The 42,761-nt window shown below is 69.1% G+C and carries 40 protein-coding genes and 2 tRNA genes; 16 read left to right on the forward strand and 26 right to left on the reverse strand.

The window, feature by feature from the left end; all coding sequences use genetic code 11:
- Positions 1-51: 51 nt before the first annotated feature.
- The gene (locus tag ACRWNM_RS35005; protein WP_431972490.1) at positions 52-1,662 is read right to left on the reverse strand and encodes a DAK2 domain-containing protein; all 1,611 of its coding nucleotides are present in this window, start codon (positions 1,660-1,662) and stop codon (positions 52-54) included.
- A gap of 330 nt (positions 1,663-1,992) precedes the next feature.
- Between ACRWNM_RS35005 and rpmB the strand changes: the two genes are divergently transcribed.
- From rpmB to ACRWNM_RS35020, 3 genes are all read left to right on the forward strand, one after another.
- The gene (gene rpmB / locus ACRWNM_RS35010) at positions 1,993-2,184 is read left to right on the forward strand and encodes a 50S ribosomal protein L28 (RefSeq protein ID WP_039799620.1); all 192 of its coding nucleotides are present in this window, start codon (positions 1,993-1,995) and stop codon (positions 2,182-2,184) included.
- A 113-nt stretch (positions 2,185-2,297) separates the two neighbouring features.
- Entirely contained in the window at positions 2,298-2,813 is a 516-nt protein-coding gene (locus tag ACRWNM_RS35015; RefSeq protein ID WP_431972456.1) for an N-acetyltransferase family protein, read from the forward strand.
- Positions 2,814-2,868: 55 nt separating this feature from the next.
- A complete protein-coding gene (locus tag ACRWNM_RS35020) occupies positions 2,869-3,657 on the forward strand; it encodes an enoyl-CoA hydratase/isomerase family protein (RefSeq protein WP_431972457.1) in 789 nt (262 codons plus the stop codon).
- Position 3,658: 1 nt separating this feature from the next.
- Here ACRWNM_RS35020 and ACRWNM_RS35025 read toward each other — a convergent pair whose 3' ends face one another.
- From ACRWNM_RS35025 to ACRWNM_RS35040, 4 genes are all read right to left on the reverse strand, one after another.
- Positions 3,659-4,540 (reverse strand): alpha/beta fold hydrolase, encoded by an 882-nt coding sequence (locus ACRWNM_RS35025; RefSeq protein WP_431972458.1) that lies wholly within the window; start codon positions 4,538-4,540, stop codon positions 3,659-3,661.
- Positions 4,541-4,598: 58 nt separating this feature from the next.
- Positions 4,599-4,862, reverse strand: coding sequence for a hypothetical protein (locus ACRWNM_RS35030; RefSeq protein ID WP_431972459.1), 264 nt, complete (start codon positions 4,860-4,862; stop codon positions 4,599-4,601).
- 77 nt (positions 4,863-4,939) lie between these two features.
- A complete protein-coding gene (locus tag ACRWNM_RS35035) occupies positions 4,940-5,623 on the reverse strand; it encodes a uracil-DNA glycosylase (RefSeq protein WP_431972460.1) in 684 nt (227 codons plus the stop codon).
- 11 nt (positions 5,624-5,634) lie between these two features.
- Positions 5,635-6,630, reverse strand: coding sequence for a thiamine-phosphate kinase (locus ACRWNM_RS35040; RefSeq protein ID WP_431972491.1), 996 nt, complete (start codon positions 6,628-6,630; stop codon positions 5,635-5,637).
- 473 nt (positions 6,631-7,103) lie between these two features.
- Here ACRWNM_RS35040 and ACRWNM_RS35045 point away from each other — a divergent pair, with 473 nt between their 5' ends.
- Positions 7,104-7,619, forward strand: coding sequence for a DUF3515 domain-containing protein (locus tag ACRWNM_RS35045; protein WP_431972492.1), 516 nt, complete (start codon positions 7,104-7,106; stop codon positions 7,617-7,619).
- A 24-nt stretch (positions 7,620-7,643) separates the two neighbouring features.
- Here ACRWNM_RS35045 and ACRWNM_RS35050 read toward each other — a convergent pair whose 3' ends face one another.
- Positions 7,644-8,735, reverse strand: a complete 1,092-nt coding sequence (locus tag ACRWNM_RS35050) for a D-alanine--D-alanine ligase family protein (RefSeq protein WP_431972461.1) — start codon at positions 8,733-8,735, stop codon at positions 7,644-7,646.
- Between the two features lie 87 nt (positions 8,736-8,822).
- Positions 8,823-9,833 carry an NAD(P)H-dependent glycerol-3-phosphate dehydrogenase gene (locus tag ACRWNM_RS35055; RefSeq protein ID WP_431972462.1) on the reverse strand — a complete coding sequence of 337 codons (1,011 nt, stop codon included), beginning with the start codon at positions 9,831-9,833 and terminating at the stop codon, positions 8,823-8,825.
- A 31-nt stretch (positions 9,834-9,864) separates the two neighbouring features.
- Between ACRWNM_RS35055 and cofC the strand changes: the two genes are divergently transcribed.
- From cofC to ACRWNM_RS35070, 3 genes are all read left to right on the forward strand, one after another.
- Positions 9,865-10,548, forward strand: a complete 684-nt coding sequence (gene cofC, locus ACRWNM_RS35060; protein ID WP_431972463.1) for a 2-phospho-L-lactate guanylyltransferase — start codon at positions 9,865-9,867, stop codon at positions 10,546-10,548.
- Between the two features lie 71 nt (positions 10,549-10,619).
- On the forward strand, positions 10,620-12,794 hold the full coding sequence (locus ACRWNM_RS35065; protein ID WP_431972464.1) for an RNA degradosome polyphosphate kinase: 2,175 nt from the start codon (positions 10,620-10,622) through the stop codon (positions 12,792-12,794).
- Between the two features lie 20 nt (positions 12,795-12,814).
- Complete coding sequence (locus tag ACRWNM_RS35070; protein WP_431972465.1) at positions 12,815-13,759, forward strand: NUDIX hydrolase; 945 nt, start codon at positions 12,815-12,817, stop codon at positions 13,757-13,759.
- Between the two features lie 141 nt (positions 13,760-13,900).
- Here the strand turns inward: ACRWNM_RS35070 and ACRWNM_RS35075 are convergent, their stop codons facing one another.
- From ACRWNM_RS35075 to leuC, 3 genes are all read right to left on the reverse strand, one after another.
- Positions 13,901-14,557, reverse strand: coding sequence for an HU family DNA-binding protein (locus ACRWNM_RS35075; protein ID WP_431972466.1), 657 nt, complete (start codon positions 14,555-14,557; stop codon positions 13,901-13,903).
- Between the two features lie 157 nt (positions 14,558-14,714).
- On the reverse strand, positions 14,715-15,323 hold the full coding sequence (leuD, locus tag ACRWNM_RS35080; RefSeq protein ID WP_431972467.1) for a 3-isopropylmalate dehydratase small subunit: 609 nt from the start codon (positions 15,321-15,323) through the stop codon (positions 14,715-14,717).
- A 37-nt stretch (positions 15,324-15,360) separates the two neighbouring features.
- Positions 15,361-16,785: a 3-isopropylmalate dehydratase large subunit gene (leuC, locus tag ACRWNM_RS35085; protein ID WP_431972468.1), complete on the reverse strand. Its 1,425-nt coding sequence runs from the start codon at positions 16,783-16,785 to the stop codon at positions 15,361-15,363.
- Positions 16,786-16,975: 190 nt separating this feature from the next.
- Here leuC and ACRWNM_RS35090 point away from each other — a divergent pair, with 190 nt between their 5' ends.
- The 3 genes from ACRWNM_RS35090 (at position 16,976) to ACRWNM_RS35100 (ending at position 18,558) form a co-directional block, all read left to right on the forward strand.
- Positions 16,976-17,677 (forward strand): IclR family transcriptional regulator, encoded by a 702-nt coding sequence (locus tag ACRWNM_RS35090; protein WP_067781941.1) that lies wholly within the window; start codon positions 16,976-16,978, stop codon positions 17,675-17,677.
- Between the two features lie 33 nt (positions 17,678-17,710).
- Complete coding sequence (locus ACRWNM_RS35095; protein WP_431972469.1) at positions 17,711-18,211, forward strand: pyridoxamine 5'-phosphate oxidase family protein; 501 nt, start codon at positions 17,711-17,713, stop codon at positions 18,209-18,211.
- A gap of 164 nt (positions 18,212-18,375) precedes the next feature.
- On the forward strand, positions 18,376-18,558 hold the full coding sequence (locus ACRWNM_RS35100; RefSeq protein WP_431972470.1) for a DUF5302 domain-containing protein: 183 nt from the start codon (positions 18,376-18,378) through the stop codon (positions 18,556-18,558).
- 1,305 nt (positions 18,559-19,863) lie between these two features.
- Here the strand turns inward: ACRWNM_RS35100 and ACRWNM_RS35105 are convergent.
- The 4 genes from ACRWNM_RS35105 to ACRWNM_RS35120 all read right to left on the reverse strand — a co-directional run bounded on the left by ACRWNM_RS35105 (position 19,864) and on the right by ACRWNM_RS35120 (position 22,710).
- Positions 19,864-19,936, reverse strand: a tRNA-Glu gene (locus ACRWNM_RS35105).
- A gap of 149 nt (positions 19,937-20,085) precedes the next feature.
- Positions 20,086-20,157 (reverse strand) — tRNA-Gln (locus ACRWNM_RS35110).
- A 263-nt stretch (positions 20,158-20,420) separates the two neighbouring features.
- On the reverse strand, positions 20,421-21,896 hold the full coding sequence (gene gltX / locus ACRWNM_RS35115) for a glutamate--tRNA ligase (protein WP_431972471.1): 1,476 nt from the start codon (positions 21,894-21,896) through the stop codon (positions 20,421-20,423).
- Between the two features lie 13 nt (positions 21,897-21,909).
- Positions 21,910-22,710: a fumarylacetoacetate hydrolase family protein gene (locus ACRWNM_RS35120; protein ID WP_431972472.1), complete on the reverse strand. Its 801-nt coding sequence runs from the start codon at positions 22,708-22,710 to the stop codon at positions 21,910-21,912.
- Between the two features lie 298 nt (positions 22,711-23,008).
- Between ACRWNM_RS35120 and ACRWNM_RS35125 the strand changes: the two genes are divergently transcribed.
- On the forward strand, positions 23,009-24,190 hold the full coding sequence (locus tag ACRWNM_RS35125; protein WP_431972474.1) for an MFS transporter: 1,182 nt from the start codon (positions 23,009-23,011) through the stop codon (positions 24,188-24,190).
- 288 nt (positions 24,191-24,478) lie between these two features.
- On the opposite strand, the gene ACRWNM_RS35130 is transcribed toward ACRWNM_RS35125, so the two are convergent.
- The 3 genes from ACRWNM_RS35130 to serA all read right to left on the reverse strand — a co-directional run bounded on the left by ACRWNM_RS35130 (position 24,479) and on the right by serA (position 27,995).
- A complete protein-coding gene (locus ACRWNM_RS35130; protein WP_431972475.1) occupies positions 24,479-25,078 on the reverse strand; it encodes a Uma2 family endonuclease in 600 nt (199 codons plus the stop codon).
- 93 nt (positions 25,079-25,171) lie between these two features.
- Positions 25,172-26,179 (reverse strand): 3-isopropylmalate dehydrogenase, encoded by a 1,008-nt coding sequence (locus ACRWNM_RS35135; RefSeq protein WP_431972476.1) that lies wholly within the window; start codon positions 26,177-26,179, stop codon positions 25,172-25,174.
- 202 nt (positions 26,180-26,381) lie between these two features.
- Positions 26,382-27,995, reverse strand: a complete 1,614-nt coding sequence (gene serA, locus ACRWNM_RS35140; RefSeq protein WP_431972477.1) for a phosphoglycerate dehydrogenase — start codon at positions 27,993-27,995, stop codon at positions 26,382-26,384.
- A gap of 1,618 nt (positions 27,996-29,613) precedes the next feature.
- On the opposite strand from serA, the gene ACRWNM_RS35145 reads away from it, so the two are divergent.
- Positions 29,614-30,426, forward strand: coding sequence for a nucleotidyltransferase domain-containing protein (locus ACRWNM_RS35145; protein WP_431972478.1), 813 nt, complete (start codon positions 29,614-29,616; stop codon positions 30,424-30,426).
- On the opposite strand, the gene ACRWNM_RS35150 is transcribed toward ACRWNM_RS35145, so the two are convergent.
- The 7 genes from ACRWNM_RS35150 to ACRWNM_RS35180 all read right to left on the reverse strand — a co-directional run bounded on the left by ACRWNM_RS35150 (position 30,416) and on the right by ACRWNM_RS35180 (position 36,774).
- Entirely contained in the window at positions 30,416-30,622 is a 207-nt protein-coding gene (locus ACRWNM_RS35150; RefSeq protein WP_357446224.1) for a cold-shock protein, read from the reverse strand. The genes ACRWNM_RS35145 and ACRWNM_RS35150 overlap by 11 nt on opposite strands.
- Positions 30,623-30,773: 151 nt before the next feature.
- Positions 30,774-30,980, reverse strand: a complete 207-nt coding sequence (locus ACRWNM_RS35155) for a cold-shock protein (RefSeq protein ID WP_011210759.1) — start codon at positions 30,978-30,980, stop codon at positions 30,774-30,776.
- A 221-nt stretch (positions 30,981-31,201) separates the two neighbouring features.
- Positions 31,202-33,046: a 3D-(3,5/4)-trihydroxycyclohexane-1,2-dione acylhydrolase (decyclizing) gene (gene iolD, locus ACRWNM_RS35160; RefSeq protein ID WP_431972479.1), complete on the reverse strand. Its 1,845-nt coding sequence runs from the start codon at positions 33,044-33,046 to the stop codon at positions 31,202-31,204.
- The gene (gene iolB / locus ACRWNM_RS35165; RefSeq protein WP_431972480.1) at positions 33,037-33,930 is read right to left on the reverse strand and encodes a 5-deoxy-glucuronate isomerase; all 894 of its coding nucleotides are present in this window, start codon (positions 33,928-33,930) and stop codon (positions 33,037-33,039) included. Before iolB ends, iolD begins: the two co-directional genes overlap by 10 nt.
- A 13-nt stretch (positions 33,931-33,943) precedes the next feature.
- Positions 33,944-34,849: a Cgl0159 family (beta/alpha)8-fold protein gene (locus ACRWNM_RS35170; RefSeq protein WP_431972481.1), complete on the reverse strand. Its 906-nt coding sequence runs from the start codon at positions 34,847-34,849 to the stop codon at positions 33,944-33,946.
- Positions 34,846-35,802 (reverse strand): 5-dehydro-2-deoxygluconokinase, encoded by a 957-nt coding sequence (iolC, locus tag ACRWNM_RS35175; RefSeq protein ID WP_431972482.1) that lies wholly within the window; start codon positions 35,800-35,802, stop codon positions 34,846-34,848. The genes ACRWNM_RS35170 and iolC overlap by 4 nt, the downstream gene beginning before the upstream one ends.
- A 69-nt stretch (positions 35,803-35,871) precedes the next feature.
- Entirely contained in the window at positions 35,872-36,774 is a 903-nt protein-coding gene (locus tag ACRWNM_RS35180; RefSeq protein ID WP_431972483.1) for a TIM barrel protein, read from the reverse strand.
- A 288-nt stretch (positions 36,775-37,062) separates the two neighbouring features.
- Here ACRWNM_RS35180 and ACRWNM_RS35185 point away from each other — a divergent pair, with 288 nt between their 5' ends.
- From ACRWNM_RS35185 to ACRWNM_RS35200, 4 genes are all read left to right on the forward strand, one after another.
- The gene (locus ACRWNM_RS35185; RefSeq protein ID WP_431972484.1) at positions 37,063-38,064 is read left to right on the forward strand and encodes a LacI family DNA-binding transcriptional regulator; all 1,002 of its coding nucleotides are present in this window, start codon (positions 37,063-37,065) and stop codon (positions 38,062-38,064) included.
- Positions 38,065-38,118: 54 nt separating this feature from the next.
- A complete protein-coding gene (locus ACRWNM_RS35190) occupies positions 38,119-39,132 on the forward strand; it encodes a Gfo/Idh/MocA family protein (protein ID WP_431972485.1) in 1,014 nt (337 codons plus the stop codon).
- A 164-nt stretch (positions 39,133-39,296) separates the two neighbouring features.
- Positions 39,297-39,587: a hypothetical protein gene (locus ACRWNM_RS35195; RefSeq protein ID WP_431972486.1), complete on the forward strand. Its 291-nt coding sequence runs from the start codon at positions 39,297-39,299 to the stop codon at positions 39,585-39,587.
- A gap of 235 nt (positions 39,588-39,822) precedes the next feature.
- On the forward strand, positions 39,823-41,163 hold the full coding sequence (locus ACRWNM_RS35200) for a HupE/UreJ family protein (RefSeq protein ID WP_431972487.1): 1,341 nt from the start codon (positions 39,823-39,825) through the stop codon (positions 41,161-41,163).
- Between the two features lie 277 nt (positions 41,164-41,440).
- On the opposite strand, the gene ACRWNM_RS35205 is transcribed toward ACRWNM_RS35200, so the two are convergent.
- Positions 41,441-41,794 carry a DUF397 domain-containing protein gene (locus ACRWNM_RS35205; RefSeq protein WP_431972488.1) on the reverse strand — a complete coding sequence of 118 codons (354 nt, stop codon included), beginning with the start codon at positions 41,792-41,794 and terminating at the stop codon, positions 41,441-41,443.
- A 9-nt stretch (positions 41,795-41,803) separates the two neighbouring features.
- Positions 41,804-42,670 (reverse strand): helix-turn-helix domain-containing protein, encoded by an 867-nt coding sequence (locus tag ACRWNM_RS35210; RefSeq protein WP_431972489.1) that lies wholly within the window; start codon positions 42,668-42,670, stop codon positions 41,804-41,806.
- Positions 42,671-42,761: the final 91 nt, after the last annotated feature.

Raw genomic sequence — 42,761 nt, forward strand, 5'->3', positions numbered from 1 at the left:
GCTCCGCCATGCGCAACGCGCGCTGGCACATGATTCGCTCACTACGTTCGCTCATTCCACCCCGATCTGCGCCAGATCCCCTTGCTGCCCACCGGAATACACCGTGACCTCGACGCCGGGGAAGCTCCGCGCGATGTGCGCGCTCAATTCCTCGGCCAGACCGGCGGGCGCGTCCGCACCCATCAACAGGGTGACCAATTCGCCGCCGAGGCCGAGCATCCGGTCGAGCAGCGTCAGCGCCGCGCCGCGCACGTCGCGGTCGATCACCACCACGTCGTGGCCGACCAGGCCGAGTCCGTCGCCCGGCTCGCAGGTCCCGACCATGGTCAGTGCGCGGTGCGAGGCCGCCCGCAGCGCACCCCATCGGGTGGCCGCGGCCGCCTCCGACATCGCGAACGCGTCGTCCACGGCGATCCGGCCGCGATCGTGCACCGCGAGCGCCGCCAAGCCCTGCACCATGGAACCGCTCGGCAGCAGCAGCACGTCGCGGTGCGCGTCGCGAGCGGCGACACCGACGGCCACCAGTTCGTGCGCGGGCAGCGCGCCGTTGGGCAGCACGAGCACTTCGCGATGCGGCATCTGCCGGATCGCGGTGAGCAGCGCGGCCGAGGTGACCGGATGCGCGCCGAGCACCGCCGCGCCCGCCGCCTCGAACAGCGCCGCGGCGCCCGAGCCCGCGGCGACGGCCAGCACACCGCGATCGGCGGGGCCCGCGTCGCGCGGGCGCGGCGGCTCCAGATGATCGCGGCCGACCGGGGCCGTGATGGCGAAGCTCTCGATCCGGATGTCGCGCAGGGCGCCCGCCGCCAGCCCCGCCTCCACGGCGGCGCCCGCGTCGGCACAGTGCACGTGCGCGGACCAGTTCCCGCTGCCGTCGCCGACCACGACCACGGAATCGCCGAGCTCGGCGAGGCGCTCGCGCAGACGGGTGATGCGCGCCAGGTCGGTGTCGGACAGCTGGTACATCACCTCGAAATGCGGCTCGTCGCCCGCGCTGTCCACGACTTCCGCGGCCTCCGCGACCGCGGCGAATTCACCAGGCAGGTACTCGGGCCTGGTCGGCGTCTCGCCGAGGACGACCGCGACCAGCGCGTCCAGCAGCACCACCAGACCGCGCGCGCCCGCGTCGACCACGCCCGCCGCCCGCAGGACACCGAGCTGGGACGGGGTCTCGCCGAGCGCCTTCGCCGCGCCGTCGGCGGCGGCCACGGCGACCTCGGCGAGCGTGTCCTCGGCGCAGGCCGACGCGCAGTCGGCCGCGCACTCCAGCACGGTGAGGATGGTGCCCTCGACCGGGACGCTCAACGCCTCGCGGACCAGGGCCGCGGCGCGGTGCAAGGCGGCGCGCAGGGTCGTCGCGGTGAGCGGTCCCTCCGTAGTCGCCTCCGCGATGCCGCGCAGCACCTGCGAGAGGATGATGCCGGAATTCCCCCGCGCGCCCGCGGTGGCGCCGCGCGCCAGTGCCGCGGCGACCTGATTCGCGCTCGCCGCGGCCTGCGCGGCGTCGGCCGCCTGCACGGCCGCGCGCATGGTGGCCAGCAGATTGGTCCCGGTGTCGGCGTCGGCGACGGGGAAGACATTGAGCGCGTTGATCTCCGCGCGGCGCTCTTCGAGGTCGTCCAGACAGAGGCGGCTCCAGAGCCTCAGCGCCGCGCCGTCCATCTCGTCCCGCTGCCCCGGCACCGTCACCTCGCTCCCTTCTCGCCCACCGGCGTCACCACCGTTCGCCAGGTTAGCTGGCGATACCGACAGCGGGCGCGTGACACCGAATCGGTATGCTCGACGGGTGTTCGACGGCCGGGACGGCCCGTCCGACCGGGTCCCGGTTTGGCGGATCGGCACGGCATTGGCTACCCTTGCTGGGTTGCTCGTGCGGCCTGAAGCTGGCCTGCGCTGGCCGACGTCAGTCGGCAGGGCACATCACGACATTGTTTCCGGACATGCCGCATCATTGTGCGGCGGTCCCCACATGACATGAAGGAGTTCGCGACTATGGCTGCCGTCTGCGACGTCTGCGCCAAGGGCCCCGGCTTCGGGAAGTCGGTCTCGCACTCGCACCGGCGCACCAACCGTCGCTGGAACCCGAACATCCAGACCGTGCGCGCGCAGGTTGCCCCGGGCAACACCCGCCGCATGAACGTGTGCACCTCCTGCCTGAAGGCGGGCAAGGTCGCTCGCGGCTGATTCGGCCGCCGGTCGATCAGCACCAAGACACACGCCCCGGCGCCCGACAAGGGTGGTCCGGGGCGTCGTCGTCGGTAGGTATTCCAGTACGCCGACCACAGCGGGGACATCGGATGGCCGAGGCGCCCTCGCGAGCATGGCGGATCACGCCGCTCGCCGCCGAACACGTGCACAGCTTGGCCGAATGCCACATCGCCTGCTGGCGTGAGGCCTACCGCGGCCTGGTCCCCGCTCACGTGCTCGACGCCTTCGACGTGGATCGGCGGGCCGAGGCGTGGGACCGCGTCCGCACCGCCCATCCCGACAGCACGCACGTCGCGGTCGTCGGCGACTCCGTCATCGGGTTCGCGAGTTCGGGCCTGTCCCGGGACCGTGCCCCGGTCGCTCCGATCGAACTCAACGCGCTGTACGTGCGCGCCGGCTGGTACGGCACGGGCCTGGCCGACCAACTGCTGGCCGCCGCCGTCGACCCGGATCGGCCGTGCTCGCTATGGGTGTTCGAGGACAATCCGCGCGCCCAGGCCTTCTACCGCAAGCACGGTTTCGCGCTGGAGGGTGCGCGCAAGGTGGAGGACTTCACCGTCGCGATGCAGGTGCGGATGATTCGCCCGGCCCGCGCGACCGGGTAGCCCGAAGCCGGAACGGGCGTCGAGATCCCGCCCGAGCGAACGATAGTGTTCCCTCATGACTTCCACCGCGCAGACCGACTACGTCACGACCGTCGACGACGTCCTCCAGATCACGATCGCCACTGCCGCCAACGGCACCTCGATGGATTTCGCCGGGATCACCGCGGGCACCGCGGCGCTCGCCGACCTCGGCCCCGAGATCGGCGCGGTCGTGCTCGTCGGATCGGGCGCGAACTTCTGCGCGGGCGGCGACGTGCGCGGCTTCGCCGCCGCCGAGGATCGCGCCGCCCACATCCACGGCCTGGCGACCGACCTGCACGCGTTCGTCCGCGCACTGGACGAGACCCGCGTGCCGGTGCTCGCCGCGGTGCAGGGCTGGGCGGCGGGCGCGGGCATGAGCCTGGTCTGCGCCGCGGATATCGCGCTGGGCGGCCCGTCCACCAAGCTGCGCCCCGCCTACCCCGGCATCGGCCTGAGCCCCGACGGCGGCATGTCGTGGACGCTGCCCCGCATCGTCGGCGCGGGACGGGCCAGCGAGATCCTGCTCACCGACGCCGTCCTCGACGCCGAGGAGGGCGTGCGGCTGGGCATCCTCAGCCGCCTCGTCGCGGACGACGAAGTGCGCAGCGCGACACTCGCGCTCGCGCAGGAGCTGGCGCGCGGGCCGCGCTCCACCCATGCCAGCATCAAATCGCTTCTGGCACAGTCGGATTCGACGACGCTGAGCGAACAGCTGGACCTGGAGCGCGATTTCATCGCCACGGCGGCGAACAGCCGCACCGGCCGGGAAGGGGTGGACGCCTTCGTGGCCAAGCGCAAGCCCGACTACCGGAACCCGGCCTGAGCTACGTCAGGTTCTCCACCACGAACTTCGCGACCGCGTCGGTGAAGGCGTCGTTGTCGTCACCGGCCGCGGTGTGCGCCGCGCCGCCGATCTCGACCAGTTCGGCGTGCGGCACCAGCGCCTGGAACGCCGCCGCGCCCTCGGCGCTCACCACATCGGACTGCATGCCGCGCACCAGCAGCACCGGGATGCGCAGCCGCGCGGCGGCCGCCTCCATCTGCTCGGTCATCGCGCTCGGATCCTCGACGCGGTCGCGCAGCATGTCCGGGTCCCAGTGCCAGTACCAGCGGCCGTCGCGCTCGCGCAGATTGCGGCGCAGGCCGTCGGTGTTCTTCGGCCGCGGCCGGTGCGGCAGATACTCCGCGACCGCGTCGGCAGCCTGTTCGAGGGTGTCGAAGCCGTCGCGATGTTTGCTGAGGAAGTCGATCACCCGGGCGACGCCCTCGGGCTCGGGGCGGGTGACGATGTCGACGAGCACCAGCGCGCGGATCGCCGCGCCGCCCGGCGTGGCCGAGGTCAGCAGTCCGGTGATGCCGCCCATGCTGGCGCCGACCACGACCGCACCCCCGCCCGGTGCGGCCGCGGCATCGAGCTGTTCGAGCACGAGCGTCAGATCCGCGACCATCGTCTCGCGCGTGTAGTCGCGGTCCGGCGACCACTGGCTGTCGCCGTGGCCGCGGGCGTCCAGGGTGATCACCCGCATCCCGGCCGCGGCCAGTTTCGCGCCGGTCTGCTTCCACGAGTGCCTGGTCTGTCCGCCGCCGTGCAGAAAGACGACGAGCGGGCCGCCGACCGGGCCGAACTGGTCGGCGGCCAGCTCGATGCCACCCGAACCGCGCAGCCGCAGCCGGGTGGGCTCGAGAAGATTGTTCGCATTACTCACGATCTGAGGATCGCACAGTACGTGCACGGCTCGTCGTGAGCCTCGGTGAACTCGGTGCTCAGCAGTCCAGGCGCATGGCGCTGAAGGTGCGCTGGAACAGGCACGCGACCTTCGCGTTCACCGACGCCGAGATGGTGGAGGAGCCGGTCGAGGTGAACTCCTCGGCCACCGGCGCCGCAGGCGCGGTCTCGCTGGTCTCCACGGCGGGTTCCAGTTTCAGCGGCGCGGCGGTGGCCGCCGACGTGGCGCCCGCGATAGCGGCGGCCATGGCCAGCGTGGCGGTGGTGCCGCGCAGGGCGCCGCGAACGGTGTTGTGCTGCATTGCAGTGCTCCTCGATATCGTGTTCGTGCGGTGATGCGGGTGGTGCTGATTCCCGGCGGGCCGGGAGGCGAGCGGGATCAGGGCAGGCGCCAGTCGACCGGTTCGGCGCCCAGTTCATCGAGCAGTTCGTTGACCCGCGAGAACGGGCGCGAGCCGAAGAACCCGCGGGACGCGGACAGCGGCGAGGGATGCGCGGACTCGATGTAGGGCACCTCGGCCTGGCTCAGCAGCGGCTTCAGCGTCGAGGCGTCGCGACCCCACAGGATCGCCACCAGCGGCTCGTCGCGCGCGACGAGCGCGCGGATGGCCTGCTCGGTGACCGCCTCCCAGCCCTTGCCGCGGTGCGAGGCGGGCTGGCCGGGCGAGACGGTGAGCACGCGGTTGAGCAGCAGCACGCCCTGGTCCGACCACGGGCTCAGATCGCCGCAGGAGGGCGTCGGGTGGCCGAGGTCCTTGTGCAGCTCGGAGAAGATGTTGGCCAGGCTGCGCGGTACGGGCGAAACATCTGGCGCCACAGAGAAACTCAGTCCCATGGCGTGGCCGGGCGTCGGGTACGGATCCTGGCCGACGATCAGCACGCGCACCTTGTCGAACGGCCGCTGGAAAGCGCGTAGCACGTTCTCCCCCGCGGGCAGGTAGCCGCGGCCCGCGGTGTTCTCGGTTCGCAGGAATTCACCCATCTCCGCGATCCGGTCCTCGACCGGCTGCAAGGCCTGTGCCCAGCCCGAATCCATGATTTCCGACAGTGGTTTCGCACCCATGACCGCACAACCTATCGTGGCTCGGGCCCGGACGCCGAGTCCGCCCCACGGAACGATTCCCAGCCGCTGCCGCCCCGGTGCGGCGCACCGTCGACGGTGACCCTCGACCCGGCCGTCACGCGGCCGATCGCACGCCATCCTTCCGGCAGCTCAGCGCCCTCCGGCCAGGTCCCGGCGAAGGCGTGATCCTCGCCCCCGGCCAGAACCCATTGCGCCGCATCGGCATCCAGCCTGCGCGCGAGCGCGTCCAGCGCGGGGTCGCGCAGCGCGGCCGCGTCGAGATCGATCGCGACACCCGAGGCGTCGGCGATATGACCGAGATCGGCGAGCAGTCCGTCGGAGATATCGGTGAGCGAGTGTCCCGCTCGCCACGTCGAACCGAGTACCGCCTCGTAGGGCGGCTGCGGAACCCGGTGGGCGGCAAACGCTTCGGCGAACTCCTCGGCGTCGACGCCCCGCGTGAGCGCGGCCAGTCCCGCGGCCGACCAGCCGAGCCTGCCCGCCACGGCGACCGTGTCTCCCACGCGCGCACCGGCTCTGGTGACCGGCGTGCCGCCGCGCAGATCGCCGAACGCGGTGACCGAGAGGACCAACTCGGGGCTGCGGACCAGATCGCCGCCCGCGATCGAGCCGCCCGCGCGCGCCGCCTCGGCCCACAGGCCGTCGGCCAGTTCGTCGATCACCGCGACGGGAGTCTCGGCGGGGCAGCCGAGCGCCACCACGAAGGCCGTCGGCGCCGCGCCCATGGCGACCACGTCGGCGGCGTTCTGCGCGATCGCCTTGCGGCCGATCTCCCTTGGGCTCGACCAGTCACGCCGGAAGTGGCGTCCCTCGACCAGCATGTCGGTGGTCACCACGAACCGGCCGTCGGGCGCGGCGACCAGCGCCGCGTCGTCACCGGGGCCGAGCAGCACGGCGGGCGCCTGCACCCGGCGGGCGTTGATGCGCTCGATCAGCGCGAACTCTCCCAGCTCACGCACCGTCCGCGGCGCCGCGCTCTCGCTGATGACCGGTCCCCTTCCGAGGTAATGCCAGCTGAAATCGGCTCGACGGTACCCTGTCCTGGGCAATCGAGACCACCGAGTCGGTGCGCGCGCCCGCCGCGACGCAGGCAGCGCGACCCGCGCCGACCGGCTCCAGCGAGCGCGAAGAGGAAGGACCGGTACGCATGGCGGCGGACTCGTCGGACAGCGACTCGTCGAAGGGCCATGACCCCACCGACGACGACAAGCCGACCGGCCTCGGCAAGGGGGCGGCCGCGGATCGGTCCGCCGACCGGTCGGACACCGTCGAGCAGCCCGAAGCCTCGGACGAGCCGCGTCCCGACGGCTCCGACGCTGCCGGGGACTCGCGCGCCGACGAGGAATCCGAGGCCACCGGCGAGAAGCCCGTCACCGGCGAGGCCGACGAAAGTACCAGCACCACAGGAGATTCCGACGCCGACGACGCGAACGAGGAATCCCGCCCGTACCCGCCCGCCTTGATCGCGACGGCGGTAGCACTGCCGGTGGTTCTGGTGGTCGCCGTCCTGGTCGCCGCCGTGCTGGCCCGCCGCATGCCGGTGGAGCGGGAGCCGCTGGCGCTCGGCCCGGTGCCCGCGCCCGCCGCGGAGGGCGAAGCCTGCACCAAGCTGCTGCCCGCGTTGCCCGCCGAGCTGGGCGAGTTCACCAAGTCGACCCTGGTGGAACCCGCTCCGCCCGCCACCCGCGCCTGGCAGCGCCCGGACGGCGGGAACGCCATCGTGCTGCGCTGCGGGCTGGATCGACCGCTGGAATTCCATCGCGCCTCGCCGTTGCAGATCGTCAACGACGTGCAGTGGTTCGAGGTGCGCGACGACGCGGCCGAGGCGAGCACCTGGTTCGCCGTCGACCGCGGCACCTACATCGCGCTGACGGTGCCCGACGGTTCGGGGCCGACTCCGCTCCAGGAGGTCTCCGACACCATCACGGCGAACCTGCCCGCCACGGAGCTCGATCCGGGCCCGCTGCCGAACTGATCCGCGCGGCAGCCTTCGCAGCGGTCAGCGCAGGCCGGTGCCGCGCACCAGCGCGGTGTCGATCAAGGTCGAGATCAGGACGTTGTAGTCGATCCCGGTCGCCTCCCACATGCGGGGATACATGGAGATCGCGGTGAAGCCGGGCATGGTGTTGATCTCGTTGATCACCGGCCCCTGCTCGGTGACGAAGAAGTCCACGCGGGCCAGCCCCTGGCAGTCGAGGGCGCGGAAGGCGCGCACCGCCAGCTCCCTGATCTGCTCGGCCACCTCGTCGTCGAGCTTCGCTGGCACGTCGAACTCGCAGACGTCGTCGAGGTATTTGGTGTCGAAGTCGTAGAACTCGGGAGCGTCGTCGTCGGGCATCCTGATCTCGGCGATCACGCTGGCCTCCACCCGGCCGTCCGGGAATTCCAGCACGCCGCATTCCACCTCGCGACCGACGATGCCCGCCTCCACGATCACCTTCGGATCGTGTGCGCGCGCCGTCGCGATGGCGGTGTCCAGCTCGCTCCAGTCGTCCACCTTCGTGATGCCGAGCGAGGAACCGGCGCGGGCGGGTTTGACGAACACCGGAAGCCCGAGCCGTTCCCGCTCGGCCGCCGACAGCGTCGCGACGCCGGGTCGCAGCACCACCTGCGTGCCGATCGGCAGGCCATCGGCCGCGAGCAGCTTCTTGGTGAATTCCTTGTCCATGCCAGCGGCGCTGGCCAGCACGCCGGGTCCCACGTACGGGACACCCGCGAGCTCGAGCATGCCCTGCAAGGTGCCGTCCTCGCCGAACGGGCCGTGCAGGATCGGGAACACCACGTCGACCGAGCCGAGCGCGGCGCCCGGGTCGTCCAGCGCCACCAGCGACCCCGAACGCTGCGGGTCGGGGGTCAGCGTCAGTGCGGTGCCGGAGGCGTCGACGGAGGGCAGCGCGTCGTCCTTGCGGCGCAGCGCGGCGACGTCGGCGCCGCCGAGCACCCAGCCGCCCTCGGTGGTGATGCCGATCGGGACGGCCTCGTACTTCTCCGGATCCAGGTTCCGCAGCACGCTGCCGGCCGACAGACACGAGACGGCGTGCTCATTGCTGCGCCCGCCGAACACCACAGCCACCCTGATCCGGTTCGTCATGCCCCGAACCGTACCCGCCCGCGGCGGCGCGGCGATCGCGGACCGGGCCGGTGGGCGGCGGTCATAGCGACCGCTACCCTGCGGCGATCACTCGGGCTTGACGCGCCGCCCCAGCAGATTCTCGACGGCTTCGCGCATCGAGAGGCCCTCGTGGCACACCTGGTGCACCGCGTTGGTGAGCGGCATTTCCACCTCGTGCGCGGCGGCCAGTGCGCGCACCGATGTGCACGACTTCACACCCTCGGCCACCTGTCCATGGGTGGCCTCCTGGGCTGCCTCCATCGATCCGCCCGCGCCGAGCACTTGCCCGAAGGACCGATTGCGCGACAGCGGCGAGGTACAAGTCGCGACCAGGTCGCCGACCCCGGCGAGGCCCGCGAGCGTCACAGGCTCGGCGCCGAGCGCGACGCCGAGCCGGATGATCTCGGCGAGGCCGCGGGTGATCAGGCTGGCGATGGAGTTGTCACCGAGACCCATGCCGGAGGCGATGCCGCAGGCCAGCGCGATGACGTTCTTGCACGCGCCGCCGATCTCGCAGCCGATCACGTCGGTGTTGGTGTACGGCCGGAAATAGCCGGTGTTGCTGGCCTGCTGCACCGCCTCCGCGCGGGCGGTGTCGGCGCACGCGATCACGGTGGCCGCGGGCTGACCGGCCGCGATCTCCTTGGCCAGATTGGGCCCGGACAGCACCGCGATGCGGCTCGGCTCGGTGCCGGTCACCTCGGCGATGACCTGGCTCATCCGCAGCAGCGTGCCCGTTTCGATGCCCTTGGCGAGGTTCAGCAGCGTGGCGTCGTGCTCGGTGATCGCGCCGTGCAGCGCCGGTTTCCACGCCTCGAGATTCGCGCGCAGAGATTGGGACGGCACGGCGAGCACCACGAGCTGCGCACCGTCCAGCGCCCGCTCGTGATCGTCGGTGGCGGCCACCGGCGGCAGCTGCACACCGGGCAGGTAGAAGGGATTGCGATGCTCGGAGGCCAACGCCTCGGCCACCTCGGCGCGCCGGGCCCAGATGGTGACCTCGGTTCCGGCGTCTGCCAACACCTTCGCGAACGCGGTGCCCCACGATCCCGCGCCAAGTACTGCCGCCCTCGTCATCTGCCCAATATGCCATGGAAGGATTGGGACCATGCGCCCGCACGCCGTGCACGCCGTGATCGCGGTCAAGAGCCTCGATCTGGCCAAGAGCCGACTGGCCGACCGGCTGCGCCCGGAGCACCGGGCGCGGCTGGTGCTCGCCATGCTCGCCGACACCGTGTCGGCCGCCGCGGCGGTCTCGCAGGTCCGGTCGGTCACCGTCGTCACCCCGGATCCCGCAGTCGCCGAGCTGGCGGGCGGGCTCGGCGCGCACGTGCACCCGGAACCGCGCATCGCCGACTCCGACGGACTGAACACCGCGCTGTCCGACGCCGCGACCGCGTTGCGCAGGCGCCACGGCGCGGTCGAACTGCTCGCACTGCAAGCGGATCTGCCTGCGCTGCGCCCCGAGGAACTGGCGGACATGCTGGCGGTCGCGCCGGTCGGCAGGCGCGCGGTGGTCGTCGACCACGCCGGGACCGGCACGGCCGCGCTCGTCGTCCGCGACGGCGTCGCGCCGCTGGATCCGCGGTTCGGCGCCGACTCCGCCCGACAGCACATCGCGGCGGGCGCAGCGGATCTGACCGGACACTGGCCGGGACTGCGCCTCGATGTCGACACCGCCGCGGATCTCGACCTGGCGGTCGAACTCGGGGCGGGCGACGCCACCCGCGCTGTGCTGCGTGACATCGGCTGGTCCTGTCGTGTTCACGAACCCTTTCGTCACGTGTGCTAGGGGATCGCCGAAACGGCGTGATCCGGCCTGCAATCCCGATGTGGACCTGCACACCGCGCGGTTCGTAGGGGATGATCGTTGACGTGAGCGATACGGAAACCGTCAAGCAACAGCAGCTGCTGCCCACGCCTCCACCGGCCGTCACCCCGGTGCAGTCGGACCAGGCTCCGCAGCGGTTGCCACGTGATCGCTACCTGAACAGGGAACTGAGCTGGCTCGACTTCAACGCCAGGGTGCTCGCCCTCGCGGAGGACGCCTCGCTGCCGTTGCTCGAACGCGCCAAATTCCTCGCGATCTTCGCGTCCAATCTCGACGAGTTCTACATGGTCCGGGTCGCCGGGCTGAAGCGTCGCGCCGAGACCGGGCTGTCGGTGCGTTCGGCCGACGGCCGCTCGCCGAGCGAGCAACTGGAGCTGATCGCGGCCCGCGCGCAGGAGATCGCGGACCGGCACGCGCGGGCCTTCCTCGATTCGGTGCTGCCCGCGCTCACCGCCGAGGGCATCGCCATCATCGTGTGGCGCGACCTGAACGACGATGAGCGCCAGCGGCTCTCGGCCTACTTCCAGGATCAGGTCTTTCCGGTGCTGACCCCGCTGGCCGTCGATCCGGCACACCCGTTCCCCTACATCAGCGGACTGAGCCTCAACCTCGCCGTGACGGTGAAGGACTCCGCCACCGGCGGCGAGCACTTCGCCAGGGTGAAGGTCCCCGACAACGTGGACCGCTTCGTGCGCGTGCGGCGCAACTCGTCCGGTTCCTCGGTCGCCGCCTTCCTGCCGATGGAAGAACTCATCGCCGCGCACCTGGATCAGCTCTTCCCCGGCATGGACGTGGTGGAGCACCACTCCTTCCGGATCACCCGCAACGCCGACTTCGAGGTCGACGAGGACCGCGACGAGGACCTACTACAGGCGCTGGAGCGCGAGCTGGCCCGCCGCCGCTTCGGATCGCCGGTGCGGCTCGAAGTCTCCGACGACATGACCGAGCACATGCTCGATCTGCTGTTGCGCGAACTCGACGTGCATCCCGGGGACGTGATCCAGGTGCCCGGCCTGCTCGACCTGTCCTGCCTGTGGCAGGTGTACGGCGTGGACCGGCCGAACCTGAAGGACGCGCCCTACGTTCCGGCCACCCCGCCCGCCTTCGGCGAGCGCGAGACCCCGCGCAACGTCTTCCAGGCGCTGCGCGAGGGCGATGTGCTGGTGCACCACCCGTACGACTCGTTCTCCACCAGCGTCCAGCGCTTCATCGAGCAGGCGGCCGCCGACCCGCAGGTGCTCGCGATCAAGCAGACCCTCTACCGCACCTCCGGCGACTCCCCGATCGTCAACGCGCTCATCGACGCGGCCGAGGCGGGCAAGCAAGTGGTCGCCCTGGTGGAGATCAAGGCCCGCTTCGACGAGCAGGCCAACATCAAATGGGCACGGGCGCTGGAGCAGGCGGGCGTGCACGTCGTGTACGGCCTGATCGGTCTCAAGACGCACTGCAAGACCTGCCTGGTGGTGCGGCGCGAGGGTTCGACCATCCGCCGCTACTGCCACATCGGCACCGGCAACTACAACCCGAAGACGGCCCGCCTCTACGAGGACGTCGGATTGCTCACCGCCGCACCGGAAATCGGCGCCGACCTCACCGACCTGTTCAACTCGCTGACCGGCTACTCCCGAAAAGCCAACTACCACAACCTGCTTGTCGCTCCGCAGGGCGTGCGCGCCGGCATCATCGACCGCATCCAGCGCGAGACCGAGCTCGCGCTGGAGGGCGTCGACGCGCGAATCCGCCTGAAGGCCAACGCGATCGTGGACGAGCAGGTGATCGACGCACTGTACCGCGCCTCGCAAGCGGGGGTGCCGGTGCAGATCGTGGTGCGCGGCATCTGCGGGCTGCGTCCCGGCGTGCCCGGCATGAGCGACAACATCGAGGTGCGCTCCATCCTCGGCCGCTTCCTCGAGCATTCGCGGATCATGCACTTCCAAGCGCAGGACGAGTACTGGATCGGCAGCGCCGACATGATGCACCGCAACCTGGACCGCCGGGTCGAGGTGATGGCGCAGGTGAAGGATCCCAAGTTGCGCGAGCAGTTGGGCGCCGTCTTCGACTCCGCCCTGTATCCCACCACCCGCTGCTGGGTACTCCAACCGGATGGCAGCTGGCAGGCCTCGCCGGAGCACGCCGGCGAGGACGGTGAGCAAGTGCGCGACCATCAAGAATTCCTCATGCGACTGCGGAGACCGGAACGACCGTGAATGCCACGACGGGATACGAAATGGACGGGGGCCCATTCTGGGATCCCCGAGTGACGGCCAATATTCACGCCGCTGGCGCCGTGCTGTGGCGCCGCGCCCCCGCGGCGCCCGGCGGCGTCGAGATCGCGGTCGTCCACCGGCCCAAATACCAGGATTGGTCGCTGCCCAAGGGCAAGCTCGACCCGGGTGAGACCCCGGTGCTGGCCGCCGTGCGCGAAGTGCGCGAGGAGACCGGCCTCGACTCCCGTCTCGGCCGCTACCTCGGGCACGTCACCTACCCCGTTCCCGGCCATCGCAAACTCAAACGCGTCGATTACTGGGCGGCGGAAGTGGCGGGCGGCGAATTCACCGCCAATTCCGAAGTGGACGTGCTGACCTGGTATCCGCTCGATCGGGTGATGGACGCGCTGTCCTATCCGATGGATCGCCAGGTCGTGCGGGCATTCAGCAGACTGCCCGCCGCCACCGACACCCTGTTGCTGGTGCGGCACGCGAAAGCGGGCCACCGCGACCGATTCGACGGTCCCGACGACGAACGTCCGCTGGAGCGCGCCGGACGCGACCAGGCCCAGGCATTGGTGCCGCATCTGCTGGCTTTCGGCGCGAGCGAGATCTATTCGGCCGATCCCGCGCGGTGCGTGCAGTCGGTGGAGCCGCTGGCCGAGAAACTCGGTGTGGAGATCCATCTGGAGCCGCTGCTGTCCGAAAGCGGTTACGCGGCAGCGCGGGACGAGGCCAGGGAACGCGCCGTCGAGCTGGAGCCGCACGGCGCGGTGCGGGTTGTGTGCAGCCAGGGCAAGGTGATTCCCGATCTGCTGTCCTGGTGGGCGGGCCGGTCCGGGCTCACCCTTCCACCCGCGCGCAACCGCAAGGGCAGCGTATGGGTGCTGTCTTTCGCGGGCGGGCGGATGGTGGCCGCCGATCACCTCGACCGGTCGCTGTCGACGGGCTTGGTGAAGCCGTAGGGCCATCGAGCCCGCCGAAGGCGCGCTAGGAGATCCCCGCCCCGAAACCGGGTGCGGACAGACCGAAACGGCCCCGGGGCGATCCCCGGGGCCGTTTCCGGTCCGTATGGCTGGTCAGTCGGCCGGGCCGCCGACCGATCCTCAGCGTGCGCGGCGGGCCGGAGCCTTCTTGGCCGCGGTCTTCTTCGCAGGGGCCTTCTTCGCCGCTGTGGTCTTCTTGGCGGCGGTGGCCTTGGTAACCGTCTTCTTGGCCGCGGTCTTCTTGGCCGCGGTGGCCTTGGCGGCCGTCTTCTTGGCGGGAGCCTTCTTCGCGACGGTCTTGGCGGCGGTCTTCCTGGCGGTGGTCTTCGCAGGAGCCTTGGCCGCAGCCTTCTTGGCCGTCGTCTTGGCGGGCGCCTTGGTGGCGGTCGCCTTCTTGGCGGCGGCCTTCTTCGCCGCCGTCTTCTTGGCGGCCGCCTTCTTCGCGGCCACAGGGGCATTCACGCCGCGCTTGACCGCAGGGCCGGTCGCCGCGAGCTTCTGCTTGCCCGCGATGACCGCCTTGAACTGGGCGCCGGGACGGAACGCGGGCACCGAAGTCGGCTTGACCTTGACGGTTTCGCCGGTGCGCGGGTTCCGAGCCACACGGGCAGCACGCTTACGCTGTTCGAACACACCGAATCCGGTGATCGTGACGCTCTGGCCTTTGTGCACCGCGCGCACGATGGTGTCCACAACATGCTCGACTGCCGCGGTAGCCGTGCGCCTGTCCGTACCCAACTTTTCGGTCAGAACGTCGATCAGTTCCGCCTTGTTCATTGAATCCTCCGCAGACTAATGGCCCGTCGTCGGACCGACTAGGTACCACGGTAAACCCACTTTGAGCAAGAGTCTATGTGCCACGCCAAAATTCATGGTGGTTTAGCACACGTCTAGCTACCGCCCACCATGACGTCCAGCTATCGTCCCTGATTGATTACGCCTGCGAAATATGCGCGGGCAGGGTGGTGGGCTTCCAAGCCGGCCTTGCCTTTTCGAACTCGGTGATGACGTCGCTACGCCGCAGCGTCAGACCGATGTCGTCCAAACCCTCGAGCAGACGCCACCGGGTGTAGTCATCAATATCGAACGGCAACACGACGGTTCCCGCCGTCACGGTGCGCGCCTGGAGATCCACTACCAATTCGAGACCGGGCTGTTCCTCGATCATCTTCCAGAGCAATTCGACATCGTTCTGTGACATCTGGGCCGCCAACAGGCCACCCTTGCCCGCATTGCCACGGAAGATGTCGGCGAATCGGGGCGAGATGACCACCCGAAAGCCGTAGTCCGACAGAGCCCATACGGCATGCTCGCGTGAGGAACCGGTACCGAAATCCGGACCCGCAACCAGCACACTACCCCGGTTGAAGGGCTCGGTGTTCAAAATGAAGTCCGGGTCCGTTCGCCAGCCCGCGAACAGTCCGTCCTCGAATCCGGTTCGAGTGACCCGCTTCAGATAGACCGCCGGGATGATCTGGTCGGTGTCGACGTTGGAGCGGCGCAGCGGTACACCGATCCCCTTGTGCACGGTGAAGGCTTCCATCGGATTCTCCTGGGTAGATAGGGGGTGTCGTGCGGCGTCAGTTCAGATCGGCGGGCGAGGAGAGAGTTCCGCGGACGGCCGTCGCGGCGGCCACCAGCGGAGAAACCAGGTGGGTACGCCCGCCTTTGCCCTGCCTGCCTTCGAAGTTGCGGTTGGAGGTCGAGGCGCAGCGCTGGCCCGGCGAAAGCTGATCCGGGTTCATTCCCAGGCACATCGAACAACCCGCCTGCCGCCATTCGGCGCCTGCCGCGGTGAAAATCTCGCCCAATCCTTCTTTTTCCGCCTGAGCGCGAACCCGCATCGAGCCCGGTACAACCAGCATTCGCACGCCGTCCGCGACGCGCCGTCCCTTCAAAATCCCGGCCACAGCGCGCAAATCCTCGATGCGCCCGTTGGTGCACGATCCGACGAATACGGTGTCGATCGGGATCTGCCGAAGCGGAGTTCCCGGCTCCAAATCCATGTACCGCAGCGCTTTCTCCGCGGCCTCACGCGCCGTCTCGTCGGCAATCTCGGCGGGGTCGGGTACCGCGGCGCCCAGGGGCAAACCCTGACCGGGGTTGGTGCCCCAGGTGACGAACGGCGTCAGCGCGCTCGCGTCGATGTGCACCTCGGCGTCGAAAACGGCGCCCTCCTCCGTCTTCAGCGCGTCCCAGGCCGCCACGGCGGCATCCCAGTCGGCGCCCTCGGGGGCGTGCGGACGGCCCTTCAGGAATTCGTAGGTGACCTCGTCCGGCGCGATCATGCCCGCGCGGGCGCCCGCCTCGATGGACATGTTGCACATCGTCATCCGCGCCTCCATGGACATGGCGCGCACGGCCTCGCCGCGGTACTCCAGGACGTAGCCCTGACCGCCGCCGGTGCCGATCTGGGCGATCACGGCGAGGATCACGTCTTTACTGGTGACGCCGTGCGGCAGCTGACCGTCGATGTTGACGGCCATCGTCTTGAACGGGCGCAGCGACAAAGTCTGTGTCGCCAGCACGTGTTCGACCTCGCTGGTGCCGATGCCCATCGCCAGCGCGCCGAACGCGCCGTGCGTGGAGGTGTGGCTGTCGCCGCACACCACCGTCGTACCCGGCTGGGTCAGGCCGAGCTGCGGACCGACCACGTGCACGATGCCCTGGTCCAGATCACCCATCGGGTGCAGCCGGACACCGAATTCCGCGCAGTTGTGCCGCAGCGTCTCGACCTGGGTCCGCGAAACGGGATCGGCGATCGGCTTATCGATATCTGTGGTGGGGACGTTGTGGTCCTCGGTCGCGATGGTCAGGTCGGGGCGGCGCACCCTCCTGCCGGCGGCCCGCAGTCCGTCGAAGGCCTGCGGACTCGTCACTTCGTGCACCAGATGCAGATCGATGTAGATCAGATCGGGCTCGCGCGAGGAACCTTCGCCCTCGCCGCGCGCGACGACATGCTGATCCCACACCTTCTCGGCCAGGGTGCGTGGGCGGTCGGCCATTCTCGATCACCTTTCGGACGAGCAGCGGTCCCCCGCGATTCGGGCTGAGTGCGCGGGAACTGCTGCACAGAATTGTGGATTCGGGTCGCCGGACATCTCGACCGCGTCGCCCCGCCCGGCCGCTCGTCTCGACGGCGACTTTCCCGGCGGAGTTTGACTATCTCAATATCCGAGACGCTAATATCGTTCTATGAGACAGCATAGCGGTATCGGCGTCCTCGACAAAGCAGTGGCGGTCCTCTACGCCGTCGCGGAGCATCCGTGCGGTCTCAACGAGCTGTGCACCCGCACCGGCCTGCCCAGGGCCACCGCGCACCGGCTGGCCGTCGGCCTCGAGGTGCACCGTCTGCTCGCCCGCGACAACAACGGAACCTGGCGGCCGGGACCGGCCCTCGCCGAGCTGGCCGCGGGCGCCACCGACCCGCTCCAGGAGGCCGCTGCCGCTATTCTGCCCCGGCTGCGCGAGATCACCGGCGAGAGCGTCCAGCTCTACTGCCGGGACGGCGGCGCCAGGGTCTGCATCGCCGCCATGGAACCCCCCGTCGGACTGCGCGACACCGTCCCGATCGGGGCCAGGCTGCCGCTCACCGCGGGCTCGGCCGCCAAGGTGCTGCTCGCCTGGGCGGATCCGGAGTTGCAGCGCACCATTCTGGCCGACGCGGTCTTCGGCGAGCGCGCGCTGGCCGAGGTGCGCAAGCGCGGCTGGGCGCAGAGCGCGGCCGAGCGAGCGGCGGGCGTGGCCAGCGTCTCGGCGCCGGTCCGCGACACCGCGGGCAACGTGATCGCCGCTGTCTCGGTCTCCGGCCCGATCGATCGGATGGGCCGCAGGCCGGGCGCGCGGTGGGCGGCGGATCTGGTCGCGGCCGCGGACGCGCTGCACAAGCGCCTGTAACACGTTTCAGAAACTGTTCTCTAGAGTTGGCCCATGGGAGTCAACCAACGGGCGCAGATCGTCATGTCCGACGCCGAGATCGCCGAGTTCCTGGAGCGCAGCCGTATCGCGACGCTGGCCACCCTCGGTCCGCAGGGCAGGCCGCACCTGACCGCGATGTGGTACGCGCTGATCGATGGCGAGATCTGGTTCGAGACCAAGGCCAAATCGCAGAAGGCGGTGAATCTGCGCCGCGATCCGCGCATCACGTGCATGGTCGAGGCCGGACAGACCTACGACCAGCTGCGCGGGGTGTCGATCGAGGGTCGCGCCGAGATCATCGATGACCCGAAGCGGCTGTTCGCGGTCGGCGTGAGCGTCTGGGAACGCTACACCGGCCCCTACAGCGAAGAGGTTCGCCCGCTGGTGGAGAACATGCTCAACAAGCGGGTCGCGGTGCGCGTGGTGCCCGAGCGGGTGCGCAGCTGGGATCACCGCAAACTCGGCCTGCCCGCGCTGCCGCTCGGCGGCACGACCGCCAACGCTCTGGACTGATCGCTGGCGCGCCGCACTGATCGGGGCCGCGCCGCGCCGCACCGGAAATCGAGCTGACAGCGGCGCTCCGGCGCGTTAGCGTCGAGTCGTTCGACACGATTCGGCCGGGCAGCGCCGCCCCGCGGGTAGCGCCTGCGCGCGGCCGCGACGACGAGGAGCAGGCGATGACGGAATCGGGAAGTCCCAACGGCAGTGCCGAAGAAGTGAAGCGCAAGTTCCGCGAGGCGCTGGAGCGCAAGAACGCCCAGCACGGCAAGGCAGCCGACCACATGGACGGCCACTCCAAGGCGACCGCCACCCACGGCACCGCCAGCCACAAGCGAGAGTTCCGCCGCAAGAGCGGATAACGACGACCCGGCACGGGGCGCCCGCGGATCACGAGGCTCACCACCCGCGATCCCATCGAAGGCGCCCCGTTCCCCTTCTTCCTCGCGCCGAAGATCACCCCCGAAACGCCCGCACGCAATTCGCCGCCCGCGGCAGCACGTCGCGCCGAACACGTCACCGATTCCGATCGAGTTCGCCCCGAAGACGAACCTTCGATTGCCAACACCTCCGGCAACACAGTTCGTGGATCGTCGCTCAGTTGGCCTGGTCGCCGAATTCGACCGGCTCTTCCGTCATCCGTCCGCTCGCACTCGCTGCGCGACTCAGGGGCATGCCTGCCGACCCGTCGAGGAGCCCGGCCCCGACGGCGCCCTTGCCCCGGCATGTGCACCGCGACCCCATCCGCGCTGACGGTGCGCACAGCGTCTCGCGCAGATCCGGCAGCAGCCACCACACCACCGCTGCCACCACACAGGCTCGACGCCGGTGTGCACTCGACCTCACGGAGCTCCCGCCCGGAACTCAGCAGCCGAATCTCCGCCGCGCGACGCCGATCAGCAAGCCCCGCGGCGCATTGCAGGGGCCCACGCTGCCCGATTCCTGAGCGTCCACCTGATCGACAACCCCAACAGCACCTAATCCCCCGATCCCGGCAGCCATCGCAGACTTCATCGACCACCGGATGCCCGCCGACATGCGCGATTCCGCGCAGCGTTCAACGCGCGCCGCACTTGTCCATGCCACAAGCCGCTTCGAGCGCCCCCGGTCCCGACACTCCGCTGACGCTGCCCTCGCAGAGGTTTCACGCCCCTCGCAAAGGCTGCCTCCCCTGCGAGGCGTGCAAACGGTCTGTGTGGTCGGACGTAGATGGCGCTGCGATGGGGCTGTGAGGTTCGTGGCGGCTCGATCCACCCTTGATGCCGGGCCAACCAGCCGCGAACGGCAGCCGCGAAGTGAGCCGCGCGATCACGGCGACCGCGTACACCAGGACCGCCTGGTGAAGGTGACGCGGCAAAGGCCCCCAAAGGCCAATCAGGGTTACTCAGCGGTCAACGGCGACATCCGATGACCCGCCTCGATTGCCGGAGCGCCTCCGCCCACCGAGCCTGCACCGCCCGAAGGCCATGCCTACCGCAGACTTCAAAGGCCCGTTCGCCAACGATCCCAAAGACTCAAAGTGACGACCCCCACAAAACGGGACCACCCACCAAGGGGGTCCGGGGGGCAACGCCCCTCCGGGTGGGGCGTGGGGGCCGCACCCCCACAAAACACTTGCGAAGCAAGAAAGGCCCATGCTCTCCATGAGCATGGGCCTCTCACTTGCGTAGCCCCGACGGGATTCGAACCCGCGCTACCGCCTTGAGAGGGCGGCGTCCTAGGCCGCTAGACGACGGGGCCAGGACTGATCACTCACGTTCTCAGTGATCTCCGGTTGATCTTTCGATCTTTGGAAGCTCGGTTAGTTTAGCTGACCGAAGCTCGGCGACCAAATCGCCGGATGCTGAACTACTTTCGGCCGCGAACCGAGAGACGTACAACATTCTCCGCTGGGGTACCAGGACTCGAACCTAGAATGGCTGAACCAGAATCAGCTGTGTTGCCAATTACACCATACCCCAGTGACCAGGTCCTTCGACCCCGCTGCCTGGCTGACCTCGGGGCCGCGTTCCGGCCGAGAAAGAGATTACCAAACCTCTACCGGTAAACTACAAATCGCCTGGTCAAAGCCATGTTTTCGGCCGAAAAATGCCGCTTGCCACAGCCGGTCCGCGTACGGCGAGCGAACCGGCCTCGATGCCCCCCCCCCCCCCGCCCCGGCCGGCGCGCGCCACCGGACGACATCCGTGGCGGCCCGTGCCGACCGGAGCGAGGGCGGGCAGACCTACTCCGCGGCGGGCGACCACGCCTGCGCGGCACGCAGCCGCGCCATCGTCACCTCCCTGCCGAGCAATTCCAGCGACTCGTACAGCGGCGGGCTGATGTGCGATCCGGTCACCGCGACCCGCACCGGCGCGAACGCCTTGCGCGGTTTGAGCCCCAGATCATCGATCAGCGCGACTTTCAGCGCTTCCTCGATAGCGGAGGTGGTCCAGGACGCCAAAGGCTCCAGCGCGGCAATTGCGGCGTCGAGCACCGGTACCGCGTCCGCGCCCAGATTCTTGCCGCCCGCCGCGGGATCGATGACGAACTCTTCGGCGGGTGCGAACAAGAATCGCAGAAGATCCCAGGCATCGGACAGCACCACGATTCTGGTCTGCACCAATTCCGCCGCCACCGCGAACACCTTCTCGTCCACTTCGGCGCCGATGTGACCGTGTTCGGTGAGGAACTCGCGCAGTCGGCTCGCGAAATCACCGGGTGCCAGCAATCGGATGTGCTCGGCGTTCAGCGCGTCGGCCTTCTTCTGGTCGAAACGCGCCGGGTTCGAATTCACTGTCGCAATATCGAAGGCCGCCACCATCTCGGTCATCGAGAACACATCGTGATCGTCGGCGATGCTCCAACCGAGTAGCGCCAGGTAATTCAGCAAACCCTCGGGGATGAATCCGCGGTCACGGTGGGCGAACAGATTCGACTCCGGATCACGCTTGGACAACTTCTTGTTGCCCTGCCCCATGACGAACGGCAGGTGGCCGAACTCCGGGGTGAAGTCCGCCACTCCGATCCGCTTCAGCGCGGCGTACAGCGCGAGCTGGCGCGGCGTCGAGGAGAGCAGATCCTCGCCGCGCAGCACGTGGGTGATCTTCATCAGCGCGTCGTCGACCGGGTTGACCAGCGTGTAGAGCGGATCGCCGTTACCGCGGGTGAGCGCGAAATCGGGTACTGTGCCCGCCTTGAAGGTGGTCTCGCCGCGCACCAGATCGTGCCAGGTGAGGTCCTCGTCGGGCATGCGCAGCCGGATCACCGGGGGCCTGCCCTCTTCGCGGTAGGCCGCGATGGCCTCGGGGGTCAGATCGCGGTCGAAGTTGTCGTAGCCGAGCTTGGGGTCCCGGCCCGCCGCGCGGTGGCGCGCCTCGACTTCGTCGGGCGTGGAGAAGGATTCGTACGCCTCGCCCGCCTCCAGCAGCTTGCGCACCACATCGAGATGCAGCTCCCGCCGCTCCGACTGGCGGTAGGGCCCGTAGGGGCCGCCGACCTCGGGACCCTCGTCCCAGGTCAGCCCGAGCCAGCGCAGCGCGTCGAGGATCGCGCGGTAGGACTCCTCGGAATCGCGTGCCGCGTCGGTGTCTTCGATGCGGAAGACGAAGGTGCCGCCGGTGTGGCGGGCGTACGCCCAGTTGAACAGCGCCGTCCGGATCAGGCCGACGTGCGGTGTACCGGTGGGTGACGGGCAGAAACGGACCCGTACTTCAGTCATGGCTCTCTTTCGATCAGCGTTTGGCGGCAACGGGATTGGTGAGGGTTCCGAGGCCCTCGACGGTGACGGACACCTGCTGGCCGTTCTGCATGGGCCCGACGCCCTCCGGCGTTCCGGTCAGGATGACGTCGCCGGGAAGCAGCGTCATGACCGTGCTCACCCATTCGATCAGCTTCGGAATGTCGTGCAGCAGTAGCGAAGTGCGGCTGCGCTGACGGACCTCGCCGTCGAGTTCAGTGACGATCTCCAGATCCGAAGGATCCAGCGAGGTTTCGATCCAGGGGCCGAGCGGGCAGAAGGTGTCGTAGCCTTTGCCGCGCGTCCACTGGCCGTCCTGACGCTGCTGATCGCGGGCGGTGACGTCGTTGGCGACGGTGTAGCCGAGGATCACGTCCTTGGCCCGGGCGGCGGGCACGTCCTTGCACGGGCGGCCGATGACGACGGCGAGCTCGCCCTCGTAATCGACCTGAGAGGAGCTGGGCGGCAAGATGATCGGGGCGTTCGGCCCGACGATGGCGGTGCTCGGCTTGATGAAGATCACCGGCTCCTCCGGCGCGGGACCGCCCATCTCCGCGGCGTGCGCGGCGTAGTTCTTGCCGACACACACCACCTTGCTGGCCAGGATCGGCGCGAGCAGGCGTACGTCGGCCAGCGGCCAGCTCCGTCCGGTGAACGTCGGCGTACCGAACGGGTGTTCCGCGATCTCTTTCGCGGTCCACGATCCCGCCCTACTCCCGCCCGTGATGTCGCTTCCCTCCCCCTCGATGCTGACGAACGCGACCCCATCGGGACTGGCAACTCGACCTAGACGCATGCCCCGAAGTCTATCGACCGGCGTCGACCTGCTCGAACGCACCCGACCGAGCGGTCCGATCGGCCCGCGCGGCCGACCGATTCGGCAGGAAGCCGCGACAGACCTCACTGTCGGCCGGGCGCACATCGAGTGTGAGTTTCGACTCGATCCGCGGCGCGTTCGCGCCGGTCACCCGGGACCCGACGCGGGCGTGACCGCTCCCGAATCGAGAAATCCAGTCGCCCCCGGGTGTAACGTAACGCCCGATGTTCATTCCGTGAGACTTGCGTTCCATATTCTGAGATTCGAGGTGTGGCCCATGGCGACCGTGACAGAGATTCGCGCGGGACGACGGTGGTCCATGCTCGCCCTCGGCGTCTTCGCGCAGGCATCGAGCGCGGTGTTCATCCACGGAACGCCCTTCCTGCTGCCCGCGCTGACGGCGCGCGGAATGTCCTTGCCCACAGCGGGTCTGCTGGTGGCGATGCCCACCGTCGGACTGGTCTGCACGCTCATCGCGTGGGGCTACGTGGTGGACCGCATCGGCGAGCGGAAGGTGTTGGTCGGCGGGCCGCTGGTGATGTTCTTCGCGGGCGCCGCGGCGGCCACCACCACCCACGACATCGCGCTGGGCGCGTTGCTGTTCCTCGGCGGCGCGGGCGCGGCAAGCACCAACGGCGCCAGCGGCCGCGTCATCGTCGGCTGGTTCCCGCCGGAGCGGCGCGGGCTGGCCATGGGCATCAGGCAGACCGCCCAACCGCTCGGTGTCGGCGTCGGCGCGCTGGCGGTGCCCGCCGTCGCTGCGGCCCACGGCATTTCGGCCGCCGTTCTGGTGCCCGCCGTCATGGCCGGCATCGCGGCGGCGGCCTGCTACCTGGGCATCATCGATCCGCCGCGGCCGGAGGGCAAGGGCGTCGACCGGGTCAATCCGTATCGCGGCGATGCCACGCTGTGGCGCATCCACGCCGTGTCCGTGCTGCTGTGCGTGCCGCAGGGCGTGGTGTGGACCTTCGCGCTGCTGTGGCTGCACCGCGACATCGGCTGGTCGCTGGCCGCCGCGGGCGCGCTGGTGACGGCGACCCAAATCCTCGGCGCGTTCGGCCGCATCGGCGCGGGCGCCTGGTCCGACCGGGTCGGCAGCAGACTGGGCCCGCTGCGAACGGTGGCCATCGGGGCCGTCCTGTCCATGGCGGCCTTGGGCCTGACGGCATGGACGCAGTGGTGGTGGGCCGCCATCCCGCTGCTGATCGCCGCCTCGGTGATCACGGTGTCGGACAACGGACTCGCCTTCACGGCGGTCGCCGAGATCGCCGGTCCGTACTGGAGCGGGCGCGGTCTCGGCATTCAGAACACCGGCCAGAACCTCGCGATGGCCGCCATCCCACCGGTTTTCGGCGCGCTGATCACGATCGGCGGTTTCCCCGCCGCCTACCTGGCTGCCGCGGCACTGGCCACGGCAGCCATCCCACTGGTTCCCGCCGACCGCCACATCCCGAGCTGATTACACTGCGGCCCACAGGGTCGCCCCGCATCGAACGAACGGGGCGACCCTACCGCGCGGCGCGGCCAACACTCGAACGGGCGACGCGAAAACGAACGCCTGGGCGCCGAATTCGTTGCGGTGCACCGCGTCGACCACACAACCCACCGAAAGCGATCTCCAGCGCACGTCCACGCCCGCCGTCGTCCCAGCCGTAATGCTCAGCGGCGGCACACAAGGCTCTTCTTCACCGCCTCTATTGCTGCCACCGGAATGGCCTGAGCAGGACCCGTTGCGCCGGTGGTGGACTCACACTTCGAGCAGGGCGGCCGGATCGACGCTGACGCGAAAGTGGTTGCGGTGACCGATGTTCGCGCTCAGGATCGACCCCGGTCCGACGGGCGGTTCGGCGCGATAGACGTCCCCGTCGAGGACGAGCGGATAGATGCGCACGTGCGGGTGGTGTTCGACGATCCAATACTGCGGTATGCCTGCGGCCGCGTACTCACGGACCTTTCGCACCCGGTCGGTGCGCTCGCTGCCGGTCCCCGGCGCGATGACCTCCACGGCGAGTTGCACTTCGGACCCGGGCAGCAGCCGGGGCGGATCGGCGACGAGCGCCGTGCGCACCACCTCGCGGGGCACCACGACGATGTCGGGTTTACGAATGCCGTTGGGCGTGCTCACTTCCCAGCCGCCGCCGAGGCAGACGTGCACCGCCGCGTCGGCGGCGACATCGAGGAAACGCGCCAGCCGCCGGGCCACGTGATTGTGCCGGGCGCCGCGCGCGACTTCGATCAACCAGCCGTCCTCGAGCTCGAATCCCTTGCCGTCCTCCGGCAGCGCGTGCAGGTCCCGGATCGTGTAGGGACCCGGCCCCGGCCGTTTGCTCGCTCGTCGCTCGGTCACCCGACCTCCCTGGTTCGCACTCGCCCCGAGGATAACCAGGAGGTACGACGAGGCCCCGCACCCGAGACGGATGCGGGGCCTCGCCGACGATGGTCAGACCGAGGCGGCGATGCGGTCGCCGACCTCCACCGTGGAGGAAGCGCCGGACCGCTCGGCCAGGTCCTTGGCGACGGCGGCCTCGATCCGGGCGGCGGCCTCGGTGTTGCCGAGGTGGTTGAGCAGCAGCGAGACCGACAGGATGGCGGCGGTCGGGTCGGCCTTCGACTGGCCCGCGATGTCGGGGGCGCTGCCGTGCACCGGCTCGAACATGCTCGGGTTGGCGCCGGAGGCATCGATGTTGCCGCTGGCGGCCAGGCCGATGCCGCCGCTGACCGCGGCAGCGAGGTCGGTGATGATGTCGCCGAACAGGTTGTCGGTGACGATCACGTCGAAGCGGCCGGGATCGTTGACCATGTGGATGGTCGCCGCGTCGATGTGCTGGTAGGCGGTGGTGACCTCGGGGAACTCCGCGGCGACCTCGTCGACGGTGCGCTGCCACAGCGATCCGGCGAAGGTCAGCACGTTGTTCTTGTGCACGAGGGTGAGGTGCTTGCGGCGGGCCTGCGCCTTGGCGAAGGCGTAGCGCACCACGCGCTCGATGCCGAAGCGGGTGTTGGTGCTCACCTCGGTGGCGACCTCGTGCGGGGTCTCGACGCGGATCGCGCCGCCGGTGCCGGTGTAGGGGCCCTCGGTGCCTTCGCGCACCACGACGAAGTCGATGTCGGGGTTGCCGGCCAGCGGGCTGGTCACGCCGGGGAACAGTTTCGAGGGGCGCAGGTTCACGTGGTGGTCGAGCGCGAACCGGGTGCGCAGCAGCAGACCGCGCTCGAGCACGCCGCTCGGCACCGACGGGTCGCCGATCGCGCCGAGCAGGATGGCGTCGTGCTGCTTCAGTTCCGGCAGCACCGAGTCGGGCAGGATCTCGCCGGTCGCGTGGTAACGCTTGGCACCCAGGTCGTACTCGGTCTTCTCGACTCCGGGCACGACGACGTCCAGCACCTTGAGCGCCTCGGCGATGACCTCGGGCCCGATACCGTCACCGGGGATGACAGCAAGCTTCATGACAACTCCGTTCAGTGTTCGACCGGACCTGGCCGGACGCTCGGCGAGCAACGACACGGTACTAGGCGCCCCGCCGTGTCCGGCCATCCGGGCGGGGCCGCTCCCGACCTCCCGGCGCCGCGCCGGGAACATGCGGCACGCCGCCACCCTGCGGTGACGGCGCGCACACGGTCTGATGTCACGCCCGAAGGGCGTGAGTGGATCAGAACAGGTCGACCAGCGCGATCTTGGCGGCGCCGACCGCCTCGGCGATGGCGTTCTGCACATCGGCGGGCACTTCCTTGTTGACGCGCAGGATGACGGTGGCGCCTTCCTTGTTCACGTCCTGGCTCAGCTGCGCGGCCAGGATGTCCACGTCGGCCTCGCCAAGCTTGGTGCCGATCTTGCCCAGCGCGCCCGGCCGGTCCTCGTAGTTCAGCACGGCCAGGTTCAGGCCCTCGGCGCGCATGTCGTAGTTGCGGCCGTTGATGTTGACGATCTTCTGCACCAGCTGCGGCTCGGTGAGGGTGCCCGCGACGTTCAGCGTGCGGCCGTCGCCGAACACGGCGCGCACGTCGACGACGCTGCGGTGGCTCGGGCTCTCCGAAGCGGTGGTGACCGTGGCGGTGATGCCGCGGTCCTTGGCGAGCGCGGGGGCGTTGACGAAGGTCACCGCCGGGCCCTGCCCGTCGCCCTCGGACAGCGCCGAGAAGATGCCGCGCAGCGCCGCGAGCTCCAGCACCGCGACGTCCTCGGAGGCGAGCTCGCCGCGCACCTGGACTTCGATGCTGACGGGCAGCACGTCGGACAGCGCGCCGATCAGCGCGCCCTGCTTGCGCACGATCTCGAGCCACGGGGCGACCTCTTCGCCCACGGTGCCGCCGGTGACGTTCACCGCGCCCGGCACGAACTCGCCGGCCAGGGCGAGCAGCACCGACTTGGCGACATCGGTGCCCGCGCGGTCCTGCGCCTCGGAGGTGGACGCGCCGAGGTGCGGGGTGACGACGACCTGCGGGAGGTCGAACAGCGGGCTGTCGGTGCAGGGCTCGGTGTCGAACACGTCGAGGCCCGCGGCGCGCACGTGGCCGGACTTGATCGCGTCGGCCAGCGCGGCCTCGTCGATCAGGCCGCCGCGCGCGGCGTTGACGATGATGACGCCCGGCTTGGTGAGGGCGAGCTTCTCCTTGCTCAGCAGGCCCTTGGTCTCGGGGGTCTTGGGCAGGTGCACCGAGATCAGGTCGGCGCGCTGCAGCAGCTCGTCCAGGGTGACCAGCTCGATGCCGAGCTGGGCGGCGCGGGCCGGGGAGACGTAGGGGTCGTACGCGATGATCTTGGTCTCGAACGCGGCGAGGCGCGCGGCGAACAGCTGGCCGATCCGGCCGAGGCCGACGACGCCGACGGTCTTGTCGAAGATCTCGACGCCGTTGAACTTGCTGCGCTGCCAGGTGCGCTCGCGCAGGGTCGCGTCGGCGGCGGGAACCTGGCGAGCCGCGGCGAGCAGCAGGGTGACCGCGTGCTCGGCGGCGGTGTGGATGTTGGAGGTCGGCGCGTTGACGACCATGACGCCGCGCTCGGTGGCCGCGGGCACGTCGACGTTGTCGAGGCCGACGCCGGCGCGGGCGACGATCTTCAGGTTCTTGCCCGCCTCGAGCACCTCGGCGTCGACGGTGGTGGCGGAACGCACGAGCAGCGCGTCGGCCGTCGGGACCGCGGCGAGCAGGGCCGGGCGGTCGGGGCCGTCGACCCAGCGAACCTCGACACCGTCACCGAGCGCGTCGACGGTCGACTGGGCGAGCTTGTCGGCGATCAGAACAACAGGACGGCCTGCTTGGCTCACTGTGGGGTACTCCTGGGGAAAGGGGGTCGGCAGTTACCGCCGACCAGCTTAGTAGTCGGCATTTCGTTCGGCCGTACCACCCGGTAGGCGGCTGCCGTCAGTGTGCGAGCGGCGCGGTGAGGTGCGGCGAAACCGAGAACGAATGCCGGTCTGTCGCAACGCCACCGGATCCGCGTCGGCCCTGTCGTGTGTCCGCGCACGCCCCGAACGGGCGCGTTGCCCGAAACCCTTGGAAAGACGGGAAGACCCCGCACCGAGGGGATGCGGGGTCTTCCATCGGTCGTGCCGATCGAACGGCACGGCTGCGATCGAGTTACTCGATCGCGGAGTCGAATCAGCGGCCGCCGAAGGATCCCGTCCACAGGGTGTTCAGCACACCGTGCAGCGCGGCACCGAGAGTGTCGAACAGGCCGTTGATGGCAGCACTACCGGTGTCGATGATAACGGGGATCATAAGAATTCCTCTTCGTTGAAATTATCCAGTCGAACTGGCTGACACACGGCACATCGGCGGCTTCGCGAATGCGGTTACGAAATTCCGAGGAATTGTGACGCAGACTACATTCGTTTATCGGATGCGGCCCGCGTCACTGGACGTCAGGCGAGTCGACCCTCAAAAATGGCCTCCTGCCTGCACATTTGCCGCCCTGGAACACTGGTCGTGCGTCCAGATAAGGTGGCCGATCACAATTCCAAAATCTCTGAGAGAACTCTGAGGAATCGCCGGAGAAACTCTGAGAATATCCACTAGAGCGCTCTCATCGAATTCGGATGCAGAGCCTCTCGGAGCGCGAACAGGACCGGGAATCAGCAGCATCGCTCGATGTCGGTATTTCCCGAGGCGCAAGCACACGAGTTATTGCTCGGCAATTCACCGAATTTTCGGTGGAGACAGCCGAAAGCACCGTCTCCGCCACGGACTCGGACGGAGGCAACCACTCACAGCAACCTCGGCAGGCCGGTCGCACGACATCACGCGAGCCCAGGCGGGCGCCCGACGATCGGCATCCCCGTCCAAGGCGAACGCCCGCGAGAACGCACATCGCGCGTTCTCCGCCGCGCGAGTGCCACACCACCTCCCACCGAGCTTCCGGCAGCCCACACGCACGAACAGCACCGAAGGCCGTGCCCTGGGTACACCGCGCGCACCGAAGGTTGTGCCGGGGTACACCGCGGTCGGACGGCACAGCAGCATCGCGCCACGCCCAACCCGACCCGCCCCCGCCAACGTTCAACCGGCGGCCCCGCGGCCCAGCGCGAGCATTCCGGCGAAGGCCGGGTGGATTTCGGACGCCTCGGCGTGCGCACTCGCCGAGAGGCGCAGCAGCGCGGCGCGCGGCGCACTGCTCATACAGGATGGGCACGGCGGGCTCGAACATCGCGATGACGGCCACCGGAGCTCGTTGTCTGCCGCGATCGCGGCAGGCTCGCCACCGGGCAGGCTCGCCACCGATCACCCGGCGGCTGTGCCGCCATGGCGCTCGGCCCAACGCTGTCGCTCGCCACGCTGACGAACATCACGATCGGACCCGATCCGGCTCGACAGTGATTCGCGCGGACCATGTTTCGTCCCGAAAAATGAGCTGAACGCACACACCGGCCCGCATACCATCGGCCCATGTCGTTGCGCGCTGTTCCCGAGTCGATGGATCCGACGGTGGTCGGGTCCGTCGACGCCGAGCTGGACCGGATCGAGCGCGAGTGCCGGGTGGGTGTGCGGCTGGCCATCGAAAGCGGCAGCCGCGCTTGGGGCTTCCCGTCGCCGGACTCCGACTACGACTGCCGGTTCGTGTACGTGGCGGCGCTGGACACCTACCTGTCGCCGTGGCGCACGCGCGATGTGATCGAGACGCCGCTGGTCGGCTTGCTCGATGTGAGCGGCTGGGATCTCGGCAAGGCGCTGCGGTTGCTCGTCAAGGGCAACGCGGTGCTGATCGAATGGCTGATGTCGCCGATCGTGTACCGCGGCGACGCGCGATTCCGTGCCGAGCTGCGGGAGCTGGCCGAGCAGGTCGCCACTCGCGACAAGGTGGCGCGGCACTACTTGCACCTGGGCGCGCGGCAATGGGAACTGTTCGACCACAACCGATCCCTGAAGAAGGTCTTCTACGCACTGCGCCCGGCGATGGCGCTGCGGTGGCTGCGCGAGCATCCCGAAGCCGCTGTGGCCCCGATGCATCTGCCGACGCTGATCGCGCAGTGCGAGCTGCCCGCCGACCTGGTCGCGGCCGTGACCGAGCTCACCGAACTCAAGTCGCGGACAAGGGAAATGGGCAGCGGAGTGGTGCCCGCACCGATCGCCGCCTTCATCGCGGGCGAATTCGACGGCGCCGCCGATGCTTTCCCGCGAACGACAGACCGGGATCCGGGACGCGCAAGGGAGCTGACCGCGGAGTTCTTCCGCGCGCAGGCCCTGTCGGTCAGCCGATGACGCGCACGCCGATCGCCTCCGGACCGGACTTGCTCTGGCGCAGCTCGAACTCGACCCGCTGCCCGGCCGCCAAAGACCGGAACCCCGAACCCTCCAGGTCCAGATAGTCCACGAACACGTCCTTGCCGCCATCGTCTTGGGCGATGAAACCGAAACCTTTTTCGGTGTCGAACCACATCACTGTGCCCTGAGCCATACGCCGTACCTTCTCCCGCGCAGAACCGGGGAAGGGTACACCGACCGAGGCCGATCGGTCCATCAGGTGGCGGCCTCAGGGGCCCGACCTGGCCTGAAAAGACGAGAGGCCCCGCACCGAACCGGTGCGGAGCCTCGAAGTGCGTGTCGAATCAGGCGACGACGCGGACGTCCTGGGCCTGCGGACCCTTCTGTCCCTGGCCGATCTCGAACTCCACGCGCTGCCCCTCATCGAGGGACCTGAAACCCGAGCCGCTCACAGCCGAGTAGTGCACGAAGACGTCGGGACCGCCGCCGTCCTGTGCAATGAAGCCGAAGCCCTTCTCGCTGTTGAACCACTTAACAATGCCTTGAGCCATTTCATACTTTCTGTTGACGAGCCAGGGACTTGCATGGACACCCCGGTCTCGTAGATCCACAATGCCATCATCGGACGAATTTCTCCACATTCGGCACCGTCGACTGTGAGCTATTCAACGAATCTCGGGGTCGGTGTCTCACACAGCGCGTCCGGGCCCGCCATCGACCGCCCAGCGAACAGGCCCGCATTTCGACGGGTGCGGGCGATCGCCAGCAGTTGTCATCGCCCGCGTGCGTAGCGCAGCTGAGCGGGCTTGTGCGCCTCGTAGTCGCCGCGACCGGAAAGGTATTGCGGTACACCGACTTCCCACCACGCACCCGCATCGGTCCAGTCGGACGCCCGCGTGCGCACCACCACGACCGCGGGACGCGACGCCGCGACCGCGGCCGCCCTGGCTTGGGCGTAGGCGGTTCGAAACTGGTCGGTATTGCTTGCAGCGAATATCGAGCAACCGAGCGCCGCCGCGTGCGCCGCGAAATCGACGCGCGGCGGGTCGGCGAGGGTGGTCCGGCAGTCCGCGTACTGATTGTTGAACGCCGCGCCGCCCTGTCCCTCCTGGAGCCGCGCGATCACCGCGTAGCCGTCGTTGTCGCACACCACAGCGACGAATGGATGCCCGGCGAAGGCCGCCGAGAACAGCTCCGAATTCAGCATCAGATAGGAGCCGTCGCCGAGCAGCGTGGTGACCAGACCGGGCCGGTGCGCCATGGCGGCGCCCCACGCGCCCGCGAGCTCGTAGCCCATACAGGAGAATCCGTACTCGACGTCCATGCTCGGCGTTCCTCCGGCGGCGCGCCAGCCGCCGATCAGCTCGCCGGGCAGCCCGCCGGAAGCGGTCATGACGTAGTCCTCCGGCGCCGAGAGCTCGTTGACGATGCCGACCACCTGGGCGTAGCTGGGCGTCCCCGGCGTCGGCGCGCGCAGCTTGTCGATCCGGGCGTCCCAGGTCTCGCGCAGCACCGCCGCGCGCCCGGACCAGTCCGCGGGCGCCGTCCACCCCGACAGCTCCTGGCCCAGCTCGGTGAGGGTGGCCGCCGCGTCGCCGACGATCGCCAGCGCACCGTGCTTCACCGCGTCGAAGCGGGCCGCGTTGACGGTGACCAGGCGGACGTCGGGCGCGAAGACCGTCCACGAGGCGGTGGTGAAGTCCTGGAGCCGGGTCCCGACGGCGAGCACCAGATCGGCGTCGGCGGCGAGAGCGTTCGCCGACGCCGAGCCGGTGATGCCGAGCGGTCCCGCGTGCAAGGGGTGATCGTGGGGCACCAGGGTCCGTCCCGCGGTGGTCTCGGTGATCGGAATACCGCGCCGCTCGGCGAATTCCACCGCCTGCGGGCCCGCGCCCGAATAGCGCACCCCGCCGCCGACGATCAGCAGCGGCCGCCGCGCGGCGCGCAGGACGGCGGCGGCCTCGCGCAGTGCGCGCAGGTCGGGACGCGGCCGCGGTACGCGATGCAGGAGCGGAGCGAACAGCGCGTCCGGGAAGTCGAAGGTCTCGGCCTGCACGTCCTGCGGCAGCGCCACGGTGACCGGTCCGGCGTCGGCTGGATCGGTCAGCACGCGCGCCACCTGCGGCAACGTCGCGATCAGCTGTTCTGGTCTGGTGATCCGGTCGAAGTATCGGCTGACCGCGCGGAAGGCGTCGTTCACCGTCGCGGTCGCGTCCCCGAAATGCTCCACCTGTTGCAGCACCGGGTCGGGGGCGCGTCCGGTGAAGGTGTCGCCGGGGAGCAGCAGGAGCGGCAGCCGGTTCGCGTGCGCGACCCCGGCCGCCGTGACCATGTTCAGCGCGCCGGGACCGATCGAAGACGTGGCGACGCCGACCTGACGCCGGTGGGTGGCCTTGGCGTACCCGAGCGCCGCCAGCGCCATCCCCTGCTCGGTGTGGCCCCGCCAGACGGGCAGTTCGTCGCGGCGCTCGTGCAGCGCCGTACCGAGGCCGAGCACATTGCCGTGCCCGAAGATCGCGAAGGCCGCCGGGAAGAGCGGCACATCCGCCCCGTCCAGCGTCTCCGAACGCTGTGCGACGATCCAGGCCACCAGGGCCTGGGCGGTGGTCAGTTCCATGGCGACCGTCCTTCCGGGCCGGTGACCGGGCAGCGCGGGTCGGTCGGCTCGCCGATCCAGCCGTCTCGGACCCAGGCGTGCGCCGGATCGTCGCAAAAGGCCATCGACCGTTCGGGCGCCGGACCGGCCAGCACATTGAGGTAGTACATCGGGTAGCCGGGCGCGGCGACGCAGGGACCGTGGTAGCCGCGCGGTATGAGGAAGACGTCGCCGTCGCGCACCGCCACGTTCTCGTCCACCGCGCCGTCGGCGGTGTAAATGCGATGCAGGCCGAAACCCTCGCGGGACGGGGTGACGCCGTCACGGCCCGCGATGCGGAAGTAATAGATCTCCTCGTTGACCACCTCGCACTCGCTCGCCTCGTCGTGCTTGTGCGGCGGGTACGACGACCAGTTGCCGTCCGGCGTGATCAGCTCACAGGCGTTGAGCTTGTCCGCGTGCTCCCATACTCCTGGCACGCCGAAGTTGGTGACCTGTCGGGTGGCTCGGCCCGCGCCCCTGACCTCGATCGGAATATCCTCGGCTGCACCGTATTTCGGCGAGAGCCGCCGCGCGCACTTGGCCATGGGCAGGGCGAGCAGCGCGCCGTCGGCGCTGGAGATCCGCGCTTCGGCGTCGCGCGGCACGTACGCGAAGTCCGTCACGCGGTGGAAAACCGAAGCGCGCCCGGCCAGTTCGAGGACGATCCCGTCGACGCGAACGACGCACGAGCCGGAGAGCGGCAGGACGAACGCCTCGTACTCGCCGGTGGACAGCGTTCTGGTCTCGCCCGGTTCGACCGTCACCACGCGTAGACCGGTGTAGCGCCACCCGGCGTCCTCGGCGGTCAACCGGATCGGATCTCGGCCGTCTGCCAGTGTCCCGGCCGGACGATGCAATGTCATCGGGACTCCTCCGTCATCGGGACGCCTTCAGCATGCGGGCCGCCGCGTCGACGGCGACGGCGACATCGCCGTCCGGCGGATACAGCAGAGCGCGCCCGACCACCAGGCCGCGCACCACGTCGTGGTGCAGCGCGCCGCCCCAGGCGGCCAGGTCGGCCGCGGGGTCTCCGGAGGGCGAGCCGCCGAGCACCACCACCGGCAGCGTCGTGGCGTCCAACACCGAACTGTCCTCGGGTGCGGGAATTTTCAGCCAGGTGTAGGCGGAGGTGACGCCGAGGCCGGAGGCGACCGTGATCGCCCGCGCCAGCGACGGCGCGTCCTTGCTCATCACCAGCGCGCCGGAGTGGTCGCGGTGATACGGCAGCGGTTCCACCATCGCCATCAGACCGTGCGCCGCCAGCTCGGAGACCGCCTGCGCGCAGGCGTGCAGGGTGGACGCCGTACCGGGATCGGAATCGACGAGGCGCAGCAGCATCTTGCCGCCGTCGAGGCGGCAGCGGACAAGGGCGTCGGCGTCGTAGCCGGTGAACCGGTCGTCGATCTCCCACTCCGCGCCCGCCAAGCCGCCGCGGTTCATGGAGCCGATCACCACCTTGTCGTCGAGCGCGTCGAGCAACAGCAGTTCCTCGACCACGTCGGGCGAGCCGAGCACGCCGTCCACGGCGGGATTCGCCAACGCGATCAGCAGCCGCTCCAGGAGCGCGCGGCGGTCGGCCATCGCGGTGCGATCCGATCCGACGCCGAGCGCGCCGCGGGCGGGGTGGTCGGCGGCCACCAGGAACAGCGTCTCGCGGTCCGACAGCACGCTCGCGCGCCGAATCCGCTTGGCGTAGGCCCGCTCCACGGCCGCGGGGTCCTTGGCGCGCATCCGCAGCAGCTCGGCCCAACGATCGTCGGTCAGGTACGGGACGGCGTTCATCGGCACAGCAGCTCCTCGATCTCCGCCGCCGTCGGCATGGCGTCCGCGCAGGCCAGCCGGGCCGCGACCAGCGCGCCCGCCGCGTTGGCGTACGTGGCGATCCGGTGCGGGTCCCAGCCGGCGAGCAGCCCGTGGACCAGCGCGCCGCCGAAAGCGTCGCCCGCGCCGAGACCGCACACCACTGTCACCGGGCACGGCGGCACGGTCCGGCGCTCGTCGGCGGTGGCGACGAGTACACCGTCGGCCCCGCGTTTGATCACCGCGAGCCGGACCCCGCGCGCCAGCAGTCGATCGGCTGCCGCGTCGGGGTCGGCGGTGCCGACCGCGACGCCGACCTCGGTGCGGTTGCCGACGACGACGTTCACGTGGTCGATCAACCCGCCGATCTCGGCGCGCGCGGTCGCCTCGTCGGGCCAGAACATCGGCCGGTAGTCCAGGTCGAGCACCGTGTGCCCGCGCCGGGCGCGCCGCTCCAGGATCGCGCGCTGGGTGCCGCGGGCGGGTTCGGCGCTCACTCCGGTGCCCGTGACCCACAGCAGCGGGACGGCATCGATGAGATCCCACGGCACGTCGTCGGGTGTCAAGGTGAGGTCGGGCGCGATCGGGGCGCGGTAGAACAGCAGGGGCGGATCGGCGGGCGGATTCAGCTCGCAGAAGACCACGGGCGTCAGCAGATTCGGCGCGGTGCCGACGTGGTCCGCGGCGACGCCGAACTCGGTGAGCGCCGCGCGCACATAGGAACCGAAGCCATCCGGGCCGACCTTGGTGAGGACCGCCGTGCGACGGCCGAGGCGCGCGGCGGCCACCGCGACGTTGGTCGCGGTGCCGCCCAACGATTTCGCGAAGGAGCGAACCTCGGCCAGCGGCACGCCGCTTTGCTCCGGATACAGGTCGACGCCGACGCGGCCGATGGTCAGCGCCTCCGTCGTCCCCGCCCCGGCGGCCGCGGTCACGAGCGGACCACCCGCGCCAATTCGTGTCGCAGCGCGTCCCATGTGGCCCCGCCCGCCATCCGCGCCCTCCTACATTCGCGCCGACGTCGATGCGACGCCGAGATCGGCGAGATAGCGCAGACTGCGTTGCGCGTCACGGCTCGCCGACTCCACCGGGTCGGTCGGCCGCAACGCCATGTCCTGCTCGATGACGAACCAGCCGCGGTAACCGGCCTCGTGGACGGCGCGCACGAGCGCGGCGATGTCGACGTCGCCCGCACCGAGCGGCACATAGAGTCCGCGGCGCACCGCATCGCTGTATTCCACTGCGCCACCGCGCACTTCGCGTGCCAGATCGGCGCGCACATCCTTCAGGTGGACGTGGCCGATGCGGTGCGCATGCCGCCGGGCCAGGCCGACCGGATCGGTTCCCCCGACGAGCAGGTGGCCGGTGTCGAGACAGAGATCGAGATCGGAGTCCGCGAGGAATCGTTCGACTTCGTCCTCCGTCTGCACCTGGGTGCCGACGTGCGGATGCACCGCGGTGCGCAGACCGTGCGCGGCCGCGAGGTCACGAATGGCGGCCGCGGTGTCCAGGAGGGTCCGCCACCCGGCCGCGTCGAGCCGTGGGCGGAGGTTGTAGCCCGCCAACCCGGTGGCGGCGGCCAGCACCAGGACCTCGGCGCCGGTCGCCGCGAACAGTTCGGCCGCGCGCCGCGCCGCCGCCAGCGCCTGCTCCGGCGCACGGTGCAGCGGCAGCGCGAGGAATCCGCCCACGGCGCGGATGCCGAATCCGTCGAGCAGCGCGCGCAGCGCGGCCGGGTCGTCCGGGAGATAGCCGGGCGGACCCAGCTCGGTCGCGGTGATGCCGAGTCGAGTCATCTCGGCCAGCACGGTCTCCGCGTCGAGCACATGGCCCCAGCCGGGGACTTCGCACACGCCCCAGGAGATCGGCGCGGCCGCGATACGCAGCGGGTAGAGAGATTCGGTCATCGCACCCTCCGGCCTTCGAGGTGAACAGGCGCCCTCGCTTGGAGCGCTCCAACTATGTAACGCGGGCCACAGCGTGTCAAGGGTTGCGGCCCCTCCGCGTTTCCTTGTCTCTACCTCGTATTTCTTTGCCAGGCATGACAACAGGGCATGGTGCGAAAGGTGCTCGGCGCCGGATTGGAGCGCTCTATTGATCGGCCCGCTTCGCTGCGTGTAACGTCCGATCCGGCACCCGGTACAGCCCGTTCGACGGGCTGGGAGCCGGACACGGGACGGCCGGACGGAGGCGAGATGGCGCGACCGACGATGGAGGACGTCGCCGCCCGCGCCGGCGTCTCGCGGGCGCTGGTATCGCTGGTCATGCGGGATTCGCCGAAGGTCAGCGCACACCGTCGCCGCGCCGTGCTGGAGGCCGCGCGCGATCTCGGCTATCAGCCGCACATCATGGCCAGATCGCTGGCCAGTCGCACCTCCAATATCGTCGGAGTCCTCGTCTCGGATCTGCGCAACGCCTTCTTCGCCGACGTTGTGGAGGGCATGGACGCCGTCGCCCAGCGATCGGGGCTCGAATTGATTCTGAACACCGGCAGGCGTAGCGCGGCCCGTGAGCGCACCGCACTGGAGAGCTTGCTGTCGTTCCGCCCCGGCGGGATCATCCTGCTCTCCCCCGTGCTACCCGCCTCCGCGATTCGTCATGCGGCACAACAGGTTCCGATCGTCCTGGTATCCCGCGGCTCTACCATCGCCGGCGTCGACACCGTCAACGACGACGGCGAGATCGGCAGCGCGCTGGCTGTCGACCACCTGGTTTCCCTCGGCCACAGTCGAATCGTGCACCTGGACGGGGGCGCAGCTTTCACCGCCGCCGCCCGCCGCCGCGGCTACCGCACCGCCATGGCGCGGCACGGCCTGGAACCGATGGTCATCGCCAGCGAGCACACCGACTCGGCAGGCATGGAAGGCGTGCGCAAGCTGCTGAAGATCTTCTCCCCCAGCACTTTTCCCACCGCGCTGATGTGCGGCAACGATTTCAACGCCGTGGGCGCGATGTCGGCGCTCGAGGAAGCCGGGCTGCGAGTGCCGGACGACGTCTCCGTCGTCGGCTATGACAACACGTCGCTTGCCGCGCTGCGCCACATCTCGCTCACCACCATCGACCAGCCGCGCGTCCGGATGGGCGGGCTCGCCGTCGAAGCGCTCGCCGAACGTCTCCGCGACGGCCGCATCGACCCCGTCCGCCGCAGGCTGGAACCCAAGCTCGTCGTCCGAGGAACCACCGCCGCACCCGGCTGAATCACAGCGAAACACCAAGGCAAGCAATCGAATTCTTACCGAGCAGGAGGATCGATGAGCACCACCGTCACCATAGGCCTCGTGGGCACGGGCCGCATCGGCACCGCGCACGCCGAAACGCTGCACGAACTTCCGGGGGTCGACCGCGTCCTTGTCGCCGATATCGACACCACTCGCGCGCACGCCGCGGCGGCCAAGCTCGGCGTCGAAGCCGTCCCCGACATCCAGACGCTGCTCGCCGCCGGCCTCACCGGCCTCGTCGTCGCCACCGCCACCGACTCCCACCCCGCGCTGATCGCCGCCGCCGTCGACCGTGGCATCCCCGTCTTCTGCGAAAAGCCCGTCGCCGCCGACATCGACGGCACCCTGGCCGTGCTCGACCACCTGCGCGGCGCCACCGTCCCCGTGCAGATCGGCTTCCAACGCCGCTTCGACGCCGGCTACCGCGCCGCGCGCGCGGCCGTCGCGAGCGGCGAACTCGGCTGGCTGCACACCCTGCGGGCCACCACCCTCGACCCGGCGCCGCCGCCCGCCGACTACGTCCGTCGCTCGGGTGGACTGTTCCGCGACTGCGGCGTCCACGATTTCGACATCATCCGCTGGGTCAGCGGCCGCGAGGTCACCGAGGTCTACGCGCACGGCGCCAATCGCGGCGACCAATTCTTCACCGCCGCAGGCGATATCGACACCGCCGCCGCCCTCCTCACGCTCGACGACGGCACTCTCGCCACGGTGAACCTGGGGCGCTACAACGGCGTGGGCTACGACGTCCGCCTCGAGGTCCTCGGCTCACGCGGCAACGCCATCGTCGGCCTCGACGACCGCGCTCCACTGCGCTCCGTCGAACCCGACCACCACGCCTCGCCCTACCCCGCCTATCCCGGCTTCATGGAACGATTCCGCCGCGCCTACACCGAGGAACTCGCCACCTTCGTCGCCGTCGCCACCGGCTCCACCCCCACCCCCTGCACCGTGGCCGACGCGCTCGAAGCCGCCTACATCGCCGAAGCCTGCACACGCTCCCGCGCCGAGCGCCGCCCAGTCGCGCTCACCGAAGTGCGCCGCTGAGTCCCCCCACCACACCAGTCCTGCTCACACATCACGGAGACACCCACCACCCTGGCACAACGATCGAGATACGGAACCGAAACCTGTCGGACCCCACCGCCAAACTGTTGGTACTCAGCACAACAGCCGTCGCTCACCAGCGACACGCATCACCCGGGGGTCCCATGTTCCAGGTCGCACTCACCGCTGTCTCCCTCACCTGCATCGCCACCGCCGTCCTCGCCCTCACCGCAGGCGGCATCGCCGACTCCCTCGCCGCCCGCGCCATCAAAGCCTCCGAATCCTGCTTCATCGGCGACACGATGCCCACCGACAAGTTCTTCGAGAACCGGCAGAGGTACGAGCGGCTGCACCGGATTACGGTGCGGTTGATGATGGGTGGGTTGGGGACGTTGGTGGTGGGGATCGCGGTGCTGGGGGTGGCGGCGTGGCAGTTCAAACACGCGGGGCGTTGACGGTCCCGGACCCGACACGCCTCCTGCGAATCCCTTGCGGGAAGGCATTTCGAACCTCCGACTGCGGAAATGTGATCAGCGCCGCCACCAAACTTCGCACCGGGCTTTGACGAGAACTATCACCGGGCCAGTCGCCAGGCCCCTTCGGCTCGACAGGCTATCCGCATGCAGGCTGTCGCGAAGATAGGTCGATCGGCCGATTCGGGTGTACCCGTGGAACGCGCATCATCGGCCCATGACACGAACACTACGCAGAGTGCTGGTCGCGCTGGGTTGTGCAGTTATCGTATTGCTATACAACCCGATTGCCGCACCAGCGCATCCGATGCCGGGCACCAAGGTTCTGCTCGATGTGCGCGAGACGGCAATCAACGCAGAATTGCTGGTACCCGCAGCCAATCTCGCGGAGGCCAGCGGTATCGATGTCAACCTGAAGCCGGACCTGTCGGCCGAGGACTTCGCCAGACTGGCGAGCTATTTCCGCGACCATCTGCGGCCCGCCACGCCGGACGGCGTGCCGTGGACCGTCCAGATCGGCGACCTGCGTCTGGACTACGCAGACCAGACGGCCACCGGTTCTTACAAGGAACTCGTCGTCCATGCAGTGCTGACCGCGCCGCCGGGCGTCGACATGCGCCGATTCGTCTTGGGCTACGACGCCGTCATCCACAAGGTTGTCACGCACATCGCCATCGTCGCGGTCCGTCAGGACTGGCAAGCCGGGCAAGTCGATGCCGATAATGACGCCAGACAGGTCGGCGTCGTACGCATGGACACCGAGTCCATGACCGTGCCACCCCTATCGGTGGATCTGAACGATGCCAGCGCGTGGCGGGGATTCGTCGGAATGGTGATGCTCGGTGGCCATCACATTCTCGAGGGCACTGACCACCTCCTGTTTCTGTTCACCCTCCTCCTACCAGCTGTGCTGATAGCCAAGGCTGGTCGTTGGCACCCGGACAACCGCCCGCGTCGCGCCGTTCGGCACATCCTGGCTGTCACAATCGCATTCACCGTGGGGCACTCCGCTGCGCTCGTGGTCAGCGCCCTGAGTCGGCTGGAGATCCCTGCGCGCCCGGTCGAAACACTCATCGCCGCGACGATCCTGGTGGGCGGCGCACACGCCATCCGGCCGCTGTTCCCGGGCCGAGAAGCCGTCGCCGCCGGGACATTCGGGCTTATCCACGGTATGGCGTTCTCGTTCACCCTGGCCGAACTGGAGTTGTCCACCCGCCAACTGGCGCTCAGTCTGCTCGGGTTCAATCTGGGCATCGAGGCGATTCAGTTGCTGCTGGTCGCGCTCGCCCTGCCGCCACTACTCGTACTGGCCACCACCCGAGCTCAGCCAGTCCTTCGCGTCGGCGGCTCACTCCTGGTAATCATCGCCGCCCTCGGCTGGGCGTTCGATCGACTCGGGTTCGCCAACCCGATCGCCCGTGCCGCGGACCAGGCCGGCACAATGATCCTTCCGATCATCATTACCGCAGCCGGTGTCGCCGTTGTAGTGCTGGCCGCCCAGGTGCTGAGACGGCGGTCAAGGGTACGTCGACCGCAGCTGCTTGGGGTCGCCGACTAGGAGCCTGTGAACAACTGCTCATATCCGTGGTTGGGTGCGGGCGAGCAGGACATGAGCATGACCATCGACCAGGTGACTCAGGCTTCGCGGTGGTCGGGTAGGCGTTCATAGTCGCGGATGCATCTGCAGCGCAGGCAGATCCAGGCCAGTAAGCGTTCGACGAGCCAACGGCGTGCCGCACGACGAAGCCGGTCATGATGTCGTGTCGGTGTCATCTTTGCACCGCGCTGTCGCCGGTCAGATCACGGCAACCGCTGTTCCGCTCCAGCTCCGAGTTTCAGCTCGACACAAACCCATCTACGAAGTCGAACTCACCGTCGCGTACGCCGGCGCGAAAGGCAGACCATTCACCATCATCGAAGCTGAGCGACTCCGATCCAGACAACGACCGAACCAGCGTCGCGTCACCGCTGATCTCGACGGCGACAACGCCATTTGCGTCGCCGGCCCGATCCTGTACCTCACAGACAAACCTGCTCCAAGCAGCAGCGTCGAAGGTGATGATGCCATCGGCGGGCCGCTTGCTGTGCCGCAAATGCACGGCACCGTCTCCAGGTGCGACCTCCACACAGTTCTCACCGGCGCCGCTGTAGCTCGAGGTTCGCCAGTCGAGGCGGTCGTCGATGATCAACCGGTACTCCTAACCCACGCGTGCAAGCCTCGCGATGCGGTCCCGGATGAGATCAGCCGAGTCCGACTCCGAGAGCGCCGATCCGCAAAGCCGATCGGCAGTCATCCTATACTCGCCGACCTGGCCGGCCTCCTGCACATACAAGGCTCCAGCCGGATATTCGATGTATCCGATCGACTGAGCTTGCTCGAAGTCGAGCAGCATGAAGTCGCCGTCGAGTCCGTCGTGCACCGTCACGGTCACCGGCATCACGTGCAGTTCGACATTGTCGAGGCCGACCAGATCGAGCAAGTGCTCAAGTTGTGCGCGCATGATCGAGGGACCACCGACCATGCGGTCGAGCACGTACTCCTCGATCACTGCACGAAAGTGCAACGGCCGATCCACATCTGTCAGGCGCTGACGAGCCATCCGTGCCTGCACCACCTGCGGCACGTCGATCGGCGGTACGCGCAGGTGACCGTCGAGCAACGCGGTCGCATACTCGGCAGTCTGTAGCTGCCCGGGCAGTAACTGCGGCTCGTAGGTAAAAGCACTGCTGGCGAGCCCTTCCAGTCCGACAAACGTTCTGAACCACCCCGGCAGGACATCCCGAAACGGCGTCCACCAGATCGTTTGATCGGCACGTCCCGCCAGCGACGTGACCCGATCGCGGTAGGCAACATCGACGCCGTAGAACGCCAACAGCCGGTCGACGTCATCCGGCTGCTGTTGCAGCTTCGCCGCCTCCAACGCGTTGATCCGTGATTGCGCACATCCGAGCAGCTTTGCCGCCTCCGCCTGCGTCTTGCCAGAACGCTCGCGGGCAACGCGCAGATCGTGCCCGATCAAGAAGCGCAACGCAGTGGGATCGGACCGTGTACCGGGATCAGACATCGGACTCCCCTTGTCGGACTTCAGCGAGAACCTGAACCGAGCAATGCCACGTCAAGATATATCACTTCGTCAATCGCGGGATGTTCCAGAT

The sequence above is a fragment of the Nocardia sp. bgisy134 genome, from assembly GCF_965341865.1.
Classification (GTDB): Bacteria; Actinomycetota; Actinomycetes; order Mycobacteriales; family Mycobacteriaceae; genus Nocardia.

Coding starts and splice junctions, on each gene's coding strand:
- ACRWNM_RS35005 (WP_431972490.1), bottom strand. CDS start 1,662: ATGGACGGCGCGGCGCTGAGGCTCTGGAGCCGCCTCTGTCTGGACGAC.
- rpmB (WP_039799620.1), top strand. CDS start 1,993: ATGGCTGCCGTCTGCGACGTCTGCGCCAAGGGCCCCGGCTTCGGGAAG.
- ACRWNM_RS35015 (WP_431972456.1), top strand. CDS start 2,298: ATGGCCGAGGCGCCCTCGCGAGCATGGCGGATCACGCCGCTCGCCGCC.
- ACRWNM_RS35020 (WP_431972457.1), top strand. CDS start 2,869: ATGACTTCCACCGCGCAGACCGACTACGTCACGACCGTCGACGACGTC.
- ACRWNM_RS35030 (WP_431972459.1), bottom strand. CDS start 4,862: ATGCAGCACAACACCGTTCGCGGCGCCCTGCGCGGCACCACCGCCACG.
- ACRWNM_RS35035 (WP_431972460.1), bottom strand. CDS start 5,623: ATGGGTGCGAAACCACTGTCGGAAATCATGGATTCGGGCTGGGCACAG.
- ACRWNM_RS35050 (WP_431972461.1), bottom strand. CDS start 8,735: ATGACGAACCGGATCAGGGTGGCTGTGGTGTTCGGCGGGCGCAGCAAT.
- ACRWNM_RS35055 (WP_431972462.1), bottom strand. CDS start 9,833: ATGACGAGGGCGGCAGTACTTGGCGCGGGATCGTGGGGCACCGCGTTC.
- cofC (WP_431972463.1), top strand. CDS start 9,865: ATGCGCCCGCACGCCGTGCACGCCGTGATCGCGGTCAAGAGCCTCGAT.
- ACRWNM_RS35065 (WP_431972464.1), top strand. CDS start 10,620: ATGATCGTTGACGTGAGCGATACGGAAACCGTCAAGCAACAGCAGCTG.
- ACRWNM_RS35070 (WP_431972465.1), top strand. CDS start 12,815: ATGGACGGGGGCCCATTCTGGGATCCCCGAGTGACGGCCAATATTCAC.
- ACRWNM_RS35075 (WP_431972466.1), bottom strand. CDS start 14,557: ATGAACAAGGCGGAACTGATCGACGTTCTGACCGAAAAGTTGGGTACG.
- leuD (WP_431972467.1), bottom strand. CDS start 15,323: ATGGAAGCCTTCACCGTGCACAAGGGGATCGGTGTACCGCTGCGCCGC.
- leuC (WP_431972468.1), bottom strand. CDS start 16,785: ATGGCCGACCGCCCACGCACCCTGGCCGAGAAGGTGTGGGATCAGCAT.
- ACRWNM_RS35090 (WP_067781941.1), top strand. CDS start 16,976: ATGAGACAGCATAGCGGTATCGGCGTCCTCGACAAAGCAGTGGCGGTC.
- ACRWNM_RS35095 (WP_431972469.1), top strand. CDS start 17,711: ATGGGAGTCAACCAACGGGCGCAGATCGTCATGTCCGACGCCGAGATC.
- ACRWNM_RS35100 (WP_431972470.1), top strand. CDS start 18,376: ATGACGGAATCGGGAAGTCCCAACGGCAGTGCCGAAGAAGTGAAGCGC.
- gltX (WP_431972471.1), bottom strand. CDS start 21,896: ATGACTGAAGTACGGGTCCGTTTCTGCCCGTCACCCACCGGTACACCG.
- ACRWNM_RS35120 (WP_431972472.1), bottom strand. CDS start 22,710: ATGCGTCTAGGTCGAGTTGCCAGTCCCGATGGGGTCGCGTTCGTCAGC.
- ACRWNM_RS35125 (WP_431972474.1), top strand. CDS start 23,009: ATGGCGACCGTGACAGAGATTCGCGCGGGACGACGGTGGTCCATGCTC.
- ACRWNM_RS35135 (WP_431972476.1), bottom strand. CDS start 26,179: ATGAAGCTTGCTGTCATCCCCGGTGACGGTATCGGGCCCGAGGTCATC.
- ACRWNM_RS35145 (WP_431972478.1), top strand. CDS start 29,614: ATGTCGTTGCGCGCTGTTCCCGAGTCGATGGATCCGACGGTGGTCGGG.
- ACRWNM_RS35150 (WP_357446224.1), bottom strand. CDS start 30,622: ATGGCTCAGGGCACAGTGATGTGGTTCGACACCGAAAAAGGTTTCGGT.
- ACRWNM_RS35155 (WP_011210759.1), bottom strand. CDS start 30,980: ATGGCTCAAGGCATTGTTAAGTGGTTCAACAGCGAGAAGGGCTTCGGC.
- iolD (WP_431972479.1), bottom strand. CDS start 33,046: ATGGAACTGACCACCGCCCAGGCCCTGGTGGCCTGGATCGTCGCACAG.
- iolB (WP_431972480.1), bottom strand. CDS start 33,930: ATGACATTGCATCGTCCGGCCGGGACACTGGCAGACGGCCGAGATCCG.
- ACRWNM_RS35170 (WP_431972481.1), bottom strand. CDS start 34,849: ATGAACGCCGTCCCGTACCTGACCGACGATCGTTGGGCCGAGCTGCTG.
- ACRWNM_RS35180 (WP_431972483.1), bottom strand. CDS start 36,774: ATGACCGAATCTCTCTACCCGCTGCGTATCGCGGCCGCGCCGATCTCC.
- ACRWNM_RS35185 (WP_431972484.1), top strand. CDS start 37,063: ATGGCGCGACCGACGATGGAGGACGTCGCCGCCCGCGCCGGCGTCTCG.
- ACRWNM_RS35190 (WP_431972485.1), top strand. CDS start 38,119: ATGAGCACCACCGTCACCATAGGCCTCGTGGGCACGGGCCGCATCGGC.
- ACRWNM_RS35195 (WP_431972486.1), top strand. CDS start 39,297: ATGTTCCAGGTCGCACTCACCGCTGTCTCCCTCACCTGCATCGCCACC.
- ACRWNM_RS35200 (WP_431972487.1), top strand. CDS start 39,823: ATGACACGAACACTACGCAGAGTGCTGGTCGCGCTGGGTTGTGCAGTT.
- ACRWNM_RS35210 (WP_431972489.1), bottom strand. CDS start 42,670: ATGTCTGATCCCGGTACACGGTCCGATCCCACTGCGTTGCGCTTCTTG.